This window comes from Burkholderia sp. AU16741, from assembly GCF_002223345.1.
Taxonomy (GTDB): Bacteria; Pseudomonadota; Gammaproteobacteria; order Burkholderiales; family Burkholderiaceae; genus Burkholderia; species Burkholderia sola.
On the sequence record NZ_NKEZ01000001.1, the window covers coordinates 1 to 55,083 of the forward strand.

Consider the following 55,083-nt stretch of genomic DNA (forward strand, 5'->3'; position numbering starts at 1 on the left):
ATAAACCTGACTTACTTTAGTGTGAGACTCTTGATACTTTTGCTATCTGATCCGAGGATCAGCTCGCTGCCATCAAGCGCCCACACTTATCGGCTGTTAATTTTTAAAGAGCATTTCTGCGAGGAACCTAGCGCTTCTCAGCAGCGCTGCGTTTTCAGCAGCAGAGAAGCGAGATTATCAACCGTTTTTTGAGACTCGTCAACAACTTTTTTAACTACTTCGTTGCGACGACTGCGGTTTAATTTCACGTGCACTGGAATCGATAAAACCGACTTCAACAGCACCGCTTCCCTCTTTTCTCCCGCGCCGTGTTTCCGTTAGCGCGAAAGAGGCGTGATTCTATGCATCCGCCCCGGTCTCCGCAACCCCTTTTGTGAAATATTTTTGACGTGCTATGGCGGGGGACCGCTGAGCACTTCCTGGTGCTCATATATAGGCGACACGGCAGGCGCAGCCTCGGTCGCCCTTGAACAGCCCCGCCGCATCGCACGCAACCTTCCGTCGATTACCGCCCCACCATCGCCCTCACCACCCCGTCCCGCCGAATCAGCCCGTGATACAGCGCCGCGGCAAAGTGCGCGAGGAACGTCAGGAAGAACAGATACGCCAGCAGGCGATGCGCAACCCGGAGCCACGCGAACGTCACCGGATCGGCCGACACCAGCGCCGGCAGTTGCACGCCGCCGCCCAGTGTCACCGGATATCCGCCCGCCGACAGCATCGCCCAGCCGATCAGCGGCATCGCCACCATCAGCGCATACAGCACGAGATGCGACCCGTGCGCTGCCGCCTTCTGCCACCACGGCAGATCGTCGGGCAACGCCGGCGGCTTCGACAGCATCCGCACCACGATCCGCACGCACACCAGCACCAGCACGGCCACGCCCAGCGGCTTGTGAATCGCCACCAGGATCTCGTGCCGCTCGGAAACCGACGCCACCATTCCCACCCCGATGAACAGCATCGCGAGGATCATCGCGGCCATCACCCAGTGCAGCACCCGCGCCGGCAAACTAAACGTCGTCGAAGCCTTCATCATCGTCCCTCCCCACTCACTCGCGCCACGCCTGCCACGCCGGCCTCTTCACTCGTGCGTCGCAGATACGAATCCGCATACGCGGCCGAGCGCGCCGCCAGCAACGGATCGCCCGACACCTGGATCCCCTGCGGCAGCACCGTCGGGTCGTAATTCACGTCGCGGCACGGGCCGCTGTCCTGCGCCTCCACGCGGTCGAGCACGAGCGTGCCCGCATCGATCGTCGTGCGCTGCGCGGGCCAGACCTTCGTCGCGTCGTCCACCGGGTCGCCGGGCTCCGCCAGCGTGACCAGCAGCTTCCACTTCTGCGGGCCGGCCGCGATGCGCTGCGTCACGTCCTGTTGCAGCACGTTCGGATCCGCGGCCGTCGCGACGTCGCCGGCGCCGGCCGTCTGCTCCGGCACGACGCGCCACCGCACCGCCTGGCGCTTGCCGGCGGCATCGACGAAGTAGAAGGCGTTCAACCCGTAATAGCTTTCGGTGACGTAGCTCGCGCTCGGTTTCGCACCCTTCACCCACTGCAGGAACGCGCCCGCCTCCGGATGCGCGCCGAAGAACGCCTTCACCTTCGCCGGATCCGGCTTGCCCGTCTTCGGATCGGGCCGGGTCGCGAGCGTCTGCTCGTAGAACGCCTGCGGCGTCGCGACCGGGAACACCGGCATCGCGTTCATCCCGGTCCGCCATTGCTCGCCGTCCGGCGCGGTGAGCTTCAGCGCGAGGCTGCGGATCGGCACGCTGCTGTCCGGCGCATAAGGATTCCCGCCCGGCAATGCGAAACGCCCGACCACCGGCGTGCGCACCGCCTTGAAGAACGGCGCGACCGAATACGCGCTCGCGGCGCCATTGCCCTCGAAGTAGCCGGTCACGCACACGCCCTTCGCGTGATTGCGCCGGTAGCCGGGATGGATGCCGCTGTTGGTCTGCAGCGCATCGACGATGCGATGCGGGGTCAGACGCGCCGGCGCGAGCCACCCGCCGGCATACCCGAACGCCGCGGCCACGCCGGCCACCGCGCCGCCGATCACGGCCCAGCGCCACCACCCGCGCCCGGGCTCGCGCTGCGGCGAAGAAGAAGATTGCTTCATGAATGCACTCCCGATCGTCAGATCATTGTCGAACGCGCGTAGGACGCCGCCCGCGCCGCTTTATTCCACGAAGATTTTTTTCGTATGCTGGAGGGAATAACCGATGCCGGCCGGCGTCCTACGCGGCATCTACGACCCTTTCGGCAACCGGCCCAGCCATGCCCTCCACCGCCCTCGACGACGAAGCATTGCGTGAACTCATCCCCAGGCTGCGACGCTTCGCGCTCTGGCTGGCGCGCGACGTCCACGCGGCCGACGATCTCGTCCAGTCGACGCTCGAGCGCGCACTGTCGCGCTGGACGAGCCGTCGCGACGACGCGTCGCTGCGCAGCTGGCTCTTCACGATCCTGTACCGGCAATTTCTCGATGGCAAACGCAGCGCGAAGCGCTACGCGTGGCTGCTCGGCCGCATGGGTGACGACGACGAAGCGCACTGGCCGTCCGCCGAACGCGAATTCGCGGCGCGCGCGACGCTCGAAGCGTTCGGCCGGCTCTCGGACGAGCAGCGCAGCCTGCTGCTGCTCGTGGCGGTCGAAGGCTTCACCTATCAGGAAGCCGCCGACCTGCTCGAGGTGCCGATCGGCACCGTGATGTCGCGGCTCTCCCGCGCGCGCCAGGCGCTGCGCCAGCTCAGCGACGGTGAGCTTCCTGCTCCTTCTCTCCGATTGATGAAGAAATGAACACGCCTCCGAACGAACATGACCTTCAGGCCTATGTCGACGGCCAGCTCGACGACGATGCGCGTGCCGCGGTCGAGCGCTATCTCGCGCTGCATCCGGCGCGCGCCGAACAGGTGAAGCAATGGCAGCAGGACGCGCAGCGGCTGCGGGCCGCGCTGGAGAGCGTGCGGATGCCGGCCGATAACCCCGCGCTGGATCCGGCGGCGATTCGCGGCCAGCGGGCCGAGCGCGCGCGGATGCGGTTCGCGATGGCGGCTTCGTTCGTGTTCTGCGTCGGGCTCGGGACGTTCGGCGGATGGCAGGCGCGCGGGTGGAACGCGGCACCGCCGATCGCGCCGATGAGCGATGCGGTCAAGGCTTACCAGATGATGGTGATCGATCGGACGGCCAAGGTCGATTACCGGCCGACCGGTGCGGGAGATTTGCAAGGGTGGCTCACCAAAGGCGTGGGCGCATCGGCGAAGCTGCCGGATTTGAGCGCGGCGGGGTTCACGCCGGTCGGTGGGCGGCTGTTCACGACGGATAGCGGCGCGACTGCCGCGATGGTGCTCTATCAGGATGATGCGGGGCGGACGCTGAGTTTCTATCTCCGGCCAGCGGAATCGGAACATCGGCTGCTGCCGAACGGGCAACGCGTGGATGGCGCGCTGCTCGCGCGGTATGGGTCGGTGAACGGGCTCAACTATGCGGTGGTCGGGCCAGCCGGGAGCGTTGGCGAGAAAGCAGTCGTGCAGGCGCTCGATCAGCAGACTTGAAGCGGCAGGATAAGCGCCCGGTTGACGGTTGGTGGCGGCCGCCAGCGCCTTTCGCGGGGCGGCCCGGCGGGCTTGAGCGGGTGCACGCTCACGAATCGAATGCACAGCATTTCGACTGACTTGACCGGCCTGTTATTCACATCGAACCCGCGCTGGCGCCCTCACCTTTAAAATCACAGGGTTTCGAGTCTCCGTGGAACAGGATATCCACATCGATCATGACGGTCCTGCATGCTGGCTTCGGTCGGTTCGCTCACCCGGTGAATGCACAGGATTTTGAGTGGCCGCGAGTCGGCGATATCCACAAGACACTCAACTTCCGGACGTCGCCGGCGATTCGTTCGCTGCCTTCTTTCATTGTCGGCAAGCCTTGCCGGGCAAGGTATTCAGGCCGATATGCGCATTGAAACCGGGACACTCACCGGTCGGATGCACAGGGTTTGGACTGGATCGTGCGTCCGTTGTCCACATGCGCTCATTTCGTGCGCTCCACGAACGCCCTACCGTCGTAGCGATACTCACGCGTTGCAGGGCCCGAATCGTCGATGTTGGTCCACGTGACCTTGAAGCCCACGGCATCGTCGATCCATTCGATGGCCAGGTAAGGCGATCGATTGTCCCCGTCGGTGTCGAGCGACACGCTATCCAGACAACTCTGCACCGGCATTGCATAGTTCGACGCAGCAGCGTCGCCGCGGATCCGCAGGACGTAGAGCGTACTTTCCTCGCCCGCGCCGCAATAGCCCATCGGGTTGCGACTCGACGAATGGTTCACGACGATCAGTACGAACTCCTTGCCCCCGATGGCTCTCGAGCTCGCCGACGGAAAGCCGATGCTCGACGCAGACGCGATCGCCCGACGCAGTGCGATCGGCAACCGTACCGTGCTCGTGCGGTGATGCGCATCGTCGACCTCGACCAACCGCTTTCCGTGTTGCTGCAGTTCACGTCCGTTCGAGAGCCGCACCGAGGCAGGCGCGTCGACTTTCGCGAATGCCGTTGCGACGGTTGCAATGGCGGCGATGCAGAAGCTCCACCTGATGACCGAAGACATGATCGACATGAGGAATCCGTGTGAAGTGCGGCATTCAAGCGTGGGAAAGAACACCCAGCTTGCATGACTCGCGTCGATGCTCACTCAGCGAACGCACAGGGTTTGGATCTGTTTCGTGCGTCGGTTATCCACACACCGCCGCCCGCGCTTCTGGTCACTTCGTTCCGACTATCCCGAGAATCTCGCCGGTTTCCGGCGCGATGACGTAGTGGAATGACTTCCCGATCCTGAAGTGCAGCCACGAACACGCCGGACGACATTTCGGATTCGTCGTGTCGGTCATCGTCAAAGGCTCAGGGTTCGAAATCGACCGTCATGTGCCGAGAAGAGAAATATGCGGCGATTGCCGAAATCACGGCTTGACGTGTGATGGCATCGATCGGCCGGTCATCGTGCGGCGGCGCCACGTACTTCATGGAGCCAACGTAGACGACGAATGCGGGACCGTCGTCCGCGACCGGCAGCAATGCTTCACCAGACACCCGGATTGGACGTTCGCCATCGGACAGATCGATCGCACCACGCGACACCATCAAGACCTCGTACGTCATCGCTTTGCCTCGCGTGGTTCAATCGTTGAAGAACCGCTTCTCGTGGATGCCGGTGATTCTACAGACATGAAGGCCCGTGCATCGCGCGAGCGCTTCACAGCGTTCCGTTTCGGTTGTCCTCTCGCCGCACGAAGTGCATGTCCCGAGCGGATCACAGTCGACGGACTGTGCTTATCCAAAGGTGTTAACAGGGTTCGTATATATACGTAGTGATAGTTAACAAACCCTGTGCCCCACAGTGGATAACCTCCGTAACGCACTGAATCTTCAACGCGAACCGAAATGCATAACCCTGGGTGCGCGACGTGAACAGCGTCCGGGAGCACGGAACAACTTTTCGTCGATTCACAGCCGCGCCGACATATCCTCAATCGTTCCACTGTGAATCCAGAGACTTCCCGGACGGTTATCCAGAGGGCAATGTGGATAACACCACAGCACATCGACGCGTTTTGCTGTGAGGCGAACAGATGAAGCCAACACGGCAGGCATCGCCACGCAACATCGATCGGGAACCCCGCGCGGCACGTTTCAAAGAATTTTCACGAAGGGGCTTGTGCTCCCCCAAAACCCTCTCTATAATTCGCGGCTTCTTAGGCTCGTAGCTCAGTTGGTTAGAGCACCACCTTGACATGGTGGGGGTCGTTGGTTCGAATCCAATCGAGCCTACCAACGAACAAAATGAAGGGGTCCGGCAGCACAACTTGCCTACAGGCAACGCGGCTCGCCAACATACAAACGCCACGCGGCAACATCGCGTGGCGTTTTTCTTTTCCGATCCGAAACAACGCGTGAAGCCCCGATGCGTTGCGCGATACACGGCCGGGCATCGCATCGTCACCGGCAATCCGATTCGCCACACAACCGCCGCTGCACGGCGCGTAGAATCGTGTGCGCATCGACGCGGCACTTTCGCCTGTCACCCGACTTCCACCGCATCAAAACAACGACGCGCAATCCGCGCGACTGAGAGCACACGATCATGTCCGAGGTCACGACCGCCGCATCATCGGCGAGCAACGACGAAATCGCCGCTTACGTCGGCACGAAAGCCGCCTGGTTCGAACGGAAGTGGGCGATCGCCGAATCGCGCAAGAGCCGGCAGTCGTGGAACTGGGCCGCGTGCTTCCTCGGCCCGGTCTGGATGGCGTATCGATGCATGTACTGGCAGGCGGCCGCCGTGCTTGCCGCCACGCTGGGCATCACGCTGGTCGAGTTGCTGTACTTCCCGACCTACTTCGAATCGAGCACGCTCGACCCGATTACGATCGGGATCGCGGTCTCGATCGGCTGGTGCGGGAACAGCCTCTACAAGCGGCACGTCGAGCGCCAGATCGAAAAACTGCGCCCGAACGCGACGTCTCGCGAATCGTTGCTCGCGCTGCTCGAGGCGCAAGGCGGCACGAACTGGCTGGCGGCGGCCGGCTTCTCCATCGCCACGCCGCTGCTCGGCGTCCTTCTGTACATGATCGGCAACGCCGGAGGCGCGATGTACTGATCGCGGTAACCGCCGATCGGCAAACGCAGCGTAGAAAGAAAAGGGCGGCACCGGCGGGCACATCGCACACGGCGCATGCTCGCGCCGCTCTCAATGCAGATGCTTCAATTTGTCAGGATTGCGCACGACATAGATCGCGACGATCTTCCCGTCGTCGATCTCGAGCGCGGTCGTCTGCAGCTCGCCGTCGGCTTCCAGCGTGACGAAACCCGGCAGCCCGTTGATGAACCCGGCCCGCACGAGCTTCGACGCATGTGTCGCGAACAGCTCGGCGAGGTATGTATGCACCCGCATCACGAGTTCGAAGCCGAATACCGGCTTGCCAGCCGCGGATGAACGCGTCCTGCACGATGTCCTCGGCGTCCGCGACGGAACCGAGCATCCGGTACGCGACGCGGATCAGCGTGCGACGCAGCGGATCGAAGCTCGCCGCCGCATCGGCCCGTTCGTCGGCGTTGCCGCTGGCCGGCTCGAGGTTCGGCATCAGGCCACGATCTTCGCGGCGGCGGCCTTCGCGTCGGCCGGGTCGACCCACAGCCCGAAGCCGACGGCGAGCCGGTTCCAGCCGTTGATCACGTTGATCATCAGCGTGAGTTTCACCTGTTCCTCCTCGCTGAAATGGTCGTTCAGCGCCGCACGGGCCGCTTCGTGCGCCGCGTGGCCCTCCGACAGCCGCGTGAGCGCCTCGGTCCAGCCGAGCGCCGCGCGTTCGCGGTCGGTGTAGCAGGGCGCTTCGCGCCACGCGGACAACAGGTAGATGCGCTGCTCGGTCTCGCCTTGCTCGCGCGCCTCGACGGTGTGCATGTTAAGGCAGTTCGCGCACGCGTTGATCTGCGACGCGCGGATCTTGACCAGCTCGATCAGCGTCGGCTCGAGGCTCCCGGCCGCGGCGACCGACACGGTCATCCAGCCTTTCATCAGCGCGGGGGCGGCGGCAAACGGATTGAGTTTCGCAGTCATGGTTCCTTCTCCTTTCGTGTGGGTTGCGCCGATATGACGAGCGAGCACCCCGCGCGTGTGACATCGATGCAAAAAATTTTTTGGAATGGTCGAAACGGGTAGCTGCACGCGAAGGGCGGAGCCGTGGAGCAGGGCAGCAACCAGGTTGCGTGATCGACTGACGAATCGGCTGCATGACGCCGCTGCGCCGACGAACGCGCGATCGACCTTTCATGCACGCCGTGCGGCTGTCACCGGACGTCAGGAGTCCGCAGCCGCGGGCACGCGCATTGCGTCCGTCGGCCGAACCCCTTCACGACAGGCATTGGCGGTTCCTGAAACACGCGACGCTCCCACCACGCATGCTTTCATTTTTCTTTCATATTCGTTTCACCGGAAATCCGATTCGCGACGTTCACATTTCTGGACCATACTGTTCCGCACGGGCAGATGAAGTGACGCCGCATCCGCGGCCCGGCGCGCGCGCCGGCTGCCCGACGACGCAGCAGCACATTGCCCGTCAGCCGCGCGCATCCCAGCGCAAGGCTTTCCCTTTTCCGGCAACGCAACGCAGCGAATCGCGACGTGAACGGTAAACCGATGAGCCTTCTTGCATCCCAGCTTCAGCGCCGTTATCAGGACGTGCGCGCCCATAGCGTCGCGTTGACCGCGACGCTGTCCGCCGAAGACCAGGCCGTGCAGTCGATGCCCGACGCGAGTCCGACGAAATGGCATCTCGCGCATACGACCTGGTTCTTCGAAACCGTCGTGCTGATGCGCCGCGTGCCCGGCTACGCGCCGTTCGACGACGCGTTCCAGTTCCTCTTCAATTCCTATTACGAAGCGCTCGGCCCGCGCCATCCGCGGCCGCAACGCGGGCTGCTCACGCGGCCATCGCTCGACGACGTGCATGCGTATCGGCAATACGTCGACGACGCGATGCTGCGCGCGCTGGCCAGCGCCGATGCGGCGCTGCTCGACGCGATCGCGCCCGAGCTCGTGCTCGGCCTGCATCACGAGCAGCAGCATCAGGAGCTGATCGTCACCGACATGCTGCATGCGTTCTCGTGCAACCCGTTGAAGCCGGCGTTCCGGCCGCATGACGCGACGGACGGCCACGCGATGGCCGCGGGCGACGCCGGCCCGCTGCGCTGGCTGCCTCAACCGGGCGGGCTCGTCGAGATCGGCCACGACGGCGACGCCTTCTCGTTCGACAACGAACGGCCGCGCCACACGGCGCTCGTGCGGCCGTACGAGATCGCGAACCGCCTGGTGACGAACGCGGAATTCGCGGCGTTCGTCGCCGACGGCGGCTATACGCGCCCCGAGTTCTGGCTGTCCGACGGCTGGGCCACGGTGCAGCGGGAAGGGTGGCAAGGGCCCGCGTACTGGATGCCGGACGACGACGATGCGGCCGCCACGCGCGTGCGGCGCACGTTCGGCCTGCACGGCGTCGAACCGCTCGCGCCCGACGCGCCGGTGTGCCACGTGAGCTTCTACGAAGCGGCCGCGTATGCGGAATGGGCCGGCGCGCGGCTGCCGACCGAATTCGAATGGGAAACCGCGTTCGCGGCCGACGGGATCCGCCAGATGCTCGGGCACGTGTGGCAGTGGACGCGTTCGTCCTACGAGCCGTATCCGGGATTTCGGCCGCTCGCCGGGGTAGCGGCCGAATACAACGGCAAGTTCATGGTCGGCCAGCAGGTCCTGCGCGGCAGCAGCATCGCGACGCCGCCCGGGCACGAACGGCCGACGTACCGCAATTTCTTTCCGCCGGCGGCACGCTGGCAATTCACGGGGGTGCGACTTGCGCGAGACGTCTGACCTGACGGCCACGAGCGGTGGCCTGCAACCCGCCCGCGATTCGCGGCCGAGCGCGTTCGAGCGCGACCTGATCGACGGACTGTCGCGCACGCCGCGCAGCATCCCGCCGAAATATTTCTACGATGCGGCCGGCTCCGCGTTGTTCGACCGCATCTGCGAACTGCCGGAGTACTACCCGACGCGCACCGAACTCGGCATCCTGCGCGATCGCGCGGCCGAGATCGTGCGGCGCGTCGGCCCGCATGCGGACATCGTCGAATTCGGCGCGGGTTCGCTCGAGAAGATCCGCGTGCTGCTCGACGCGTTCGCGAGCAACTACGCGAACGCGCCGGCGCGCTACGTGCCGGTCGACATCTCGGCCGCCTACCTGCACGATGCAGCCGCGCGGCTGCGTGCGGCCTATCCGTGGCTCGACGTCGCGCCGCTCGCGGCCGACTACACGAAGGCCGAGCAACTGGCCGAACTGACCGCAACGCCGCGGCGGCGCATCGGCTTCTTTCCCGGCTCGACGATCGGCAACTTCTCGCCGGAAGAGGCCGACACGTTCCTGCGTGACGCCGCGCGGCTGCTGCGCGGCGGCGGCCTGCTGGTGGGCGCCGATCTCGTGAAGGACGAGCGCACGCTGCATCACGCGTACAACGACGCGCAGGGCGTGACCGCGCAGTTCAACCTGAACCTGCTGGTGCGCGCGAACGCGGAGCTCGGCGCGGACTTCGACGTCGACGCGTTCTCGCATTGTGCGTTCTACGACCGCGAGCGGCAGCGTATCGAGATGCATCTCGTCAGCGACGTCGCGCAGACGGTGCACGTGCGCGGCCACGCGTTCCGCTTCGAAGCCGGCGAGCGCATTCACACGGAGAACTCGCACAAGTTCACGATCGACGGCTTTCACGCGATCGCACGCCGCGCCGGGTTCGCACCCGATACCGTGTGGACCGACGCGGACAACCTGTTCAGCGTGCACTGGCTGCGCAGCGTCGACGATATCCGCGCGTAACGCGCGCTGTTGCGAGCCGTCCGCGCCGCAAGGTGAGGGCGGCTCGCTCCCCGTGCATACCGGCGTGTTCGCTCCGATCGCCGGTTTCGTGCCGAAAATCCCCTTTTTACCGAGCCGGTGCGCCGCCGCAACGGTGTCTGGAATGTCGCCTTTGCCTTGCTCCATAAGGCTTTGCGGGCACCCGTAAACGTCCGTTACCTGTCTCGCATACCCGTTTCACCTGTGTCAGCGTCCGATGCCTAGACTCCGAACCGTAGTCACATGACGCACGACACGTGCAGGGAGTCGCGAAATGAGCAAGAAACTTATTCTCGGTGCAGTTCTCGGTGTAGCGGCGCTGGCAGCTTCGGGCGTCGCGTCGGCCCACGTCGACCTGTCGGTCGGCATCGGCGTGCCGGGCGTCTATACGGCGCCGGCGCCCGTCTACGTGGCGCCGCCTCCGCCGGTGATGTACGCGCCGGTCGGCTATCGCGACTACGGTTGGCGTCAGCGTGAATGGCGCGAACGCGAATGGCGCCGTCATGAATGGCGCGAGCACGAGTGGCGCGATCGCGGCGGGTGGCGCGGCCGTTGGGACTAAGCGCGGCGACCGGCTCGCGAGAGCACTGATCACGACGACACGAGGAGAGTGATCGCATGAATTCCATCCGGCACATCGGACGGTACGCAACCGCCGCGGTCGTTGCGCTCGCAACGATCGGCAGCGCGCACGCGGCGGGCTGCATGAAGGGCGCGGTGGTCGGCGGTGTGGCCGGCCACTACGCGGGGCACCACGCAGTGGCCGGCGCGGTCGGCGGCTGTATCGTCGGCCATCACATGGCGAAGAAGCACGCGCAAGAGCAGGCCGCGCAGCGCAAGGCCGCCGCGCAGGGCATGCAGCCGGCGCAGTAACGGCGCCTTCACCGGGGGCGACGCGGCGGCGTCGCCCCCGGTCCTTGTTCCTGGAAGGGCGACACGCGGGCACCAAACCCTGGGACAAGGATTGATCCGCCGACAAAAAAAGGCGGCTCGTCGCCGCCCTTCGTCTCACCGCCCCGCGCCCGCCGTCGGCGCCGCAGGTTCGAACAATGCATCGGCCTGCGTGACCCGCACGAAGCGCGCCGCACCGTCGCCCTCGACCAGCGCGCGGAAATGCGCTTCGCCGCACGCGAGCTTCGCGCGCTCGTGCTCGCTCGGCACGTGGCCGTCCGCATTCGGCGTATCGACGACGAAGTACAGCCGCTCGCCGCCGTCCTGTTCCGCGAGCACGGCCCAGTCCGGGTGATAGCTGCCGAGCGGCGTCTGCACGCGGAACCATGCCGGCAGCTTCGCGTACAGCTTCACGCCGTCGTGCGCCTCGAGCGCATCGGCGAACGCGCGCTCGGCGTCCGTCTCGCACACGACCGCTTCATGGATCGACTTGCGCGCGTCCAGCCGCAAGTTGCGCAGATACCCGGTCAGCGCCTCGCTCTCGAACGATTCGAGCGCATGCACGTGGCGCTCGCCGAGCTTGCGGTACACGATGCCCGCGACGAGCGCGAGCCGCTTGCAGCGGTTGATCGCATCGGCCGCAACGGTAATGAACTGCTGCGGATTCACGCGAAAATCGTCGAGCCGGCCGCTGTCGGCGAGGATCGTCGCAAGCGAACGGCGCGTGAGTTGCGTACGGTCCTGCAGCTCGGTGAGCAGGTCGGGCAGCGGCAGCTCGCCTTCGTCGAGCAGCACGGTGCCGGCGCCGGCCACCTCGATCGCCTCGATGCCGGCCTTGCCGATGTCGATCTCGGCCTTGCGCCATTGCAGCCGCGCACGCGCGATGTCCGGCGCGTCGCGCAGCGCGGCCGTGCAGTCGCGCACCAGCTTCGCGTTGTCGAACTCGACGCGGTACACGGTGCGATGGCGGATGCGATCCCACAGCGCGCGGAAATCCTCGCCGAACACGACGGCCTTGCCCGACGCATCGCGCCGCAACGCGATCGCGCGGCGCTCGTCGGCATTGCGCACTGCGAAGCGGCCCGACAGCTTGCGCAGCGTCGCGACGATCGGCGCACGCAACCGCTCGAACGCATCCGGCAACACGAGCGCGCTCTGGCGCAGCGCATCCTTCATCCGGTCGAGCACCTTGCCCTGCGCGTCGACGTAGCCCTGCTCGTGCAGATGGTTCCACAGCACGCGCGACAGCTCGATGCCGAGTGCATGGGCGGCGCCGCCGTCTTCCTGCACCGGCAGCGCCGCGAACTGGTGTTCCTCGACGATCCCGAACCGGATGCCCGTATCGGCCTCGATTTCCTTTTGCAGGTTCTCGGCGAACGACTCGTAGCGTTCGGTCGCGATCACGGTGAGCGTGTTCACGCCCGCGTCGCGCACGCGCTCGCCGTCCTGGTCGACGGCGAGGCGCAGCCCGCGGCCGAGCGTCTGGCGGCGCTCACGCTCGGTCTGGATGTCGCGCAGCGTGCAGATCTGGAACACGTTCGGGTTGTCCCAGCCTTCCTTCAGCGCCGAGTGCGAGAAGATGAACTTCAGCGGCGTGTCGAACGACAGCAGCGCTTCCTTCTCGCGCATGATGAGGCCGTAAGCACGCTCCGCGTTCTCGCGGGCCGCCGCGCTGCTTTCGCTCGTGTCGGTCCAGCCGCCCTTGCGGTCGATCGAGAAGTAGCCGTTGTGCGCACGCTCGACTTCCAGCGCGACGTCCACGCCGTCGAACAGCGCCCGGTAGGCCGGCACGCGCGCCGCGCGCGCATATTCCTCTTCGAAGATCAGCGCGTAGTCGCCCTTCACGGGCACGCCGTTCTCGTCGTAGCGGCGATAGCGTTCGACCGAATCGACGAAGAACAGCGACAGCACCTTCACGCCGCGCTCGGCGAGGCGCAATTCCTTGTCGAGATGCTCGCGGATCGTGCGGCGGATCATCTCGCGCTGCACGGCGAGCGTGTCGATGTCGCCGAACGCCTCGCCGAGCGACAGGAACGCCTCGCCTTCCGGGTGACGCAGCTCGACGTATTCGGCGCCCTTCACCGCATGCACCTCGCCGATCCGCAGCCCCGCATACAGCGCGCGCTTGGTCAGGCGCTCCAGATCGTCGCCGTCGGTGGCCGACACGATCTGGCGCTTCACGCCGGCCGCGGTCGCGACGTCGAGCTCGACGCGCGCGCTGATCGCGCCGCGCCGGTTCGACACGCCGACGAGCCGCACGTACGGCTTGTTGTGCGCATCCTCGACGATCGCCGACGCGATCTCGATCTGCTTGACGAGCTTGCGCTCGTACGCGTCCACCGCATCGAGCCGGTACACCATGTGGTGCCGGTCGACGTGCGTGGCCGAATAGCGCAGCGTGCAGAGCGGCGCCATCGCGCCGAGCGCTTCGCGCCCGCGCCCTTCGAGGCCGCCGTCGACGCTTTGCGGCTCGTCGACGATCACGATCGGCCGCGTCGCGCGGATCAGGTCGATCGGCTTCTCGCCGCCGGTCTTCTCGCTGTCCTTGTAGAGGTTGTTGATCTCTTTCTTGTTGATCGCGGCGACCGTCATCACCATGATCTGGATCGCCGCGCTCGCCGCGAAATGGCGCACCTGGCCGAGCTTCGCGGAGTCGTACAGGAAGTAGTCGTACGGCACGCCCGCGTACAGCGCGCGGAAGTGATCCTCGGTGATCGCGAGCGTCTTGTGCACGCCTTCCTTGATCGCGATCGACGGCACGACGATCACGAATTTCGTGAAGCCGTAGCGGCGGTTCAACTCGAAGATCGTGCGCAGGTACACGTAGGTCTTGCCGGTGCCGGTCTCCATCTCGACGGTGAAGTCGCGCGAGCCGGGCAGGCCGGACGGCGGCAGGCCGCCGCGCAGCTGCACGTCGGCGAGATTGCGCGCGAGCGCGTCGTCGGTCAGCGACAGCCGGTTGCCGACGCCTTGCTCCGATACCGCGAAGCCGAGCGAGCCTTGCGCGGCGGCCGTCGTGCCGGGCGCGGCGTTCGCGAGCACGCTGAAGTCGCCGCGATACGATTCCTGGCCGCGAAACAGGTCGCAGACGGCGTCGATCGCCTCGCGCTGGTAGTCGAGATCCGCTTCGAAATGCAGCCGCATCACAGGCTCCGCACGCGCTTCACGCCGTGCTGTTCGAGCAGCGCGGCGAGATTGAGCTTCGCGACGTCGTCGACGAAGCCGCTGTCGCGGAACAGGCACGTGACGTCGTGCGACGCGCCGGTCGCATCCAGCAGGTCGACGATGCCGTCGGCGAGCGGGCCCGCGTCGTCGCGCGAGATGCGCGCGTCGAAGCACGCGACGATCGCGCGGCCGATCAGGTGCACCGTCTTGCCGGCCACCTGGTGATGCTCGACCGGCGTGCACAGGTCGAGGCCGAGCTTGAGCGTCAGCTCGGCGAGCAGGTCGTCCTCGGTGCGGCCGGTCTTCACGTGCTCGACGGACGCGAAAAGGGCATGGTCGAAGTCGTCGCGGCGCGGGTCCCACTCGATCACGTTGGTCGTGTCGAGCCGGTACACGCGAAAGCCGAGGTCGCCATAGCTTTCCGGATAGTCGCGCGCGACCTGCTGCGCGGCGCGGCGCAGGCGTTCCTTCGTGATTTCGGCGAGCGTCAGCGGCTTTTTCAGTTTCGCGCAGAAATCGGCGGCCGCGGCTTGCGTCTTGTCGCGGCGGTCGAGCGCCTCGGGCAGCTGCACGAGGATGGCGCGGCGCGCGCCGCCGTCGGTCGCGTTCACCTGCATCACCGCGTGGCCGGTCGAACCGGAGCCGGCGAAGCAGTCGAGCACGATGTCGTCGCCGCGCGTGCACCAGCCGATCACGGCGGCCGCGAAGTCGACCGGCTTCGGCAGGTCGAACGGGATGCCGAGCGCCTTCAGCAGCGCGTCGTCGGAGCCCGCGAACGGCAGCACCGACGGCACGTTCTCGTACATGTTCTCGTCGAGGTAGTAGATCCGCTGCGGCTGCGTGGTTTCATCCGGGCCGAATTCGATCTGGCCGCGCTCGAGCAGCGCCTGCATCGTCGCGGGCGGGTTGCGCCAGCCGCGCGCCGGCATCGCGCACGGCTTGCCGGTGACCGGATGGATCAGCGGCGTGAAATATTCGTCCGGCGCCTTCTTCTTGTTCGGCCACGCCATCGACACGAGGCGGTACACGCGGCCTTCCGGCGACAGCCGGTCGTACATCACCTCGCCGCCGGACAGGTTGGTCTGCGCCTTCATCCACGCGCGGTACGCCTTCTGCGCGTCCTTCGGGTTGCCGCTGCGGTACACCGCGTCGTGCGCGGCGTCGAGCATGCGCTGCGCGTTGCGCTTCGGGCGCTTGAGCGGCGCCTGTTCGAGCAGCGTCTCGGCGTTGCGCGCGAACAGCACCAGCGATTCGTGCTGATACGCGATGCCGCGCGCATCGCCCTTCGGATTGCGCTTGTCCCACACGGCCACGCCGAGCTCGTTTTCCTCGCCGAAGATCTCGCGCAGCATCAGCACGAGCGCATGCACTTCGTGCTCGTCGATGTGCACCGCGATCAGCCCTTCGTCGGACAGCAGCGCGTGCGCGAGCTTCAGGCGCGGATACATCATGTTCAGCCAGTCGGTGTGGAACCGGCCGTTCGCCTCGGTGTTGGTGCTGCGCTTCACGCCGGCGTCGGTCTGGCCCGTCATCGCCAGATAGTGGCGGATGCTGTCGCTGAAGTCGTCCGGATAGACGAAATCGCTGCCGGTGTTGTACGGCGGGTCGATGTAGACGAGCTTCACCTTGCCGGCGTAGCTCTTGTGCAGCAGCTTCATCACGTCGAGGTTGTCGCCCTCGATCAGCAGATGGCGCGTGTCGTCCCACGCGACGCTGTCTTCGGGGGAGGGCCGCAGCGTGCCCGTCGACGGCGTGAGCGCGGCCTGGCGCGCGGCGCGCTTGCCGTGCCAGTGAAAGCCGTAGCGTTCGTCAGCGTCGCCGACCGTGCGTTCGCCGACCAGCGCCTTCAGCACGTCGACGTCGACCGACGCGCCGTCCGGGCCTTCGGTCACGAGTTCGGGGAACAGCGCCTTCAGGCGCGCGACGTTGTCGGCGGTGAAATCCGTCGACATCGCCTGCGGGCTGGCCGCATCGAGTTTCTGCATCGTCTTTTCCATCGGAGCCCGGCCGCGCGCGCCAGGACGTCGGGCGCGCTCACGGCACCGGCGGCAATGGCCGCCCGGGCAAACCCGAAACGCTAGCGAGTCGGTCGGCGCAGGTCAAGCACCGATGTGAGCCGAACGTGCTGGTATCGGCCGCGATCGACCGCCGGACGGGCCGGGAGCGGGGTCCGGCCGGTTGTCGCACCGGGCGGGCGCGTCGCGGCTGCGGAAAGGACGAAAAAGGGGCACGGTCGGAATCGAATGCCGGGGTGCCAGCAGGGAGAATCGCGGAAGGAAAGTGCGGCACGGGCACGACGAGTGCGGCCCGCATGAGGCGGAAGAGGTCTATGTGCGTCGGCAGCGCGCCTACCGCCACCCGATCAGCACCCGCCCCATTGCATCGACCCCCATGTCGAACAGGTGCGACACGAACGGCACCAGGTTCGGAATCATCAGCTGCACGAGCAACAGCCCGACGATCAGCGTGACGGGAAAGCCGATCTGGTACATGCCGATCTGCGGCGCCGCGCGGTTCAGGATGCCGAGCGCGAGGTTCGCGATCAAGAGCGCCACGACCACCGGCAGCGACAGCAGGAGCCCCATCTCGAACACGGTCGCGCCGAACGCGGCGAGCGTGCGCCAGCCCGGCGCGTGCAGCAGGTCGCCCGATACCGGCAGCGACTGGAACGACGCGGCGAGCGCCGCGAACACTTGCAGGTGGCCGTCCACCGCGAGGAACGCGAGCATCGCGACCGCGTTCAGGAACCGGCCCATCGCGGGCGTCGCGCCGTTCGAATGCGGATCGAAGAAGGTCGCGAAGCCGAGCCCCATCGACAGCCCGATGAAGTCGCCGGCCGCCTCGACGGCCGCGAACACGAGCTGCATCGTGAAACCCATCGCGACGCCGATCAGGAACTGCGTGACGAGGATCCAGATGCCCGGCGCGGAGAACACGGTGACGTCCGGCATCGCGCCGAGCGTCGGCGCGACGACCAGCGCCATGAACGCGGCCACGCCGATCTTCACGCGCACCGGCACCGCCGCGTGACCGACCATGGGCGCCGTCGCGACGAGCGCGAGCATCCGCACGAACGGCCACAGGAAAGCGGTCAGCCAGCCGTTGAGCTGCGCGTAGGTAACCGAGAACATCGCGGGAAAGGAGAGCCGGACGCGCGGCTCAGCCGGCGCCGAGCGTCGCGACGTGCAGCAGCGTCTGCCGCAGGTAGTCGAGCATCGTCGTCAGCATCCACGGGCCGGCGATCACGAGCGTCGCGGCCACCGCGAGCAGCTTCGGGATGAACGACAGCGTCGCTTCGTTGATCTGCGTCGCGGCCTGGAACAGGCTCACGACGAGGCCGACCGCGAGCGCGACCAGCAGCAGCGGGGCCGCGAGCAGCAGGCCGACCATCATCGCCTGGTGCGCCAGCGTCATCACTTGTTCGGGCGTCATCGCGCGTGTTCCTCCGCTTAACTGAAGCTCTGCGCGAGCGAGCCGATCAGCAGTTGCCAGCCGTCGACCAGCACGAACAGCATCAGCTTGAACGGCAGCGACACGGTGGACGGCGACACCATCATCATCCCCATCGACATCAGCACGCTCGCGACGACCATGTCGATGATCAGGAACGGGATGAATACCGTGAAGCCGATCTGGAAGCCGGTCTTCAGCTCGCTCGTGACGAACGCGGGCACCAGCAGCGACAGCGGCACGTCCTCGGGGCCCTGCATCGGCGCGGCCTTCGAGATCTTCGCGAACAGCGCGAGATCGGTCTCGCGGGTCTGCTTCAGCATGAAGGTCTTGAACGGCGCGACGCCGCGCTGCACGGCCTGCTCCATCGGCATCGAGCCGTCGGAGAACGGCTTGTAGCCGTCGTTGTACGCCCGGTCGAGCACCGGCGACATCACGAAGAAGGTGAGGAACATCGCGAGGCCGACGAGCACCTGGTTCGGCGGCGTCGTCGCGGTGCCGAGCGCCTGGCGCAGCAGCGACAGCACGATGATGATGCGCGTGAAGCTCGTCATCATCAGCAGCATCGCCGGCAGGAACGACAGCATCGTGAGCAGCAGCATCGTCTGCACGCTCAGCGAATAGGTGGTGCCGCCGTGCGGGCCCGGGCTCGCGTTGAACGCGGGCAGGCCGTTCGCCTGCGCGCAGGCGAGCGCGGGGGCGAGACAGAGGATCAGCACGGGCGCGACGCGCGCCGCGTGACGCAGGAATGCGTGTTTCATCGGAATGCGGGGACGAAAAGAGGGCGCGGCGCCATGTCAGCGGTCCTTGCCGCGACCGAGGCGTTTCGCGGCTTCGCCCGCGAGCGCGTCGCGAAACCGCGCGCCGAACGTGCCGGGCAGGGCGCCGTCGGACGGATGACCGCCGGCGGGCGCGTCGGCCGAGGTCGAACCCGCGGTCGCGGTAGCCGCCACCGAACCGGCCGGCAGCGTATGCAGCAGGCGCACGTTGCCCGGCGCGACGCCGAGCACGAGCCAGGTGTCGCCGATCTCGACGATCGTCGCGCTTTCCTTCGCGCCGAGCCCGACGCTCGACACGACCTTCAGCGGGCCGCCGCGTCGCGCGGGCTGGAAGCCGAAGCGGCGCGCGAGCCATGCGCACGCGAATACGAGGCCGATCACGACCGCGAGCCCGACGAGCGTCTGCAGCACCGCGCCGATGCCGAGCGACGGCACGGCCGAGCCGACCGTCACGCTCGACGCGATCGAACCGGCGTGGTTCACCGCGTTCATGTCGGCGGCGCCGGCCGGCGTGCACGCGAGCGATGCGGCAGTGGCGAATGCCGCCGCTGCAATCGCGTTGCACACGCGCCGGCCGGACTTCACGACGTTCATCGATTCAGCTTCCGGATGCGTTCGGCGGGCGTGATGATGTCGGTCAGGCGAATACCGAACTTGTCGTTGACGACCACGACTTCGCCCTGTGCGATCAGGCAGCCGTTCACGAGCACGTCCATCGGCTCGCCGGCCATGCCGTCGAGCTCGACGACCGACCCTTGCGCGAGCTGCAGCAGGTTGCGGATCGCGATCTTCGTGCGGCCGAGCTCCACGGTCATCTTGACCGGGATGTCGAGGATCATCTCGATGTCGTTGTGCGTCGAGCCCGCCGCGGCCTTCGACAGCGGCTGGAACACGCCGGCGCCCGTCGCACCCGCCTGCACCGGCTGCTCGTTCTGCTCGGCGAGCGCGGCCGCCCAGTCGTCGAGGCCCTGCTCTTCGTCGGCCGCGGCCGGCGCCTTCGCGTCGGCGGCCGACGCCGCGACGGCCGCATCGGCCATCGCCTGCATGTCGTCGTCGGGCGTCTGGTTCAGCTCACTCATATCCACCTTCCTTCATCGAATCGCTCGCGCTGATCATCTTCTGCACGCGCAACGCATATTGACCATTGAAAATTCCGTAGCCGCATTCCATCACCGGCACGCCGTCGACCTTCGCGGTGATCGTGTCCTCGATCTCCAGCGGCAGCACGTCGCCCGCGCGCAGGTTCAGGATTTTCTCGAACGTCGACGAGATCTCGGCGAGATTCGCGGTCAGCTCGACCTCGGCGGCCTGCACCTGCTGCGACAGCACGCGCACCCAGCGGCGGTCGACTTCGAGCGCCTCGCCCTGGATCGGCGAGCTGAGCACGTCGCGGATCGGCTCGACCATCGAGTACGGCATGCAGATGTGCAGCGTGCCGCCCGTCGGCCCGAACTCGATCGAGAACTGCGTGACGATCACGATCTCGTTCGGCGTCGCGACGTTCGCGAACTGCGTGTGCATCTCCGAGCGCACGAATTCGAACTGCAGCGGCCGCACGCTCTTCCACGCGACCGTGTAGTGCTCGAACACGAGGTTCAGCAGCTTGCCGATGATCCGCTGCTCGGTGGCCGTGAAATCGCGGCCCTCGACGCGCGTGTGGAAGCGCCCGTCGCCGCCGAACAGGTTGTCGACGACGAAGAACACGAGGTTCGGGTCGAACACGAACAGCGACGTGCCGCGCAGCGGCTTCACGTGCACCAGGTTCAGGTTCGTCGGGATCGGCAGGTTGCGGGTGAACTCGCTGTACTTCTGCACCTTCACCTGGCTGACGGAGATTTCCGCCGTGCGCCGCATGAAGTTGAAGATGCCGATCCGCAGCAGGCGCGCGAAGCGATCGTTGATGATCTCGAGGCCGGGCATCCGGCCGCGGACGATCCGCTCCTGCGTCGCGATGTTGTAGGGGCGGACGCCCGATGTGTCGCGCTGCTCGTCGACCGAATCGGTTTCGCCCGTGACGCCCTTGAGGAGGGCATCGACCTCCTCCTGGGACATGAACTCCTGGTGACCCATACGCGCTCCTTTTGCGGCCGCGTTACTGGACGACGAACTCGGTGAACAGCACTTCGTCGACCTTCGCGCGCTGGTTGCCCGGCTGGGTCGGCTGCTCGATCAGCTCCCGCAGCTCCGTCGCGAGCGACCGTTTGCCGTCCGGCGTCGCGAGGTCCTCGGGATGCTTGTTCGACAGCGCGAGCAGGATCCGGCTGCGGATTTCCGGCATCCGCGCGGTCAGTTGCTCCTGCGCTTTCGGGTCGGTGAGCTTCAGCGACAGGCCGACGCGCAGGTAGTGCTGCACGCCGTCGTCGGACTGCAGGTTCACGGTCAGCGGGTCGAGCGGGAAGAACACCGGCGCGGCAAGCGGCGCCGGCTCGGCGGGCGCGCTCGCGTGGCCGACGCCTGCCTTGCTCAGGAACACGTACATGCCGCCGGCGGCGGCGGCAGCCGCGCCCACCGCGATGACGGCGATGAGCGCGATGCGCTTGAACTTGCCGGAGGAAGCCGGCTTGTCGGCGGTCGGGGTTGCAGTCGTGGCCATGTGAATGCGTGCGTGATGTCTCGTAGCATGCATTGTTCGGCATCCGGGCCGAGGCCGATGGGCGGAAAAGAGGGGGGAATTGCGGCTATCTCAGCCGATTGTCGGCCGGGTGTCGGCCAGATGTCGGCGCGATGCGGGGCAGGAACGGCGGGGAAACGATCGGGCGGGGGCGCGGCGGAGTGCGGCCTGCGGGGACCGGGGCCGGGGGCCGTCAGGCGAGCGGCGTGGCACGGCGGCCAGCGGCGCCCGCCTGTGCATCCCTCGTCAGATCGGCAGCAGCGACAGCAGCGGCGCGATGAGCACCATCGCGACGCCCGCGATCATCATCGTCAGGCTCGACACGACGCCTTCCTCGCTGCCGATCTCGCGCGCCTTCGCGGTGCCCACGCCGTGGGCGGCCGCGCCGAACAGCGCGCCGCGCGCGAGCCGCGTGCGCATCGGCACGAGCGCGAGCACCAGTTCGCCGAGCAGCATCCCGCAGATGCCGGTCGCGATCACGAAGAGCGCCGTGAGATCCTTCGGCGCGTGGATCTTGTCGGATACGGCGAGCGCGAACGGCGTCGACACCGAGCGCGTCATCAGCGAGCGCTGCAGCTCGGGCGACAGGTGCAGCAGCTTCGCGAGCAGCAGCGATCCGCACACGCCCGCGCCGATCCCGACCGCGACGCCGACCGACAGCGACAGCCAGTGGCGGCGGATCAGGTCGCGATAGTCGTAGATCGGCACCGCGAACGCGATCGTCGCCGGGCCGAGCAGCCACATCAGCCAGCGCGTGTCGCGGAAATAGACCGAATACGGGATGCCGGTCAGCAGCACGAGCAGCACCAGCACGCCGGGCACGAACACGAGCGGCGAGAACAGCAGCGTCTTCTTGTACGCATAGAGCCGCTTCGACGCGAAATACAGCACGATCGTCAGCACGAAGCAGCCGACGGAGATCGCGGTATTCACGCGGTCGGCGGGCAGGTTCGCTAGCGCGGCGAGCATGGGCGGCTCCGGCTCAGTGCGCGACGGCGCTCAGGCGCGCGCGGCGGCGTTCGGCGAACACGCGCTGCACGGCGAGCCGGCGTTCGAGCTTCGCGGCGAGATCGACCGCGACGGCCACCGCGACCATCACGAACGCGGTGCCGGCGAGCATCACCAGCGCGATGCGCCAGCCGTCCTCGCGGAACAGCCCGCCGTACTGCACGGCCGCGACGGCGGCCGGCACGAAGAACAGCAGCATGTCGGACAGCAGCCAGTTCGCGCCGTCCTTCACCCATGCCGGCGCGACGCGGCCCGAGAACAGCAGCACGAGCAGCACGGCAAGGCCGATCACGCCGGACGGAATTGGCAGCCCGACCTTGCGCACGGCCCAATCCACCGCCATCCACAGCACGCCGAGTGCGGCGGCCTGCAGCACGATCCGGCCCGTGTGCGCGAGGCTGCCCGAAGCGGCAGGGCGGGCGGCGGCAGTGGCGGTCGGCTTGTTCATGGCGGGGCTCCCTACGGATGTTTCTGTCAATGGAGCAAGTATAGGGTTTCCCCTAACCATAAATAAAATGACTTGTCTCTATCCTTGTCATTCCAATTCGGAATTCGCTTGCATTCAGCTGCACCAACCTGGGGAGTGATCAATGGAATTGCGCGCGCTGCGGTACTTCGTCGAGGTGGTTCGTCAGCAGAGCTTCACGGCGGCGGCCGACAAGCTGTTCGTCACGCAGCCGACCATCAGCAAGATGGTGAAGGCGCTGGAAGACGAGATCGGGTCGCCGCTGCTGCTGCGCGACGGCCGGCAGATGGTGCTCACCGACGCCGGGCGGATCGTGTTCCAGCGCGGCCAGGACGTGCTCGCCGCGCAGGCGCAGCTGCAATCGGAGCTGAACGATCTCGGCACGCTCGGGCGCGGCGAGCTGACCATCGGCATTCCGCCGCTCGGCGGTTCGCTGTTCACGCCGATCATCGCCGCGTACAAGCAGCGCTACCCGAACATCGAGCTGAAGCTGTTCGAGCAGGGCGCGCGGATGATCGAGGCCGCGCTGACGTCGGGCGAGCTGGAGCTCGGCGGGCTGCTGGAGCCGGTCGATCCCGGCACGTTCGAGCGGCTGCCGATGGTGCGCGCGCCGCTGTGGCTCGTCGCGCCGCGCGAGTCGCGCTGGGAGGATCACGCGGCCGTGCCGCTCGCGGATCTCGCGCGCGAATCGTTCGTGTTCTATGCGGAAAGCCTCGCGCTGCACGACGCGGTGCTCGATGCGTGCCGGCAGGCCGGCTTCACGCCGTCGATCGTGAGCCGCAGCGGCCACTGGGATTTCATGGCCGCGCTCGTGCACGCAGGCGTCGGCATCGCGCTGCTGCCCGAGCCGTATTGCCGGCGGCTCGATGCGGGCCAGTTCACGTGCCGGCCGATCGTCGAGCCGGAAATCACGTGGGCGATCGCGCTCGGCTGGCTGAAGAAGGGCTACCTGTCGCACGCGGCGCGCGCGTGGCTCGACGTCGCGCGGGCGACGCTGCCGCTCGCGCCGAGCGACGATCTGGCGTTCGGGGGATTGCGGGCGAGGGAGTGAGGGCGGGGCCGCCGGGCGACGAAGCGAACGGCGAAACGAAAAGGGCGGCCGTCATGGCCACCCGCCGGATCGTCAATGCCCCATCGCCGGCCCCGCACCCTTCTTCGGCTTCGTGATCCACACGAGCGCCGCGAGCGCGATGAACATCACCGCCGACAGGTGGAAGAAGTCGTTGGTCGCCATCATGAAGCCTTGCTGCGTGACGAGCTGGTTGAGCTGCGCATTGGCCGTCTGCCCGACGATGCCGAGCTGCGCGAGCGCGCCCTGATAGTCGGTCGTGTTCTGCGCGTAGACGCTCACCGATTCCGACAGCCGCGCATGATGGTAGATCGCGTCGTTCTCCCAGAACGTCGAGCTGGCCGCGGTGCCGATCGCGCCGGACAACGTGCGCAGGAAGTTCGACAGCCCCGACGCGCTTGCGAGCCGCTCGTCGGAAATGCTCGACAGCGTGATCGTCGTCATCGGCACGAAGAAGCACGCGACGCCGATGCCCTGCACGAGCCGCGGCAGGATCACGTGGTTGAACGGCACGTCGAGCGTGAACGTCGCGTTCCACAGCGACACGCCCGCGAACACGATGAACGCGAAGCTCGCGACCATCCGCAGGTCGAGCCGGTGCATGTTGCGCCCGATCAGCGGCGACAGCACGAGCGCGAGCAGCCCGACCGGCGCGGTCGCGAGGCCGGCCTTGCCGGCCGTGTAGCCCATCACCGTCTGCAGCCACAGCGGGAAGATCACGACCGAGCCGAAGAACGCCATGAAGCCGAACGAGATGATCAGCGCGCCGAGCGCGAAATTGCGGTCCTTGAAGAGCGTGAGGTCGACCACCGGCTCCTTCTCGGTCGCCTCCCATACGAGCATGAACGCGAGCGACACGACCGCGATCAGCGCGAGCGCGACGATGAACGACGAGTTGAACCAGTCGCGGTCCTTGCCGAGGTCGAGCATCATCTGCAGGCACGACACGCCGATCACGAGCAGCGCGAGGCCGATCGCGTCGATCCGCTGCTTCGACGTCTTCGTCTCGCGGCCGCGCAGCAGGAAGTACGCGCAGGTCGCCGAGAACACGCCGATCGGCAAATTGATGTAGAAAATCCACGGCCACGTGTAGTTGTCGCTGATCCACCCGCCCAGCAACGGCCCGAAGATCGGCGCGACGATCACCGTCATCGCCCATAGGCCGAGCGCGAGCCCGCGTTTCGCGGGCGGGTAGCTGCGCATCAGGATCGTCTGCGACAGCGGCACCATCGGCCCCGACACGAGGCCCTGCAGCAGCCGGAATGCGATCAGCGTCTCGAAGTTGGTCGCCAGGCCGCACAGCGCCGACGCGATCGTGAACGCGAGCACCGACAGCGTGAACAGCCGCACCTCGCCGACCCGGCGCGCAAGCCAGCCGGTGAGCGGCACCGCGATCGCGGACGCGACCGAGTACGACGAAATCACCCACGTGCCTTCGCTCGTCGCGACGCCGAGGCTGCCCGAGATGGTCGGCACCGCGACGTTCGCGATCGACGTGTCGAGCACTTCCATGAAGGTGCCGAGCGCGAGCCCGACCGTCAGCAGGGCGAGCGCGCCGCCGGTCAGCGGCGCCGGTTCGGCGGCGGGGGAGGGGGCGGATGCCGTAGTGGCGGACATCGGAATCTCCTAGATGCGGCGCGCGGGGCGCGCCGGCACAACGCACGGGCGCGCGACGCAGCGCGGCCCGGCCGGGTGGAATGAAAAAGGGGAAAAGCGGAGCGCGTGCCGCGTCATCTTCTGCCCAGACAGAGAAATAAGCGAATGCTTAACCTAGACATGAAGGCTCCGCGCACATCAGCAGTCGGGTTCGTCGGGCTTCGGGCAGCCGGTCGAAGCGGGCCCATTGGCGATAAAGCGCTGCAGCAGGGCGGTGAGCGTCGCCAGTTCGTCGGCCGAAAAGCCTTCGAGCTGCGCGTTCAGCACGGTCGCGACCAACGACGGCAGTGCGCGGGCGGCTTCGATGCCGCGCTCGGTCAGCGACAGCTCGATCATTCGGCGGTCCTGCTCGCTGCGCGCGCGCGCGATCAACCCCTTGCGTTCGAGGCGGTCGAGCATGCGCGTCATCGAGCCGCTGTCGTACGACATCTTGCGCGACAGTTCGAACGGCGTGCGCGCGTAGCCGCGCGACAGCAGCAGGATCACGCCGATCTGCTGCGCGGTGAGGTCGAGCGGCTCGAGCGCGCGATCCATCCGCTCGACGAGCGCCTGCTTCGCCTTCGACAGGTAATAGCCGAGGCTCGTTTCCAGCGCGATGTTCTCGGGATCGTAGAGGCCGCTGGTCATACGATTGCGCGCGCAGCAATAGTGCGTTTCGGGTTTAAACGCGCCCAGTATCTTGAAAAATGATTGCTTAGTCAATATTATTTGAGTCAACCAGTTACGACGTGCATGTTGCACTGCCGGAGACTATGTTCTGACCGATTGGCCCGCACTGCCGGGCACCGAGGATGTTCGCGATGCTGTTCCTGAAAAATGCCGCCGGCGCGCTGCGCCGCAACCTGACCGATACCGCTCATCATGTGTTCTCCGGGCCGCACCGCGGCTGGAAAATCGCGCTGTACGTGACGATGCTGGTCGTGCCTGGCGGCTCGCTCGCGGCGCTCGGGTTCGCATGGTTCGATCATCGCCGGCAGCGCAACGCGAAGGGCGGCGCCCGCCGCACGAGCCAGCCGGCCGCAACCGAGCCGTCGACATGGCGGGCTGCCGCCGAGCCCGCCCCGCTGCCCGCGCGCTGCCACTGACGCCGCACCGCTTCCGCTCTCCGAACGTCCCGCCTGTCCCGCCCGATCGTCGGCTGCGCCACACGCGGCCGGTGTCGTCGCCCGTTCGCACGCCCGTTTTCCCGCAAGCCAGCCGTAATGGCCGGTAAACCGGCCGGCCGCGTCGGTAACACATTCTGTTCGCCGCGCACCGTACCCTTAGGGCTGCGCAGCTTTCCCGCCGTCAGTTACCATTTGTCCGCCAGCGGCATGACGACCGCATCGCGCGGCGCCGCTCGCCGGCCGTCACGCCCAGACAGGAAAACCACCATGCCGTACGCCCCCCTCCCGCGCGCCGTTCGCCCGCTGAGCGCCGCCGTCGCCCTTGCGACGGCCGTGCTGCTCGCCGGCTGCGCCGTCGGGCCCGACTACCACCGGCCCGACACGTCGATCCCCGCCGCCTTCAAGGAAGCGCCGGCCGGCTGGAAAGTCGCGCAGCCCGCCGATCGCGCCGACCGCGGCGCGTGGTGGACGGTCTACAACGATCCGCAGCTCGATACGCTGATCGGCAAGCTCAACGCATCGAACCAGACCATCGCGCAATCGGCGGCCGCCTACCGGCAGGCGCGCGCGCTCGTCACCGAGGCGCGCGCCGCGTATTTCCCGACCGTCGGGCTGACCGCATCGGGCTCGCGCGCGCGGTCGCCGCGCACATCGCTGTCGTCGGGCGCGTCGTCGAATTTCGGCAGCGGGTCGACCGGGTCGATCAACAACAGCTACAGCGTCGGCCTCGACGCCAGCTGGGAACCCGACCTGTGGGGCAAGGTGAGCCGCACCGTCAGCGCGCAGCGCGCCGGCGAAGCGGCGGCCGCGGCCGATCTCGCGAACGCGCGGCTGTCGCAGCAGGCGCTGCTCGCGCAGACCTATTTCCAGTTGCGCACGTCCGATGCGCTGCAAAAGCTGCTCGACGACACCGTGAAGTCGTACGAACAGTCGCTGAAGCTCACGCAGAACCAGTATGCGCAGGGCGTCGCGGCCCGCGCGGACGTGATCCAGGCGCAGACGCAGCTGCAGAGCGCGCAGGCCGCGCAGATCGACAACGGCGTCGCTCGCGCGCAATACGAGCATGCGATCGCGACGCTGATCGGCGAGCCCGCGTCGACCTTCTCGCTGCCGCCGAACCCGCTCGCGGCCGAGCCGCCGATCACGCCGGTCGACGTGCCGTCCGCGATCCTCGAGCGCCGGCCCGACGTCGCGGCGGCCGAGCGCCGCGCGGCGGCCGCGAACGAGCAGATCGGCGTCGCGATCGCCGCGTTCTTCCCCACGCTGACGCTGTCGGCCAGCGGCGGCTTCCAGAGCTCGGTGTGGTCGCAGTTGTTCACGCTGCCGGCACGCTTCTGGACGGTCGGCCCGCAACTCGCGGCCACGCTGTTCGACGCGGGGCTGCGCGCCGCGCAGACCGACGCCGCGCGCGCGACCTACGACCAGGACGTCGCCGCCTATCGCCTCGCGGTGCTCACCGCGTTCCAGGACGTCGAGGACAACCTCGCGTCGCAGCGCATCCTCGCGCAGGAAATCGACGTGCAGCGGCAGGCCGTCGACAGCGCCGAACACGCGCTCGCGATCGTCACGAACCAATACAAGGCCGGCACGGTCGCGTACCTGAACGTGCTGACCGCGCAAACCACCGCGTTCACCGCTCAGCAGAAGCTCGCGACGATCGCCGGGCAGCGGATGGTGTCGTCGGTCGGGCTCGTGAAGGCGCTCGGCGGCGGCTGGGACGTGTCGGAGATGGCGCGCGAGAACGGCGACATGGCGGCGCCGGCGCCTTTGCCGGCGTCCGGTGCGGCCGCGGCCACCGCACCGTCGGCCGCGCCGCTCGCGCAGAAGTAGGAAGGGAGGCGGGCGACGCGCGCGCTCAGCGCTGCGCGTCGCCGAAGATCAGCGAAACCTGGTTGTTGCCGATCGGGTGGCCGAGCAGGTTCAGCAGCCCCGCGAGGTTCGCCTGCTGCTCGGGCGCCGCATGCGCGGTCCCGCGGAACGATCCCTGGCCGGGGCCGAAGCTGCCGTGCCCGTCGAGGAACAGCGGCCCCTGCGTCGTCGACAGGTCGAGATCGGCGCCCGCGCCCTTCGCCTGCAATACCGCGCGGTACGAACCGAGCGGCTTCACGCGCGACACGCGCGAACTCATCGAATCGATCGTCACCGTCAACTGGCCGAACGCGTTGTTGCCGATCAGCCGCCAGTCGGTCCAGCCGAGCCGCACGTCGCCCTGCAGGTCGAGCGTGTTGAACGGCGTGCCGAGCCCCGTGAGCAGCGACGCAGGCACGGCCATCGTGCCCGCCGACAGCACCGCGCCGCGCCACGTCGCATCGAGCGTGACCGCATCGGGCATCGCCTCGGTCTGCCGCATGCGCATCTGCACGCGCCCGGTCAGCAGCGGCCAGAAGCGCGTGGTCCATTCGACCCGTCCCGGCAGCAGCGTCGCCGCGCTCTGGTCGGCGCCCGGCGCGAGCATCAGCGTGCCGGAGCCGTGCCACAGCGACCCGTCCGGATCGACCAGATTCACGTGGCCGCCGGTCGCCCGGGCGAACTGCGGCGCGATCCACGCGGCCGGCGCGAGCGCGACGAGCGTCACCGCCGTCGCCACACCGCCCGCCAGCGCCCACGGCAACACGGCGACGAGCCGCCTCACCCACGGCCGCATCGGCCGGCCTTCGTTTGCGTCATCCACTGCCGTCATCTATTTCTGGACGGAAGGTTGCATCACGGCCGTCAGGTCCACCTGGCCGTCTTCCTTCAGCGCCGTCGCGTGCGCTTCGCCGACCTGCACCTTGAACTGCCGGCGCGCATCGTCGAGCCACTGGGTCCAGGCCGGGAACGACACGTTCTTCATCTGGATCTGCACGCCGTTGCCGACGATCTGCACCTGCGCGCCCTGCAACCCGTGATCGGACAGCGACGCGCTCAGCGCATCCTTCAGCGCGAGACCGGTCGGCGCGACGCCCTGAGCGGCGGCCGTCAGCGATTTCGCCTCGTTCGCCTGCGCGGTCATCTGCGCGAGCTCGTGACGCATCGTCGGCAACGCGCGCTGGATCCGCGCACGGCCCTCCTGCGCGGGCGACCACAGCACCGAATACGCGATCGCGACCGCCAGCACGGCGCCGCCCCAGCCGAGCAGCGTCTTCTCGCGCGGCGAGCGCTCGCCCCAGAACTGGGCCAGCGTCTGGTTCAGTTGTTCGGTATTCATGAGCGGCTCCGGATCGTCCATTTGCCCGTGTTGCTGTCGACTTCGCCGGACAGTCCGTTACGCGCGAGGCGCTGCGTAAAATCGGGATCGACCTTGACCTCCGGCTTGAAGCCGACGTCGAGCCGCCGGTCGTGATAGTCGAGCGACGCGATGCCGTTCAGCGGCAGCGCGCCCATCGAGCGCGACAAGCCGCTCGACAGCGCGAGGAAATCGTTGGGCGACAGCTCGCCGGCAGCCAGCCGAAGCTGGTCGAGCTGACGCTGCATCTGCGCGGGCGGGTCGAGCACGGTGGTCGTCTTCGGGAAGGCAGACAGCAGCGTCTCGGTGATCTGCGCGGACAGCGCATCGCGCTCGCGCGACAGCTTCCACCAGTGCAGGTTCATCCCGATCACCGCGACGCCGAGCGTCGCCGCGGCCAGCGCGATCGGCACGCGCAGGCGCTTAACCGTCGCGCGGTCGAAGCGCCACGGCTGCGATTCGAACTCGAACTGGCACAGATCGAATTTCTCGGCGAGCGCCCGGCGCGCGAACGTGTCGAACGACAGCGGCGCGGCGCCCGCCAGCAGCGGACCGTCGGTGCGGCCGACCGACGCGAGCCGCGGCTCCGCGCCCGGTTCGCCGAGCTCGTACAGTTCGACGTCGCCGCCGCCCGCGAGCGCGGCCAGCGTGCCGGCCGCGCGCGACGCGGGCGCCGCGAAACCTTCGCCGAGCGCGCCGCGCGCGACCGCCAGCTCGAGGCGCGGCGCCCCGGCCGCGGCCGCGGCCGGCAGCGCGCCGGCTTCGACGAGCACCGGCTCGATCGCCGTAGCGAGCCCAAGCACCGCGGCGACCGTCGCCGGGCGGGCAGGCGGCTCGATCGCATCCGCGACGAGCGCGGCGGCGGGCTCGCCGTCGGCCGGCGCGGCCGATGCGGCCTCGGCCGATCCACGCGCCGCCGGCAGGCAGCGGGTCGCGGGCACCGCGCTCAGGTGCCGATGGCCGGCTGCGGTGAACGCGTCGCAGATCGCGCGAAACCACGCGCGATCGACGACGGCCAGCACGCGGCGCCCGTCGGGCAGCGGGGCCGGATCGAGCGCGATGTGGCAGCCGAGCGGATCCTGGATCAGCTGATCCTCGACGATGTTGGGCAGCGCCTGGCGCAGCTTCGGCCCCTTCAGCGGCGGCACGGTCGCGGCCAGCAGCAGCACGTCGCGCGCGGCGACGATCAGCACCGTGGCGTTCGCGCGCGGCAGCAGCGCGAGCGCGGCGCGGCCCGCGCGCTGCACCTGGCCGGCCTTGTCGACGAGCGCGAACGGCAGCTCGGGCCACTGCCATTCCTGCAACGGTACGGCAGGCTCGCGCGGCGGCAAAGAAACAATCAACGTGCTCACAAGAGCTCCTCTCCCGATTGGCGTCGTTATAGCTGGTCGCGGATGCGCACGACCCGTGTCGAGTGCGTGGTCGGATCACGATACACGAGCGAGGTGCGATCGACCTCCGCGCGTTCGTGCTGGATCCGGCCGTGCACGATGAAATAGCTCGAATTGACGTCGACGAGGCTCGAGTCGATCGTCACGTTCGGCGGCGCCCCGGCACCGCGCAGCGCGAGCTGCACGTCGCCGACGTTGCGGAAAAACACCGTCTCGCGGCGCGCCACGAGCGCCTGCGCGGACGACACGCTCATTCCCGGTATCAGCGCGGCGATCACTTCGGCCGGCGCAGTGTTCATGTTCACCGGCGTCGTGGTCGGCAGCACGGTGACGAACGGGCGCAGCCGCGCGACCATCTCGGGCGTCACGCCGTCGACGTCGAGCAGGCTGTCGACGCGCGTCATCATCAGCGGCGCGGGCCCGCGGTCGCCGCCGGCCATCCCCGGATCGTCGGTGAAGCCGCTGCCCTGCAGGTCGCCGCTCGTCACCGGCGCGGTCGCGGCATTCGCGGCGGTCCCGCCGCCGCCGGGCAGGTTCGGCATCTGGAACCGCGTGGCCGAATGCAGCAGCCCCGCGCGCACCTGCAGTGCGATGCGCTTCGCGAACGCGCTGTCGTAGCCGAGCGTCGTCAGCAGGCGCTGGAACACCTGCATCTGCGTGACGTTCAGCTGCAGCACGCCGGGCGCCGGCGACGACACGAGGTTGCGCAGGTTGAACTTCGCCTGCGCATCCTCGATCGAGCCGGACAGATAGGTGTCTTCGGCGTCGGTGTCGTTCGGCGCGCCGATCCGGCCGAGGAAATCCGACAGCTTCGTCTTCGCGATCGGCACGCCCCAGATCCCGCCGAGATACGTGATGCCGGGCGCCGTATCGCCTTCCGAGCGCAGGATCATCCGCGTCCAGTCGAGCGCGCCGCGCGCGACCCACTGCGCCTGCGCGATCACGCGCTGGTTCTCGATGCGGCGGATCTGCACCTGCTGGCGCCACAACATCCCCGAGACCAGGATCGCAGACAGCGCGACCACGAGCAACGCGGTGATGATCGCGGCGCCGCGCTGGCGGCGGGCACGCATTCGACGGACAGGGCGCGCACGCATCGTCATTCCCCGACGAGGAAGATGCGCGTGACCGGCACGCGCAGCGACGTGGCGCCGATGCTGACCTGCAGCCCGGTCACCGCGCGCGCCGGCGGCGCGTTGCCGATCTGCGGCACCTTGAGCGCGTCGTTGTTCTGCGCGAGCGCTTCGTCGGCCGTCTGCAGGTTGGTGGTCCAGCCCACGCGCGGCACGTACAGCTTCGCGTCGATCGCGCCGACGCCGCCCATCAGCGCGACCCGGCTCCAGCCTTCGACGCTGCTGTCCTTCAGCAGCGCGCGCAACCGGTTCGTGTCGTCGATCGGCGGCGACGCATAGCGCACGACGCGCCCGCCGGCGATCCGGTAGCGGACCACCTGCAGCCGCGGCGCGACGCCCGGCACGTCGAGCTCGCGCACGATCTGCAGCGTGTTGCCGGCGACGCCGATCGCCGGCTGGCCGGCCTCGTCGTCGGTCGCGGCGAGCCGCGCGTCGATGCGCATCTGGTCGAACATCTGCGCGAACACGCGCTCGTCTTCCATCGCGGCCGCGACCTTGTCGCGACCGCGCATGATCTGGTCGAGCCCGCGCCACGCAAGAATCGCGACCACCGCGAGAATCGCGATCGCGATCATCAGCTCGACCAGCGTGAAGCCGCGGGCAGCGGGGCGGGCCGGGTGGGCGGACGGGCGTCGCATCGGCGCGTCAGAGCGGACGGCTGGTTTCATTCGCGACCACCGTCACCATCTGCGCGAGCACGCCGGCACGGCCGGGCATGCTCACCGAAATCCGCACGCGCCGGAACACCGGGTTCGGCGTGGTGCTCACGCGCTGCGTGCAGACGAGCTGCACGTTGCCTTGCGAGCAGTCGAAACTCTGTTCGCCGACTTCCGGCCACGCATGCGTGAGCCGCAACTGCGCGAGCGCGTTGTCGGCGCTCCAGCCGGCCAGCAGCCGGCGATGCAGGTCGGACGCATTGGTCGCCATCGTGCCGACCGCGCGAATCGACGCCGCGAGCGCGACCGCGATGATCGCGAGCGCGACCAGCACCTCGATCATCGTGAAGCCGCGGGAGGAGGAAACGGGGAAGGGCAGGCGACGACGCATCGTCATTGCACCTCGTAGCGGCCGTTGCCGGTGCCGACGATCGTCGCGCTGCCGGCGGCCGAATGCAGCGTCACGCGCACCGGCGTGTCGATGCTCTCGGTGCCGAACACGACGCGATTCGCGCGCGTGTCCGAGCCCGGATAATCGATGTCCGCGCCCGTGACGCCGCCGTCCCAGTCGCGCGGGCGCAGCAGGTCGTCGCGCAGCGTGCGCCAGCCGTCGGGCGAGCTCACGTCGAACTGGAAACCGTGCGCGGTCGGCTGCCACGCGATCGGCCGCGCGCGCACCTGCGCTTCGTCGCCGGCCGTCTCGAACAGCAGCGCGAGGCGCTGCGCTTCCTCGCGCAGGTCGGTGCGCGGATTGCGCGTCAACGACAGCGATGCGAGCGACACGAGCAGCCCCGCGATCACGAGCACGACCAGCATTTCGAGCAGCGTGAAGCCGCGCGCGCGACGCCGCGCGGCGCGGGGCTTCGTCAACCCGCCATCGGCACGTGCCGGTACGGACGGCACCGCACCGCGACGCACACGGCAATCGCGGCCGCAGCGGAAGGTCGTGCGAATGGCGAGCATGAAGAACGGAAATGAAACGTCGGGTCGATCAGCGCCGGCCTATTGCCACGAGCCGATGTCGGAGTCGTTGCTTTCGCCGCCTTCCTTGCCGTCGGCGCCGTAACTGAACACGTCGATCTCGCCGTGCACGCCCGGGTTCAGGTACTTGTACCCGTTGCCCCACGGATCGTTCGGCAGGCGCTCGAGATAGCCGCCGTCCTTCCAGTTGTTCGGGATCGGATCGTTGGTCGGCTTCTGGATCAGCGCGTTCAGGCCCTGCTCCTGGGTCGGATAGCGGCCGTTGTCCAGGCGGTACAGCTTGAGCGCCTGCATGATCGTGCCGATGTCCTGCTTCGCGGCGATGCGGCGCGCCTCGTCGGGGCGGCTCATGATCTTCGGCACGATCAGCGCCGCCAGGATCCCGAGGATCGCGACCACCACCATGATCTCGATCAGCGTGAAACCGCGCTGACGACGCACGGCCGCGTTGCGGCGAGTGATCCACGTTTGCATGACTGACTACCTCTTTCCAAAAAATGTCGTCGATTGAGTGACGCACCCGGCGCACCGGACGATTGCCTGACAGCAACCTTCCGGACCGGCGGGCGCGGAGCACGCATTGTAAGGCGCGCATCGCCGAGGGCTTTCACCCAACGCAAATTTCATATACATCCGTACAATAGCGCGCATGAACGCGCTCTCGATCCGGATCCTTTCCCTCGCCCTCTTCGCGGGTTTGTGCGCGACGGCCACCTACTGGGTCGTCACGCTGTCGGCCCGCGAAACGCCGCTGCCCGCCGCCGCCGCGCGGCCGCCGATCCGCACCGAGGACGCCGCCGCGCTCTTCGGCGGCCAGCTCGACAAGAATCCCGTGCAGGACATCCACCTGTTCGGCATTCTCGCGCTCGACCACGGCGGCGCCGCGATTGTCAGCGTCGGCGGCGAACCGCCGCGCGCCGTGTCGCTCGGCGCGGACGTCACGTCCGGCGCGAAGCTCGCCGAAGTCCGCCCGCGCTCGATCATCATCGACCGCAACGGCGCCCGCGCCGAAATCCAGCTCCCGGCGAACACGCCGTCCCCCGCGATCTACATGCGCTGAACGGTAACGGCCCGGCAGTCGGAACCGGGCCGCATCGTCACTGCACCATGTTGTTCAGCTCGATGATCGGCAGCATCACGGCCAGCACGATCACGAGCACGATGCCGCCCATCGCGAGAATCAGCAGCGGCTCCAGCAGGCTAGTCAGGAACATCGTGCGGCGCTCGAGTTCGCGCGCTTCGCCTTCTGCCGCGCGATCCAGCATCGTCGTCACGTCGCCCGTCGCCTCGCCCGAGCGAATCAGGTGCACGAGCACCGGCGGAAACGTCTTCACGTTGTTCAGCGCGCGCGACAGCGCGGAGCCTTCGCGCACGCGCACGATCGCATCGTCGATGTTCGCGCGCATCGCGCGGTTCGACAGCGTCTCGCCGGCCGCCTGCAACGCGCGCAGGATCGGCACGCCGGCCGCGGTGAGAATGCCGAGCGTGCTCGCGAAGCGCACCGTGTTGTAGCCGCGCACGAGCTTGCCCGCGAGCGGCGCGGTCAGCACCCAGCGATCGAACGCGAGCCTCGGCCCGGCGCGCGACAGCGTCGCCTTCACGAACCACACGACGAGCGCGACCGCGATCAGGATCGCCCACCACCAGTGCCGCACGAATTCCGACAGCGCCATCATCACGACCGTGAGGATCGGCAGCTGCTGCTTCGTGCTCGCGAACACGTTGACGACCTGCGGCACGACGTAGCTCAGCAGGAACGTGACGATGCCGAACGCGATCAGCGTGACGATGCCCGGATACGTGAACGCGAGCAGGATCTTCTGCTTGAGCGCATTGCTCTGCTCGATGTAGTCGGCCAGGCGCGACAGCACGATGCCGAGCTTGCCGGTGTGCTCGCCCGCGGCAACGAGCGCGCGGTAGATCTCCGGAAAATCGCGCGGATGCTGGCCGAGCGCATTCGCGAGCGAATGACCGCCGAGCACTTCCGCGCGAATCGCGGCCATCAGCTCGCGGATGTAGTCGCGCTCGGCCTGCTCGGTCAGCACGCCGAGCGCCTCGTCGAGCGGCAGCCCCGCGATCAGCAGGCTCGCGAGCTGGCGCGTGAGGATCGCCTGTTCGCGCTGCGACAGCTTGCGGCCGAACGCGAGCCGCTGCGAACGCGCGCCGCGCGTCGCGCTGGCGGCCGGCTCGACGACGAGCGGCGTGAGCCCCTGCGTGCGCAGCTGGCCGCGCGCGGCGCGCGCGCTGTCGGCATCGATCACGCCTTTCTGCGCGCGCCCCGCCGAATCGATTGCTTCGAAACGGAATGCCGGCATCGCGCTATGCGCCTCCCGTCACGCGCAGCACTTCCTCGAGCGACGTCGCGCCGGACGCGAGCCAGCGCTCGGCGTCGTCGCGCAGCGTGCGCATCCCTTCCGCGCGGCCGGCGGCGAGAATTTCAGCATCGGCCGCGTTGCGGTGAATCAGCGAGCGGATCGAATCGTCGATCACCAGCAGCTCGTACACACCGCGCCGGCCCGCATAACCGGAATGTCCGCACTTCGCGCAACCGACCGGATGCCATACGGTGCGGCCGTCCTCGTGCCGCTCTTCCTTGCAGACGGGGCAGAGCTGGCGCACGAGGCGCTGCGCGAGCACGCCGAGCAGCGACGACGCGAGCAGGTACGGCTCGACGCCCATGTCGGTCAGGCGCGTGACGGCGGACGCCGCATCGTTCGTGTGCAGCGTCGCGAGCACCAGGTGGCCCGTCAGCGACGCCTGCACCGCGATCTGCGCGGTTTCGAGGTCGCGGATTTCGCCGATCATGATCACGTCCGGGTCCTGGCGCAGGATCGAGCGCAGCGCGCGGGCGAAGGTCATCCCGATCCGCTCGTTCACCTGCGTCTGGCCGATGCCGGACAGGTCGTACTCGATCGGGTCCTCGACGGTCATGATGTTGGTCGTCGCGGTTTCGAGCCGCGACATCGACGCGTACAGCGTGGTCGTCTTGCCCGAACCGGTCGGGCCGGTGACGAGCACGATGCCGTGCGGGCGGCCGATCAGCTTGTCGAACTGGACGAGCGTGTCGCGCCCCATGCCGAGCGCTTCGAGGTTCAGCCGCTGCGCGTCCTTTTCCAGCAGACGCAGCACCGCGCGCTCGCCGTGCCCGGTCGGCAGCGTCGACACGCGCACGTCAACCGGCCGGCCGCCGACGCGCAGCGTGATGCGGCCGTCCTGCGGCAGGCGCTTCTCGGCAATGTCGAGCTGCGCCATGATCTTGATCCGCGAGATCAGCGCGCCATGCAGCGCCTTCTTCGGGCGCACGACGTCGCGCAGCGTGCCGTCGACGCGAAAGCGCACGACCGACGCGTTCTCGAACGGCTCGATGTGGATGTCCGACGCCTGTTCGCGCGCCGCTTGCGTGAGCAGCGCGTTGATCATCCGGATGATCGGCGCGTCGTCTTCCGATTCGAGCAGATCCTCGACTTCGGGGATGTCCTGCATCAGCCGCGACAGGTCGACTTCGCCTTCGACCTCGCCGACCACCTGCGCGGCGCTGCCGTCCTGGCGCGCATAGGCCTGGTTGATCGCCTGCGCGAGCTCGTCGGCCGGCACGCGATGCACGGAAATCGAGCCGAAGTTGCGCGCGATCTCCGCGAGCGCGGCGTCGCTCGTGCGTTCGCTGATCCACACCTCGAGCGTGTCGTCGAGCTGATGCGCGATCAACACCTGGCCGCTCTTCGCGAAGCCGTACGGCAGCAGGCGCGCGGCGAGCGGCGACGGCGGCTGGCGCTCGCCCGGCGCGCCGTCGTGGGCGGAAGACGCGAGCACGTCGCTCACTGCGACGCTCCCGGCGCGGCGGTCAGCGGCTGTTGCGGCACCGCCTGCTGCGGCACGCCTTGCGGCTGCGCGGGCGTCGCCTCGGGCAGCGGCTGGGCCGGCACCGGCGCGACCTGGCGCTGCAACTGCTGGCGACGCATCTTGTCGAGATCGAACAGGTTGCCCGCGGCCGTGCCACCCTGGCTCGGACCGATCGGCATCGGCGGGACGACCGGATCGTCCTTGTCGCGCATCACGTTGTTGTCGGACTTGTACGCGCCCGTCACGCCCTGGATATAGTCGTAGCGGTTCGCCGTGACTTCCTGCGCGACGTTACGATCGGAAATGATCACCGGGCGCAGGAACACCATCAGGTTCGTCTTCTGCCGCTGCTTCGATTCCGAACGGAACAACTGCCCGATCCACGGGATGTCGCCCAGCAGCGGCACCTTGCTGTTCGAGACCTGGTAGTTGTCCTGCATCAGGCCGCCGAGCACGATGATCTCGCCGTTGTCGGCCAGGATCGTCGACTGGATCGAGCGTTTTGTGAAGGTCGGGCCGGTCTGCGCGTTGGTGGTGCCGCTGACGACCGCCGAGTCCTCGGTATAGAGCTGCAGCTTCAGAATCCCGCCGTCGGTGATCTGCGGCTTCACGTGCAGCGTCAGGCCGACGTCGCGACGGTCGTACGTGTTGAACGCATTGCTCGTCGTGCCGCTCGTCAGGTTCGAGTACGAACCGGTCGCGATCGGCACGTTCTGGCCGACGACGATCTTCGCTTCCTCGTTGTCGAGCGTGATCAGGTTCGGCGTCGACAGCACGTTCGCGTCGCTCACGCCCGAGAAATACTGCAGCAGTGCGCCGAGGCCCTGCACGCCGAACATGTTGTGCAGCCAGCCGATGTTGAGCCCCTGGTTCAACCCCGAAAGATTGGCGGCGAGGCCGGCGCCGGTACTGCCCGCGCTACCGGTCGTGAGGTTGATGATGCTGTTGCCCGCGACGTTGCCGGCCGCCGCGGCCAGGTTCGTGCCGCCGAGGAACTGGCCGCTCGCGACCTGCCACTGGATACCGAGTTGCCCCTGCGTCGTCGAGTTCAGTTCGACGATCAGCGCTTCGATATAGACCTGCGCGCGCCGTGCGTCGAGCTGGTCGATCACCGAGCGCAGGTTCCGGTAGACCGGATCGGACGCGGTGATGATCAGCGAGTTGGTGGCCGAGTCGGCCTGGATCATCCCGCCCGGCTGGTTGTCGTCGCCGCTCTTGTCCTTGTCGCCGCCGAGCAGGCCGCCGCTGCCGATTCCGCCGCTGGACGAAGAACCGCCGCCGTAGGACGAGGACGACGAACCGCCGAGGCCGCCCGACGGCAGCGGCGGGGTGCCCGACGTGCCGGTCGAGAAGTTGCCGCTCGCCGACGAGCCGCCGTTTTGGTTGAAGCTGTTCGCATCGTTGGACGACGCCGACGAGCCGCTGTCGTTGCCGCCCTTGCCGAGCATCCCGCGCAGCGTCTTCGCGAGCTTCACCGCATCGGCGTTGCGCAGCGGCACGACGTGCATGTTGCCGGGCACCGCGCTCGGCGCATCGAGCTGCAGCGCGAGGCGTTTCGCGGCCGCGAGGCGCGAGCCGTTCGATGCGCGCAGCAGCAGCGAGTTGGTGCGCGGGTCGGCCGTGACCGATACCTTCAGCGTTGCGTCGCTGTTGCCGATCGCACCCGGGTCGAGCATCTTCTGCATCTGCGCGGCGAGGTCGATCGCGTTCGCATTGCGCAGCGGCACGACCTGCACCTGCGCACCCGCGGCGCTGTCGACGCCCGCGATGATCTGCGCGATGCGGCGCACGTTGTCCGCATAGTCGGTCACGACGATCGTGTTGTTCGCCGGGTAGGCCGTCACCGTGTTGTTCGGCGAGATCAGCGGCCGCAGCACGGGCAGCAGGTTGTTCGCCGATTCGTTGTGCAGCTCGAACACCTGCGTGATCACCTGGTCGCCGCGCGCCTGCGGCACATTGCCGACGTAGGTCGGCACGCCCTGCAGCTTCGCGTCGGCTTCCGGCACGACCTTCAGCACGCCGTGATCCTGCACGAGCGAGAAGCCCTGCATGCGCAGCGCCGACTGCAGCGTCTTCAACGCCTGGTCTTCCGGCACCGGCCGTTCGGCCACCAGATTGAGCTGCCCCTTCACGCGGGGGTCGACGATGATGGTCTTGCCGGTCGCGGCGCCGATCGCTTTCGCGACCTGGTCGATGTCCGCATTCACGAAATTGAGCGTGACCTGAGCGTAGGCCGCCTGCGAGACGATGATGCCGGCCACGAACAGGGTCGTGGCGATACGCCGCATAACGAAGCGATTTCTTGTCATGGATGAATGGGTCGATGCCGGCTCAGGCCACTTCCGGCGGTAGTGCTGGGATCCAGGTCCGAAAGAGGCGACATTAGCAGTTTTTCATGTCCGAAATATCACATTGATCCGAAGACTGTCTCACATACGACATGTATCCGGCGAATCGTATGCAATATGTAAGGATCGGCCCGCCTCTCCGCATGCCGGCCGTCGCCCCGATTTCGAGATGAATCGACACGGAAATGCGGTATAACCGGGCGGCCGTATTCCTGCTGTCGCAATCGGACGGTCTGCCGGTATGATACGGGCGGCGCGTTTCTCGTCGCATGAATCACAGGCACGGGTTTTCCCGAGCTTCGCGCAATTAATTCCTTTCCGTTTCCGCCCGATGAACAGACGATTCGCTTCGCTCGCGTTGATCGCCGCCGGCGCGTGGTTCGCCAGCGGCAACGCACGCGCGGATTGTTTCGACGAAGCGGCCAAATATCAGCAGGTCAATCCGCTGATCCTGCGCGCGATCGCGTGGCAGGAGTCGCGCAACCGGCCCGGTGCGCTGAACAAGAACACGAACGGCTCGGTCGACTACGGCCTGATGCAGATCAATTCGATCCACCTGCCGACGCTGTCGCGCTACGGGATCGGCCGCGACACGCTGATGGAGCCGTGCAAGAACGTGTACATCGCCGCGTGGCATCTCAAACAGAAGATGAACCGCTACGGCAACACGTGGCAGGCGGTCGGCGCCTATCATTCGGAAACGCCGTCGCTGCGCGACAAGTACGCGCGGCAGATCGCCGGCATCCTGACGCAATGGAAGCTGCTGCCGCCCGCGCAGCCTGGTCAGGCAACTCAAGCAACTCAGGCTGCTCAGGCCACGCAAGCCGCCGCTCGGTGATTCGGCGCCGCGTCGCCGGCCGACGCAGGGCCGGCCTGCGCGCGTTTGATGCACAATGCGGGCTGACGCCGCCGTTTCACCCGCGCGCGGGCCGATCGCGCCCGGGCAGGGCGCCGCGGCCGCTTTTTCATCTTTTCCGTTGGTGCATATCATCATGAATCCGGCAATGAAACAGCCGTTGCCCGTCACCGTGCTGTCCGGTTTCCTCGGCGCCGGCAAGACCACGCTGCTCAATCACGTGCTCGCGAATCGCGCGGGGCTGAAAGTCGCGGTGATCGTCAACGATCTCGCCGCGGTCAACATCGACGCGTCGCTCGTGCGCGATGCGCAGGCGCTGTCGCACGTCGAGGAGCGTCTCGTCGAGATGTCGAACGGCTGCATCTGCTGCACGCTGCGCGACGATCTGCTCGTCGAGATCCGCAACCTCGCCGCCGAAGGCCGCTTCGACGCGATCATGATCGAATCGACCGGCATCGCGGAGCCGATGCCGATCGCCGAAACGTTCACGTTCGTCGATGACGACGGCGCGTCGCTGTCGTCGATCGCGCGGCTCGACACGCTCGTCACCGTGGTCGATGCGTACAACTTCCTGCGCGACTACGGCTCCGCCGACGCGCTCGCGACGCGCGGCATCGCCGCGTCGGAAGACGACGATCGCACGCTCGTCGAGCTGCTGATCGAGCAGATCGAATTCTGCGACGTGCTGGTGATCAACAAGGCCGACCTCGTCGGCGCGGACGATCTCGCGCGCCTGCAGCACATCCTCGCACGCCTCAATCCGCGCGCGCATCAGGTCGTATCGACGTTCGGCAACGTGCCGCTCGACGAAGTGCTGAACACCGGTCGCTTCGATTTCGACGAAGCCGCGAATGCGCCGGGCTGGCTCGCGTCGCTCGATCACGATCACACGCATTGCGACGACCCCGACTGTCATGACGCGCATCATGCGCACGTGCACGGCGAAGCCGACGAATTCGGGATCGGCAATTTTGTTTACCGCGCGCGCCGGCCGTTTCACCCGGCACGTCTCTGGGCGCTGCTGCATCAGGAGTGGCCGGGCGTGCTGCGCAGCAAGGGTTTCTTCTGGCTCGCGACGCGTAACGACATCGCGGGTTCGCTGTCCCAGGCGGGCGGCGTATGCCGGCATGGCCCGGCGGGTTTGTGGTGGGCGGCGCAGGATCGCGCGGAATGGCCGGACGACGACGAGCTGCTCGCTGAAATCCGCACCGAATGGCTCGGCGATCTCGACGATCGCACGGTCGGCGATCGCCGACAGGAACTCGTGCTGATCGGCATCGCGCTCGACGCCGATGCGTGGCGCGCGAAACTCGATGCATGCCTGCTGACCGATGCGGAGTTCGCGCTCGGCGCAGCGGGATGGGCCGCGTTCGACGATCCGTTCCCCGCGTGGGACGTCGATTCGCACGACGACGATCACGGCGACACGCAGATCGTGCACGCGTGATCGTGCACACATGCGCGAATGGTAACGGCTTGTAAAAACAACCGTTAACTTTTGCAAGCGCCGCGCGAACTGTGGCGAAAATGCCGCGCGCGCCCAACAAAAAACCCGCCGAGAGGCGGGTTTTTCCTGGAACAGGCGCGGGTTTAACGCTTGTTGACGGCGTCCTTGAACGCCTTGCCAGCCGTGAACTTGACCGTCTTGGCTGCCGGGATCTTGATGGTTTCGCCCGTCTTCGGGTTGCGGCCCGTACGTGCTGCGCGCTTGCCCGAACCGAAGCTGCCGAAGCCGATCAGCTGAACCGCATCACCCTTCGACACGGCCTTCTTGATGACTTCGAGCAGCGTGTCCAGCGTTTCGCCGGTTTGAGCCTTGCTGGCGCCCGTTTGGGCGGCGACGGCGTCGATCAGTTCCTGTTTGTTCATTAAGGTTCCTTTATCAGGTTAGGTTGACACGAACAGCGCGAACGCGCCGATTATACGTGCGCGAACCGTGCCGTCGAGAGTCAGACTCCGACGACACAGCGCCGAATCCTGGCCCGCGCGACGCGCCCTCCGGTTTGCCGGCGGCCACCCCGCGGTACGGCGTTGCTATGATAGCGCAGCGCAAACCCAATAACGACAAGGGTTTCAAAGATTTTCATCGGTATTTCGCCGAATGAATCGTCGATTGCCGGTTTTTTGACCTGCGCCAACCGGACAGGATACGCAGCGTGGTCCGCCCGCCCGTCGCCCCGTTGCCCTTTTCCAACGGCCGATCGGACGGCCTGCCGCAATCCCTTGCCAGGCTTGGCTGCCACGTTTTTTGTTTCGCATGCCCGACCGACTTGTTTACGCCACGCTCGCGCTTCGCGACGACGGCACGCTCGTCTCGCCCGAGTTCGGCGAGCTTCATCGCGGTGCATCCGGCACGCTCGCGCACGCGCGTCGCGCGTTCGTCGCGGGCAACGGGCTGCCCGCACGCTGGCAGCGCCGCCGGACGTTCACGATCGTCGCGACCGAATTCGGCGCGGGCGCCGGCTTTCTCGCGGCGTGGGCCGCGTGGCGCGACGATCCCGCGCGCTGCGAACGGTTGCATGTCGTTGCAGTCGAGTCGCACCCGTTCTCGCGCGACGACCTGCGTCGCGCGGTTTCGCACATGGTTGCGGACACAACCATATCGGCAGACGTCGAGGCGTTGGTCGATGCATGGCCGATGCCGGTGCCGGGCGTGCATCGGCTCGAATTCGACGAAGGGCGCGTGGTGCTCACGCTCGCGTTCGGCGATCCGATCGGCCTGTTGAAGAAGCTCGTCGCGCGCGCCGATGCGTTTTTTCTCGACGGCGCCGCGGCATCGAGCGACGGGATCCGCGCACTCGCGAAACTCGCCGGCGAACACGCGACGTTTGCAACACATGCAAAGTCCGACGACGTGAAGCACGCGCTCGGCGAAACAGGTTTCACGTTCCGCGAGGTCGACGATCGTCTCGTCGGCGACTATGCGCCGCGCTGGCGCGCGCGCCGGCACGAGCCGCCGCGTGCGCTGCCCGTTACCGCGCGCCGTGCGATCGTGGTCGGCGCGGGCCTCGCCGGCTGCGCGGTCGTCGAACGTCTGGCCGCGCGCGGCTGGGACGTCACGCTGATCGAGCGGCACGAACGGATCGCGAGCGAAGCGTCAGGCAATCCGGCCGGGGTGTTCCATCCGCTGATGACGCGCGACGACAACGTCGCGAGCCGGCTCACGCGCGGCGGCTTCCTGCACGCGATCGCACGCTGGCGTGCGCTCGAGCACGCAGGGCATGCATTCGCACGCAGCACGCACGGGATGATCCATCTTGCCGAATCGGCCGACGATTTCGCGCGGATGCGCGATGCCTTCGATGCATTCGGCGCGCCGTCCGACTACGTGACGTTGCTCGATGCCGATGCCGCACGCGCGCATCTGAATCTGCCGGTCGCGCACGGCGGCCTGCTGTTTCCGCACGGCGGCGCAGTGTGGCCGGCCGGGCTGTGCGCCGCGCAATACACGGCGGCCGGCGAGCGCGTGCGCCTGCTCGCGTCCACCCGCGTCGCGCGGCTCGAACGGCGGGGCGACATCTGGCATGCGCTCGACGATGCGGGCGCCACGCTCGCCGATGCACCCGTCGTCGTGCTCGCGAACGCGGGCGACGCCGCGCGTCTGGCCGGGCTGCGGCATGTCGCGCTACAACCGGTACGCGGCCAGCTCACGCTGCTGCCGCCGGGCACGACGGCGCCGCTGCCATGCCCGGCGATCGGCGACGGTTACGCGGTCCCGCTCGACGGCGGCACGCTGCTGATCGGCGCCACGTTCGAACCCGACGATACCGATCCCGCGATGCGCGCGGCCGGCCACATCGAAAACCTCGACCGCGTACGGCACCTGCTGCCGGGCCTGATCGGCGACCTGCCGGACCCCGCCGCGCTGCGCGGCCGCGTGGCGTTCCGCTGGGTCGTCGGCGACCGCCTGCCGCTCGTCGGCCCGCTCGCCGACGAAGCGCAGGCCACCGCGAACGCACGCGCGCTGGGCGGTGCGCAGGCGCGCGACCTGCCGCGCCTGCCGGGCCTCTACGGCGCATTCGGCTTCGGTTCGCGCGGCCTCGTATGGGCTGCGCTCGGCGCCGAGCTGATCGCGTCGCAACTCGAAGGCGAGCCGTGGCCGCTCGAGCGCGAACTCGCCGACGCGATCGATCCCGCCCGCTTCCTGATCCGCGCACTGCGCGCCCGCCGCGTCGGCTCGGACGGCTGAGCGGTCGCGCGCAGCGATCACAGGTTCCCGATTTTTCCGCGCAAGGTTATCCACGCGACGCTGTGGATAACCCCGCGAAATCCCTGCGCATTCCGTGTGCAATCACAGTGGACGTAAACTGGGTAACCCGGCACAGCTGTGAAGCGGCCCGAAAGTTGCTCGACTCGAATCTCTGTGCACGAACAGCCTGTGCAACCGGTTATGGTTTCGCCAACACCTTGATCTGCCAGCGTAAACCGGAGTTATCCACAGAACTGTGCGTCCTTTGTTAACTTCTACTATGTATATATACAAGTAAACCTTTGAAACCAAAGACCTGCAGCGACGCACAGCCCCGCGGGTCGATTCAATCGGTTCCGGAGCGAAAAAGCTGTGGCACAATCGGTTTCCTTCGCGTTCGTTCGGCCCAGCGCCGGACATGCTTCAATGGAACGGTCGGCACGATTTCGAATCTGAATCTTCGAGACTGCGCAGTCCGTTCACACACCAGGCCGACAATCCAGATCGGCAACCTGAACGACGTTCCGCCTGGTGGTGGAACAGGCGGACCCCATGTATCGCCATCGTCGAGCACAACAATCACATTCGGGGCAATACCCAGCCGGCGCATCCATTCCTGTCGCTTGATCCCGCGTCGCTGGAGGTTGCTTCCAAAGGAGAAGTCACCACGATGAAGTCGGCGTTCTCATTCCTGCCCAACTGGCCGCTCGCGCCGGATGCCGTGTTCTGGGCCGGGCTCGCATTGTTCGCAGCCGGCCTGTGCGGCGAGCTGTGCTATCGCGCGTGGCGCCTGCCGCGCATCACCGGCTATGCCGTGATCGGCCTGATCGCCGGTTCGTTCGGATTCGGCGTGATCGACACCAGCACCGACGAAACCTCGCGGCTGCTGATGGACGTCGCGCTCGGCCTACTGCTGTTCGAACTCGGCAGCCGCCTCGACCTGCGCTGGATCCGGCGCAATCCGTGGCTCGTCGCGTCGAGCCTCGCGGAAGCCACGCTCACGTTCGTGCTCGTGTTGTTCGTGATGCTCGCGCTCGGCGTATCGGGGATGGTCGCGCTGGTGCTGTCGGCGATCGCGATCGCGACGTCGCCGTCGATGGTGATTCAGCTCAAGACCGAACTGCGCGCGGAAGGGCAGGTGTCGCAGCGCCTGATCACGCTCACCGCGCTCAACAGCGTGTACGCGATCGTGCTGACCAAGCTCGTGACGAGCTGGCTGCACCAGGAAGCGTACGGCAACGTTTTCGCGACGATCCTGCAACCGCTCTACCTGCTCGCCGGTTCGTTCATCGTCGCGTATCTCGTCGCGCGTTCGTGCAACTACCTGTTCCGTCACATGACCGCGACGATGCGCGACGAGCATTCGTTCGTCGCGCTGTTCGGGCTCGTGATGCTCGCGATCGCCGTCGCGCAGGCGCTGAAGCTGTCGACGCTGCTCACGCTGCTGCTTGCCGGCATCATCGTGAAGAACCTCGAGGCGCGGCCGCAGCTGTGGCCCGAGCACTTCGGCACGGCCGGCTGGCTGCTGACGGTGGTGCTGTTCGTGCTGACGCTCACGTCGTTCACGTGGGGCGACATCGCGCTCGGCGGGCTGCTCGCGATCGTGCTGATCATCACGCGGCTCGCCGCGAAGCTGGCCGGCGTCGTCGCGTTCGCGAAGCCGAGCGGCCTCGGGATGAAGCAGGGCATCGCGCTCGGCATCGCGCTCACGCCGATGTCCGCGCTGTCGTACCTGCTCGTCGACGATACCTACCAGCTCTATCCCAATTTCGACCCGCACCTGCGCGCGATCGTGATGTGCTCGATCGTGATCCTGCAGCTCGTCAGCCCGTTCGTCGTCTATCGCTGCCTGTCGGCGGTCGGCGAACGCAGCGACGGCAACTGATTCCGGAACCTGCCATGGCACTCGAAACCTTCGTCAATTCCGAACCGTTCACGTTCGGCGTCGAACTGGAGATCCAGGTCGTCAACACGCACAACTACGACCTGACCAAAGCGGCGTCCGACCTGATGCGCCTGATCCAGGGCGAGACTTTTCCCGGCAACATCACGCCGGAAATCACCGAAAGCATGATCGAGCTGTCGACCGGCATCTGCCATTCGCACGAGCAGGCCGTCAGCGAACTGCATGCGATCCGCGACGTGCTCGTGAAGGCGGCCGACCAGCTCAACGTCGGGCTGGCCGGCGGCGGCACGCATGCGTTCCAGCAATGGAGCGACCGGCAGATCTACGATGCGCCGCGCTTCCAGTACATCTCCGAGCTGTACGGCTATCTCGCCAAGCAGTTCACCGTGTTCGGCCAGCACGTGCACATCGGCTGCCCCGATCCCGACAGCGCGCTGTTCCTGCTGCACTCGATGTCGCGTTTCATTCCGCACTTCATCGCGCTGTCCGCGTCGTCGCCGTTCGTGCAGAACGTCGACACGGGCTTCCATTCGGCACGCCTGAATTCGGTGTTCGCGTTCCCGCTGTCGGGCCGCGCGCCGTTCGTGCTGACCTGGGACGCCTTCGAGGAGTACTTCACGAAGATGGTGAACACGGGCGTCGTGAACTCGATGAAGGACTTTTACTGGGATATCCGGCCGAAGCCCGGCTACGGCACGATCGAGGTGCGCGTGATGGACACGCCACTGTCGGTCGACCGCGCGGCCGCGATCGCCTGCTACATCCAGACGCTCGCACGCTACCTGCTGACCGACCGGCCGCTGAAGCTGTCCGAGGACGATTACCTGGTCTACACGTTCAACCGTTTCGAAGCGTGCCGCTTCGGGCTCGAGGGCACCTGCGTGAATCCTCAGACGGGCGAGCGCCGCACGATCGCGGAAGACATCCTCGACACGCTCGACCGGATCGCGCCGCATGCGGCCGCGCTCGGTTCGCGCGCGGCGCTCGACGAGATCGGCGCGCTCGCGAAGGCGCGCGTAAACGACGCATCGTGGTTGAGAACCGTTTTCAAACAGGAAAAATCGCTGAACGAGACGGTCCGGCAGCAGTGCTTACGTTGGCGCGAGTGAAAATATGTTTTGCAGATTGCAGAATCGACCGCGCCGCGATTCGCTGAACGGTTATCGGCGCCCGGTCGCGACGAAATCGTTGCCGGGCGCCGTCGAAATCTGTGGATAACCGGATATTCCGCTGCAAAGTCAATGCCCTGCAGGCGGGATAACCCGGTGGATCGTCACCGCACGGCCGATGGCCGATTTGAACAGGAAAATACCGGCGCGCCCCTTTCGCCGGCGCGCGACATTGCGCGCACAACGAAAAAATCCGGTTATTCGGCGATTTTCCACAGCATGCAGGGGATAACTTAGCTGTGCGATTTTCCGCTCTCGCTTAGAATGTCGGCTTTGCGGACACCGGAACGGTGCGTGTCTCTCCGGTCGCCGCGAACGCGACCGCCGCGTGTGCCTCGCGACGGCCGTGCTGACGCACTCGAGAGAGGCGTCTGTTTTGAGATAGATTCGATCTCCACACTACGGCCGCTCGGCCATCCGGGCGGCGGCAAAGCGAAAAGACTATGAGCGAAGGCGTTTACGGGAACCAGGCTGCGGGACGTGTGACCCACAGCCTGCTGCGGTTGAGCACGGCCATGCGGAGCGAGGCATGGGATTGGGCGGAAGGCGCTGGCCTCACGCCGACGCAAGGCGAAATCCTCGTGCTGCTGCTGCAGCGCAAGGGCCCGATGCGGCTCGGCGAGATCGCGCGCGAGACGCAGCTCACCGCGGCCACCACGAGCGATGCGGTCAGCACGCTCGAGACGAAGGGGCTCGTCGAGAAGCGCCGTGCGCTGGACGACGGCCGCGCCCTGGCCGTGCGCCTGTCGGCACGTGGCCGCACGGCCGCGAAGAAGGCGCTGCAATGGCCTGAATTCCTGACGAAAGCGGTCGGCAAGCTCGGCGCGGACGAGCAGGGCACGCTGCATCGCGCGCTGCTGAAGACGCTGCGCGAGCTGCAGGTGGCCGGCGCGACGCCGCCGCAGCGCATGTGCCTGACGTGCACCCACTTCCAGCCGGGCAAGCCATCGAAGAAGACCGTGCATCACTGCGCGGTGCTCGATATCTCGATGTCCGACAGCGATCTGCGTCTCGACTGCTCGGTGCAGGAAGAAGCCGACGCGGCGACGCAGAAGAAGACCTGGAAGATTTTCGCCGGCTGACGTCCGTCGATCGACCGGGAGGCCGATGATGAACGCTGAAGTCGTGGCGATCCGCCACGTGCATTTCGAGGATCTCGGGAGCTTCGAGCAGGTGCTCGGCGAACGCGGTCGACGGGTGCGCTATGTCGATGTCGGATCGTCGCGGGTCGAGGTGCTCGACGTGCACGAGCCGTCGCTGCTCGTCGTGCTCGGCGGGCCGCTCAGCGTGTATGACGACGCGCAGTATCCGACGATCGCGCCGCTCTTGGCGCTCGTGCGCCAGCGCATCGACGCGGGGCTGCCGATCCTCGGCATCTGCCTCGGCGCGCAGTTCATCGCGCGGGCGCTCGGGGCGCGCGTCTATCCGGCCGCGCGGCACGAGCTCGGCTGGGCGCCGCTGACGCTCACCGACGCCGGCCGCGCGTCGCCGCTGCGCCATCTCGACGGCGCGACGACGTCGATGCTGCACTGGCATGGCGATACGTTCGACCTGCCGGGCGGTGCGATCCATCTCGCGTCGACGCCGGCTTGCCGCCACCAGGCATTCGCATGGGGGCAGCACGTGCTGGCGCTGCAATGCCATCCCGAGATCCGTACCGATCGCTTCGAACCGTGGTTGATCGCGAACGCCGGCGAAATCGCCGCGACGCCCGGCATCGACGCGCGCCAGTTGCGCGCCGAAACCATGCAGCACGGCCCCGTGCTCGAGACGGCCGCCCGGCACATGTTCGCGGAGTGGCTCGGCAGCGTCGGGCTCTGACGTCGCGGGCCGGCGCATCGCCGTCCGTCGCGCACGCCGTTTGTTCCACGTCCCGCCGGCATCCGGCCGGCCGTACCTGACCATCCGCTTACTGCCGAGCGCGCCATCTGCACGCTTCAGGCGTGCGTGCTACGCTCGTCCGCTCTTTCCCTTTCCTGGCGAGCGGCTTCCATGACTGCGCTGTTTTCTCCGTTCACGCTGCGCGGCGTGACCCTTCCGAACCGGATCGTGATTTCCCCGATGTGCCAGTACTCGGCCGAACGCGGCGAAGCGACCGACTGGCACATGATTCACCTCGGCCATCTCGCGCTGTCGGGCGCCGGGCTGCTGTGCATCGAGGCGACCGCGGTGGAACCCGACGGACGCATCACGCATGGCGATCTCGGCCTGTGGGACGACGTGACCGAAGCCGCGCTGAAGCCGGTGCTGGCCGCGATCCGCAAGCATTCGCCGATCCGCATCGCGATGCAGTTGTCGCACGCGGGGCGCAAGGCGTCGAGCGCGGCGCCGTGGGAGGGCGGCCAGCTCGTGCCGGTCGCCGACGGCGGCTGGCTGCCGCACGGCCCGTCGGCCGTGCCGCACAAGGACGGCGAGACGCCGCCCCTCGCGCTCGATGCCGCGGGCCTGAATCGTATCCGCGAAGCCTTCGCGGCGTCGGCCAAACGTGCCGCACGACTCGGCATCGATGCGATCGAAGTGCACGCGGCGCACGGCTACCTGCTGCATCAGTTCCTGTCGCCGCTCGCGAATCGGCGCACCGACGAATACGGCGGATCGCGCGAAAACCGGATGCGGTTTCCGCTCGAGATCTTCGAGATCGTGCGCGCCGCGTTTCCGGAGGATCGGCCGGTCGGCGTGCGCGTGTCCGCGACCGACTGGGTCGAAGGCGGCTGGGAGCTCGACGATACGATCGCGTTCGCGCACGAACTGAAGCGCCGTGGCTGCGACTGGATCGACGTGTCGTCCGGCGGCGTGTCGCCACTGCAGAAGATTCCGCTGTCGCCCGGCTACCAGGTGCCGTTCGCGCAGGCCGTGAAGCGGGCGGTCGGCATGCCGACGATCGCGGTCGGCCTGATCAACGAACCCGAGCATGCGAACCGGCTGATCGAGGCCGGCGATGCCGATCTCGTCGCGATGGCGCGCGCGATGCTGTACGACCCGCGCTGGCCGTGGCACGCGGCGGCCGAGCTCGGCGCGCAGGTGACGGCGCCGCCGCAGTACTGGCGCTCGCAGCCGCGCGAGCACAAGGCGCTGTTCGGCGACGTGTCGTTCGGCCAGCGCTGAGCGCATCGCGCAATATTGCGCGCGATGTTGAACGAAGCAATCGCGAACGTGTAGGATGCGGGTGATTCGCCGCATGCCCCGACGCGGCACCGATCGGTGCCGCGTTTTCGTTTGGCGCGGCGCCCGGCCGCGATCGCGGTCGCTTCCGTTCAAGTCGTCTTCACAAGGATTGGTTCGATGAGTTCACGCAGGATCGCGGTGCGCCGCTCGGGAGTACACGGCAAGGGCGTGTTCGCCGTGGCGCCGATCAAGGCCGGCGAACGCGTAGTGGAATACAAGGGCGAGCGAATCTCGTGGAAGGAAGCGCTGCGCCGCCATCCGCACGACCCGAGCGAGCCGAATCATACGTTCTACTTCGCACTCGACGAAGGCGGCGTGATCGACGGCAAGGTCGACGGCAACAGCGCGCGCTGGATCAACCATTCGTGCGCGCCGAACTGCGAAGCCGAGGAAGTCAAGGGCCGCGTGTACATTCACGCGCTGCGCGACATCGGCCCGGAAGAGGAGCTGTTCTACGACTACGGCCTCGTGATCGACGCGAAGCTGACGAAGAAGCTCAAGCGCGAATACGCGTGCCACTGCGGTGCGGCATCGTGCCGCGGCACGTTGCTCGCGACGTCCGACGAAGGCGGGAAGAAGAAAAAGAAGAAGGACAAGAAGGACGGCAAGCCCGCGTCCGGTTCGAAGGACAAGAAGAACAAGAAGTGAGGCAGGCGGCAGCGCATCGCGCGCTGCCGCTGTCGTTTCAGCCGGCGGCTGCCGCGTGGTGGCGGCCCGGCATTCGCTTTGCGCCGGCGGGCGGCCCGGTCGACGGGCCGGCGGTTGCCCGCCGCGGCTCGCTCGGCGATCGCTCAGTGCGTCGGCGCCGCAGCCGGCGTTTCGCTGGCCGGCTTTTCCGTTCGCGTCGTGAGCGGCACTCGCACCACGAACCGCGAGCCGCCTTCCGATGCATCCTCGTACGACACGGTGCCGCCATGCATCGCGATGATGTCGTGCACGATCGCGAGCCCCAGCCCGGCGCCGGTTTCGACACCGTTGCCGCTTTGCGCGTCGCCGCGGAAGAAGCGCTTGAACAGGTCGGCCTGCTGGTTCGCGGGCACGCCGGGGCCGTTGTCCTCGACGACGATCTCGGCGGCCGGCTGGCCGTCCTCGAGCGCGGCGCGCGCGACGTTCACCGTGATCCGCGCGCCGTTCGGCCGCGCGAGCGGCACGTACTTCAGCGCATTGTCGAGCAGGTTCGCGATCACCTCGCGCAGCAGCACCGGGTTGCCGCGCACGATCAGCTTCTCGTCGTCGCCCGGCTCGTCGCTGCGCTGGAAGCCGAGGTCGACGTGCGACGCGAGCGCGCGCGGCACCCATTCGGCGCCCGTCTCGAACGCCATCGCCGCGAGATCGACGTCGACGAAGCGGGCGGCCTGTTCGCCCGGCTCGGCCCGCGCGAGCGACAGCAACTGGTTGGACAGCCGCACCGCGCGGTCGGCCGCTGCGCGCAACTCGCGCACCGCAGCGTAGGTCTGGTGCGGGTCGCGCGCGACGGCCGCCTGCTCGGCATGCAGCTTCACCGCGGTGAGCGGCGTGCGCAACTGGTGGGCGGCATCGGCGATGAACTTGCGCTGCGCGTCGAGCGCGGTCTTCAGACGGCCGAGCAGCGCGTTCATCGCGCTCGTCAGCGGCCGGATCTCCAGCGGCACGTCGGTTTCGTCGACCGGTTCCAGCGACGTGTGGGTCTGCCGGTTCAGCGAATCGGCGAGATGCGTGAGCGGGCCCAGCTGCTGGTTCACGACCCGCCATACGATGCCCCAGCCCGCGAGCAGCAGCAGCAGCAGCGGCATCATGATCGCGACGAGGAATTCGGCCGCGATCCGGTAGCGGTGCCGCACCGGCTGCGCGACTTCGACGACCATCGGCCGGCCGCCCTCGACGTTGTCGACGCGCACCTGCGCGACCCGCACCGCGCGGTTGTCGTATTCGGCCTCGAACACGTACGCGTGATGCATGCGGCGCACGTTGATGCCCTGCAGCGGCAGCTTCGGATCGCCGGCGAGTTCCTCCTCGCCGTCGCTGATCCGGTAGATCAGCGCTTCGGCCGGATCGGAGAACATCGCCTGCGCGAGCGGCGGCACCGTGAACGGCGCGTCGGGGCCGGCGATCTGGATCTGCTTGGAGATGGCGGTCGCGAGATCGGCGAGCGAGCGGTCGATCACGTGCTGCGTGTATTGCCACGCGAGCCAGTAGGCGATCAGGCCGCTCATCAGCGCGAGCATCGACAGCGGGGCGGCGAGGCGCCGAAGCAGCGAGCGGCGCAGGCTGGTGGTCACAGCCGGATCAGGAGACATTTCGACGGGCAAAGGGATAAGCGCCGCTCACGGGGAGCGGCGCGGTCGTGCGCCGGGAGCGGCGACGTGGAGCGGCACGCATGCACCGGCGGCACGCGGCCGGCCGGCGCGCGGCGTCGCTCAGACGCTCGCCGTCTGGCGGATTTCCTGCAGCAGGTAGCCGAAGCCGCGCACCGTGACGATTTCGACCCGGCACTGCTCGAGTTTCTTGCGGACGCGGTGCACGTAGACTTCGATCGCGGTGTCGCCGAGATCGCCGCCGAAGTGCGTGAGGTGATCCTGCAACTGCGCCTTGCTGACGACGCGGCCGTGACGCAGCAGCAGCATTTCCAGCACCGCGAATTCGCGCGGCGACAGTTCGAGCGGCTTGTCGTCGTTGAAGATGCGGCGGTCGACGCCCGACAGGCGCACGCCGCCGAGCGACACTTCCGGGCGCGGCATGTCGCTGTGCGGGCCGCTGCGGCGCATCACCGCGCGGATGCGCGCTTCGAGCTCGGCCGGCTCGAACGGCTTGAGCATGTAGTCGTCGGCGCCGGAGTTCAGGCCCTGAATCCGGTCGTTCAGCTCGTCGCGGGCGGTCAGCACGATCACGGGCGTGTGGCGGTTGGTCTGGCGAAAGCGCGTGAGCAGCGTCATGCCGTCGATGCCCGGCAGGCCGAGGTCGAGGATCACGAGTTCGTGGCGGTTCTGTGCCAGCGCCTGTTCGGCAAAGATGCCGTCATGCACCATGTCGACGGTGAAGCCAGCCTGCTCGAGGCTGCTCTGGATACCGCGTGCGATGGGGCGGTCGTCTTCGATCAGAAGGAGTCGCATGAAGTTCGCTCAAGTACAATGGGTTGGCGGTTCAGGCACGCGGACAGCACGACGCCGTTTCCACAGGAACGCCGCATCGCCTGACATCAAGCATGGCGGCCAGCGAACGATTAAATCCAAACATGTCCGATATTTCGATCCACGACCTAGAAGCCGCGATCAATTTCTGGCGCGCCCGCTCGCCGTCGAGCGGCGACGAACTCAAACTCTGCGAAGAGGCCAGCGCGCTTTCCAAGCCGTATGCGCTGCTGATTGTACAGCGCGAAAGCGCGCTGCAACTGGAAGGATTGGACCCCAAGGCGCGGAAAGCGTACGAGACTTACGTGCGCCTTAAGGATGGCTTGGAAAGCTGAAGGCTTTCGCTGAGTACATCCTAGAAAACGTTCAGCGAAATGAAAAGTTGACGCGCCGCGCACGGAAAGATGCGCGGCGGTGGAGGCGGCACTCGGAATTCAGGCGCCCGGTTGCGCATGCGTGGCGGCGCCGTCGATGAACCGCGCGAGTTCGATGTCGCGTT

54 protein-coding genes, 1 tRNA gene and 2 pseudogenes (1 of these 57 only partly in view) are annotated in these 55,083 nt (G+C 67.4%); 22 read left to right on the plus strand and 35 right to left on the minus strand.

Annotated features, from left to right (window positions below; translation table 11 throughout):
• Nucleotides 1-505 precede the first annotated feature (505 nt).
• A complete protein-coding gene (locus CFB89_RS00005) occupies nt 506-1,039 on the minus strand; it encodes a cytochrome b (protein WP_089466259.1) in 534 nt (177 codons plus the stop codon).
• The gene (locus tag CFB89_RS00010; RefSeq protein ID WP_089466260.1) at nt 1,036-2,121 is read right to left on the minus strand and encodes a catalase family peroxidase; all 1,086 of its coding nucleotides are present in this window, start codon (nt 2,119-2,121) and stop codon (nt 1,036-1,038) included. The genes CFB89_RS00005 and CFB89_RS00010 overlap by 4 nt, the downstream gene beginning before the upstream one ends.
• A 158-nt stretch (nt 2,122-2,279) precedes the next feature.
• On the opposite strand from CFB89_RS00010, the gene CFB89_RS00015 reads away from it, so the two are divergent.
• Together CFB89_RS00015 and CFB89_RS00020 are read left to right on the plus strand one after the other, a co-directional pair.
• Nucleotides 2,280-2,801, plus strand: coding sequence for a sigma-70 family RNA polymerase sigma factor (locus CFB89_RS00015; RefSeq protein ID WP_089466261.1), 522 nt, complete (start codon nt 2,280-2,282; stop codon nt 2,799-2,801).
• Nucleotides 2,798-3,556: an anti-sigma factor gene (locus CFB89_RS00020; protein ID WP_089466262.1), complete on the plus strand. Its 759-nt coding sequence runs from the start codon at nt 2,798-2,800 to the stop codon at nt 3,554-3,556. The genes CFB89_RS00015 and CFB89_RS00020 overlap by 4 nt, the downstream gene beginning before the upstream one ends.
• Nucleotides 3,557-4,031: 475 nt before the next feature.
• Here the strand turns inward: CFB89_RS00020 and CFB89_RS00030 are convergent, their stop codons facing one another.
• Complete coding sequence (locus CFB89_RS00030) at nt 4,032-4,619, minus strand: hypothetical protein (protein WP_089466263.1); 588 nt, start codon at nt 4,617-4,619, stop codon at nt 4,032-4,034.
• A 284-nt stretch (nt 4,620-4,903) separates the two neighbouring features.
• Entirely contained in the window at nt 4,904-5,161 is a 258-nt protein-coding gene (locus CFB89_RS00035; protein WP_089466264.1) for an Imm74 family immunity protein, read from the minus strand.
• A gap of 595 nt (nt 5,162-5,756) precedes the next feature.
• Between CFB89_RS00035 and CFB89_RS00040 the strand changes: the two genes are divergently transcribed.
• Nucleotides 5,757-5,833, plus strand: a tRNA-Val gene (locus CFB89_RS00040).
• Between the two features lie 310 nt (nt 5,834-6,143).
• Nucleotides 6,144-6,659 carry a DUF2628 domain-containing protein gene (locus tag CFB89_RS00045; RefSeq protein ID WP_089466265.1) on the plus strand — a complete coding sequence of 172 codons (516 nt, stop codon included), beginning with the start codon at nt 6,144-6,146 and terminating at the stop codon, nt 6,657-6,659.
• Between the two features lie 90 nt (nt 6,660-6,749).
• Here CFB89_RS00045 and CFB89_RS35720 read toward each other — a convergent pair.
• The 3 genes and pseudogenes from CFB89_RS35720 to CFB89_RS00055 all read right to left on the minus strand — a co-directional run.
• Nucleotides 6,750-6,998: pseudogene (locus CFB89_RS35720) on the minus strand (RNA polymerase sigma factor SigJ); the annotation flags it as partial.
• Nucleotides 6,982-7,143, minus strand: a pseudogene (locus CFB89_RS35725) (sigma factor); the annotation flags it as partial. The pseudogenes CFB89_RS35720 and CFB89_RS35725, both read right to left, overlap by 17 nt.
• Entirely contained in the window at nt 7,143-7,619 is a 477-nt protein-coding gene (locus tag CFB89_RS00055) for a carboxymuconolactone decarboxylase family protein (protein WP_089466267.1), read from the minus strand. The gene CFB89_RS00055 and the pseudogene CFB89_RS35725, both read right to left, overlap by 1 nt.
• A gap of 579 nt (nt 7,620-8,198) precedes the next feature.
• Here CFB89_RS00055 and egtB point away from each other — a divergent pair.
• The 4 genes from egtB (at nt 8,199) to CFB89_RS00080 (ending at nt 11,310) form a co-directional block, all read left to right on the plus strand.
• Entirely contained in the window at nt 8,199-9,422 is a 1,224-nt protein-coding gene (egtB, locus tag CFB89_RS00065) for an ergothioneine biosynthesis protein EgtB (RefSeq protein ID WP_089466269.1), read from the plus strand.
• Nucleotides 9,406-10,419 (plus strand): L-histidine N(alpha)-methyltransferase, encoded by a 1,014-nt coding sequence (gene egtD / locus CFB89_RS00070; protein ID WP_089466270.1) that lies wholly within the window; start codon nt 9,406-9,408, stop codon nt 10,417-10,419. Before egtB ends, egtD begins: the two co-directional genes overlap by 17 nt.
• A 292-nt stretch (nt 10,420-10,711) precedes the next feature.
• Entirely contained in the window at nt 10,712-10,999 is a 288-nt protein-coding gene (locus CFB89_RS00075) for a hypothetical protein (RefSeq protein WP_089466271.1), read from the plus strand.
• A gap of 56 nt (nt 11,000-11,055) precedes the next feature.
• A complete protein-coding gene (locus CFB89_RS00080) occupies nt 11,056-11,310 on the plus strand; it encodes a hypothetical protein (RefSeq protein ID WP_089466272.1) in 255 nt (84 codons plus the stop codon).
• 135 nt (nt 11,311-11,445) lie between these two features.
• Here the strand turns inward: CFB89_RS00080 and CFB89_RS00085 are convergent, their stop codons facing one another.
• The 11 genes from CFB89_RS00085 to CFB89_RS00135 form a co-directional block, all read right to left on the minus strand.
• Nucleotides 11,446-14,472: a type III restriction-modification system endonuclease gene (locus CFB89_RS00085; RefSeq protein ID WP_089466273.1), complete on the minus strand. Its 3,027-nt coding sequence runs from the start codon at nt 14,470-14,472 to the stop codon at nt 11,446-11,448.
• Nucleotides 14,472-16,490: a site-specific DNA-methyltransferase gene (locus tag CFB89_RS00090; RefSeq protein ID WP_089466274.1), complete on the minus strand. Its 2,019-nt coding sequence runs from the start codon at nt 16,488-16,490 to the stop codon at nt 14,472-14,474. The genes CFB89_RS00085 and CFB89_RS00090 overlap by 1 nt, the downstream gene beginning before the upstream one ends.
• Nucleotides 16,491-16,841: 351 nt before the next feature.
• Nucleotides 16,842-17,624, minus strand: coding sequence for a flagellar biosynthetic protein FliR (gene fliR, locus CFB89_RS00095; RefSeq protein ID WP_089466275.1), 783 nt, complete (start codon nt 17,622-17,624; stop codon nt 16,842-16,844).
• Nucleotides 17,625-17,652: 28 nt separating this feature from the next.
• Complete coding sequence (gene fliQ / locus CFB89_RS00100; RefSeq protein WP_006401718.1) at nt 17,653-17,925, minus strand: flagellar biosynthesis protein FliQ; 273 nt, start codon at nt 17,923-17,925, stop codon at nt 17,653-17,655.
• Between the two features lie 17 nt (nt 17,926-17,942).
• A complete protein-coding gene (fliP, locus tag CFB89_RS00105; protein ID WP_069618817.1) occupies nt 17,943-18,704 on the minus strand; it encodes a flagellar type III secretion system pore protein FliP in 762 nt (253 codons plus the stop codon).
• A 36-nt stretch (nt 18,705-18,740) separates the two neighbouring features.
• Nucleotides 18,741-19,316 carry a flagellar biosynthetic protein FliO gene (gene fliO / locus CFB89_RS00110; protein ID WP_089466276.1) on the minus strand — a complete coding sequence of 192 codons (576 nt, stop codon included), beginning with the start codon at nt 19,314-19,316 and terminating at the stop codon, nt 18,741-18,743.
• Nucleotides 19,313-19,801 (minus strand): flagellar motor switch protein FliN, encoded by a 489-nt coding sequence (gene fliN, locus CFB89_RS00115; RefSeq protein WP_089466277.1) that lies wholly within the window; start codon nt 19,799-19,801, stop codon nt 19,313-19,315. The genes fliO and fliN overlap by 4 nt, the downstream gene beginning before the upstream one ends.
• The gene (gene fliM, locus CFB89_RS00120; protein ID WP_089466278.1) at nt 19,794-20,792 is read right to left on the minus strand and encodes a flagellar motor switch protein FliM; all 999 of its coding nucleotides are present in this window, start codon (nt 20,790-20,792) and stop codon (nt 19,794-19,796) included. The genes fliN and fliM overlap by 8 nt, the downstream gene beginning before the upstream one ends.
• Before the next feature lie 22 nt (nt 20,793-20,814).
• Nucleotides 20,815-21,315, minus strand: coding sequence for a flagellar basal body-associated protein FliL (fliL, locus tag CFB89_RS00125; protein WP_089466279.1), 501 nt, complete (start codon nt 21,313-21,315; stop codon nt 20,815-20,817).
• Between the two features lie 264 nt (nt 21,316-21,579).
• On the minus strand, nt 21,580-22,302 hold the full coding sequence (locus CFB89_RS00130) for an LrgB family protein (RefSeq protein ID WP_069618812.1): 723 nt from the start codon (nt 22,300-22,302) through the stop codon (nt 21,580-21,582).
• 13 nt (nt 22,303-22,315) lie between these two features.
• Nucleotides 22,316-22,789: a CidA/LrgA family protein gene (locus CFB89_RS00135; RefSeq protein ID WP_089466280.1), complete on the minus strand. Its 474-nt coding sequence runs from the start codon at nt 22,787-22,789 to the stop codon at nt 22,316-22,318.
• A 142-nt stretch (nt 22,790-22,931) separates the two neighbouring features.
• On the opposite strand from CFB89_RS00135, the gene CFB89_RS00140 reads away from it, so the two are divergent.
• The gene (locus CFB89_RS00140) at nt 22,932-23,858 is read left to right on the plus strand and encodes a LysR family transcriptional regulator (RefSeq protein WP_089466281.1); all 927 of its coding nucleotides are present in this window, start codon (nt 22,932-22,934) and stop codon (nt 23,856-23,858) included.
• Nucleotides 23,859-23,930: 72 nt separating this feature from the next.
• Here CFB89_RS00140 and CFB89_RS00145 read toward each other — a convergent pair whose 3' ends face one another.
• Together CFB89_RS00145 and CFB89_RS00150 are read right to left on the minus strand one after the other, a co-directional pair.
• Complete coding sequence (locus tag CFB89_RS00145) at nt 23,931-25,493, minus strand: DHA2 family efflux MFS transporter permease subunit (protein ID WP_089466282.1); 1,563 nt, start codon at nt 25,491-25,493, stop codon at nt 23,931-23,933.
• A gap of 177 nt (nt 25,494-25,670) precedes the next feature.
• Nucleotides 25,671-26,159, minus strand: a complete 489-nt coding sequence (locus CFB89_RS00150; protein WP_089466283.1) for a MarR family winged helix-turn-helix transcriptional regulator — start codon at nt 26,157-26,159, stop codon at nt 25,671-25,673.
• 173 nt (nt 26,160-26,332) lie between these two features.
• Here CFB89_RS00150 and CFB89_RS00155 point away from each other — a divergent pair, with 173 nt between their 5' ends.
• Nucleotides 26,333-26,617 (plus strand): multidrug ABC transporter ATPase, encoded by a 285-nt coding sequence (locus CFB89_RS00155; RefSeq protein WP_089466436.1) that lies wholly within the window; start codon nt 26,333-26,335, stop codon nt 26,615-26,617.
• Between the two features lie 288 nt (nt 26,618-26,905).
• Nucleotides 26,906-28,468 carry an efflux transporter outer membrane subunit gene (locus CFB89_RS00160; RefSeq protein ID WP_089466284.1) on the plus strand — a complete coding sequence of 521 codons (1,563 nt, stop codon included), beginning with the start codon at nt 26,906-26,908 and terminating at the stop codon, nt 28,466-28,468.
• A gap of 25 nt (nt 28,469-28,493) precedes the next feature.
• Here CFB89_RS00160 and CFB89_RS00165 read toward each other — a convergent pair whose 3' ends face one another.
• From CFB89_RS00165 to gspG, 8 genes are read right to left on the minus strand one after another with little or no spacing between them, the layout of a single operon-like run.
• Nucleotides 28,494-29,282 carry a type II secretion system protein N gene (locus CFB89_RS00165; protein WP_089466437.1) on the minus strand — a complete coding sequence of 263 codons (789 nt, stop codon included), beginning with the start codon at nt 29,280-29,282 and terminating at the stop codon, nt 28,494-28,496.
• Nucleotides 29,283-29,318: 36 nt separating this feature from the next.
• Nucleotides 29,319-29,825, minus strand: coding sequence for a type II secretion system protein GspM (gene gspM, locus CFB89_RS00170; RefSeq protein ID WP_089466438.1), 507 nt, complete (start codon nt 29,823-29,825; stop codon nt 29,319-29,321).
• The gene (gene gspL / locus CFB89_RS00175) at nt 29,822-31,195 is read right to left on the minus strand and encodes a type II secretion system protein GspL (protein ID WP_089466285.1); all 1,374 of its coding nucleotides are present in this window, start codon (nt 31,193-31,195) and stop codon (nt 29,822-29,824) included. The genes gspM and gspL overlap by 4 nt, the downstream gene beginning before the upstream one ends.
• Before the next feature lie 26 nt (nt 31,196-31,221).
• Entirely contained in the window at nt 31,222-32,331 is a 1,110-nt protein-coding gene (gspK, locus tag CFB89_RS00180; RefSeq protein ID WP_089466439.1) for a type II secretion system minor pseudopilin GspK, read from the minus strand.
• 2 nt (nt 32,332-32,333) lie between these two features.
• Entirely contained in the window at nt 32,334-33,035 is a 702-nt protein-coding gene (locus CFB89_RS00185) for a type II secretion system protein J (protein WP_089466286.1), read from the minus strand.
• The gene (gspI, locus tag CFB89_RS00190) at nt 33,013-33,414 is read right to left on the minus strand and encodes a type II secretion system minor pseudopilin GspI (protein WP_012492988.1); all 402 of its coding nucleotides are present in this window, start codon (nt 33,412-33,414) and stop codon (nt 33,013-33,015) included. The genes CFB89_RS00185 and gspI overlap by 23 nt, the downstream gene beginning before the upstream one ends.
• 2 nt (nt 33,415-33,416) lie before the next feature.
• Nucleotides 33,417-33,986, minus strand: a complete 570-nt coding sequence (locus CFB89_RS00195; RefSeq protein WP_089466287.1) for a GspH/FimT family pseudopilin — start codon at nt 33,984-33,986, stop codon at nt 33,417-33,419.
• A 39-nt stretch (nt 33,987-34,025) separates the two neighbouring features.
• The gene (gene gspG / locus CFB89_RS00200) at nt 34,026-34,478 is read right to left on the minus strand and encodes a type II secretion system major pseudopilin GspG (RefSeq protein WP_012492990.1); all 453 of its coding nucleotides are present in this window, start codon (nt 34,476-34,478) and stop codon (nt 34,026-34,028) included.
• 175 nt (nt 34,479-34,653) lie between these two features.
• Between gspG and CFB89_RS00205 the strand changes: the two genes are divergently transcribed.
• Nucleotides 34,654-35,064, plus strand: a complete 411-nt coding sequence (locus CFB89_RS00205; protein WP_089466288.1) for a type II secretion system protein N — start codon at nt 34,654-34,656, stop codon at nt 35,062-35,064.
• Nucleotides 35,065-35,101: 37 nt separating this feature from the next.
• On the opposite strand, the gene gspF is transcribed toward CFB89_RS00205, so the two are convergent.
• The 3 genes from gspF to gspD are packed head-to-tail and all read right to left on the minus strand — an operon-like array spanning nt 35,102 to nt 40,153.
• Nucleotides 35,102-36,319, minus strand: coding sequence for a type II secretion system inner membrane protein GspF (gene gspF, locus CFB89_RS00210; protein WP_050015775.1), 1,218 nt, complete (start codon nt 36,317-36,319; stop codon nt 35,102-35,104).
• A 4-nt stretch (nt 36,320-36,323) separates the two neighbouring features.
• The gene (gspE, locus tag CFB89_RS00215; protein ID WP_069231980.1) at nt 36,324-37,823 is read right to left on the minus strand and encodes a type II secretion system ATPase GspE; all 1,500 of its coding nucleotides are present in this window, start codon (nt 37,821-37,823) and stop codon (nt 36,324-36,326) included.
• Nucleotides 37,820-40,153: a type II secretion system secretin GspD gene (gene gspD / locus CFB89_RS00220; protein WP_089466289.1), complete on the minus strand. Its 2,334-nt coding sequence runs from the start codon at nt 40,151-40,153 to the stop codon at nt 37,820-37,822. The genes gspE and gspD overlap by 4 nt, the downstream gene beginning before the upstream one ends.
• A 370-nt stretch (nt 40,154-40,523) precedes the next feature.
• On the opposite strand from gspD, the gene CFB89_RS00225 reads away from it, so the two are divergent.
• Together CFB89_RS00225 and CFB89_RS00230 are read left to right on the plus strand one after the other, a co-directional pair.
• The gene (locus CFB89_RS00225) at nt 40,524-41,030 is read left to right on the plus strand and encodes a lytic transglycosylase domain-containing protein (protein WP_089466290.1); all 507 of its coding nucleotides are present in this window, start codon (nt 40,524-40,526) and stop codon (nt 41,028-41,030) included.
• A gap of 154 nt (nt 41,031-41,184) precedes the next feature.
• Nucleotides 41,185-42,495, plus strand: coding sequence for a GTP-binding protein (locus tag CFB89_RS00230; protein ID WP_089466440.1), 1,311 nt, complete (start codon nt 41,185-41,187; stop codon nt 42,493-42,495).
• Between the two features lie 143 nt (nt 42,496-42,638).
• On the opposite strand, the gene CFB89_RS00235 is transcribed toward CFB89_RS00230, so the two are convergent.
• A complete protein-coding gene (locus tag CFB89_RS00235; protein ID WP_006401505.1) occupies nt 42,639-42,917 on the minus strand; it encodes an HU family DNA-binding protein in 279 nt (92 codons plus the stop codon).
• A gap of 388 nt (nt 42,918-43,305) precedes the next feature.
• Between CFB89_RS00235 and mnmC the strand changes: the two genes are divergently transcribed.
• The 7 genes from mnmC to CFB89_RS00285 all read left to right on the plus strand — a co-directional run bounded on the left by mnmC (nt 43,306) and on the right by CFB89_RS00285 (nt 52,125).
• On the plus strand, nt 43,306-45,237 hold the full coding sequence (gene mnmC, locus CFB89_RS00240) for a bifunctional tRNA (5-methylaminomethyl-2-thiouridine)(34)-methyltransferase MnmD/FAD-dependent 5-carboxymethylaminomethyl-2-thiouridine(34) oxidoreductase MnmC (RefSeq protein ID WP_089466291.1): 1,932 nt from the start codon (nt 43,306-43,308) through the stop codon (nt 45,235-45,237).
• Between the two features lie 670 nt (nt 45,238-45,907).
• Nucleotides 45,908-47,122, plus strand: coding sequence for a cation:proton antiporter (locus CFB89_RS00255; protein WP_089466293.1), 1,215 nt, complete (start codon nt 45,908-45,910; stop codon nt 47,120-47,122).
• Nucleotides 47,123-47,136: 14 nt separating this feature from the next.
• Nucleotides 47,137-48,252, plus strand: coding sequence for a YbdK family carboxylate-amine ligase (locus tag CFB89_RS00260; protein ID WP_089466294.1), 1,116 nt, complete (start codon nt 47,137-47,139; stop codon nt 48,250-48,252).
• Between the two features lie 503 nt (nt 48,253-48,755).
• Nucleotides 48,756-49,394, plus strand: a complete 639-nt coding sequence (locus tag CFB89_RS00270) for a MarR family winged helix-turn-helix transcriptional regulator (protein WP_089466296.1) — start codon at nt 48,756-48,758, stop codon at nt 49,392-49,394.
• Between the two features lie 28 nt (nt 49,395-49,422).
• A complete protein-coding gene (locus CFB89_RS00275; protein WP_089466441.1) occupies nt 49,423-50,133 on the plus strand; it encodes a glutamine amidotransferase in 711 nt (236 codons plus the stop codon).
• A gap of 171 nt (nt 50,134-50,304) precedes the next feature.
• A complete protein-coding gene (locus CFB89_RS00280; protein WP_089466297.1) occupies nt 50,305-51,417 on the plus strand; it encodes an NADH:flavin oxidoreductase/NADH oxidase in 1,113 nt (370 codons plus the stop codon).
• 177 nt (nt 51,418-51,594) lie between these two features.
• A complete protein-coding gene (locus CFB89_RS00285; protein WP_089466298.1) occupies nt 51,595-52,125 on the plus strand; it encodes an SET domain-containing protein in 531 nt (176 codons plus the stop codon).
• A 143-nt stretch (nt 52,126-52,268) separates the two neighbouring features.
• Here CFB89_RS00285 and CFB89_RS00290 read toward each other — a convergent pair whose 3' ends face one another.
• Both CFB89_RS00290 and CFB89_RS00295 read right to left on the minus strand, forming a co-directional pair.
• Nucleotides 52,269-53,753, minus strand: a complete 1,485-nt coding sequence (locus CFB89_RS00290) for a sensor histidine kinase (protein ID WP_089466299.1) — start codon at nt 53,751-53,753, stop codon at nt 52,269-52,271.
• Nucleotides 53,754-53,873: 120 nt separating this feature from the next.
• Complete coding sequence (locus CFB89_RS00295; RefSeq protein ID WP_006401494.1) at nt 53,874-54,566, minus strand: response regulator transcription factor; 693 nt, start codon at nt 54,564-54,566, stop codon at nt 53,874-53,876.
• Nucleotides 54,567-54,688: 122 nt separating this feature from the next.
• On the opposite strand from CFB89_RS00295, the gene CFB89_RS00300 reads away from it, so the two are divergent.
• Complete coding sequence (locus tag CFB89_RS00300; protein ID WP_006401493.1) at nt 54,689-54,919, plus strand: DUF3717 domain-containing protein; 231 nt, start codon at nt 54,689-54,691, stop codon at nt 54,917-54,919.
• 99 nt (nt 54,920-55,018) lie between these two features.
• Here the strand turns inward: CFB89_RS00300 and CFB89_RS00305 are convergent, their stop codons facing one another.
• Nucleotides 55,019-55,083 carry the end of a 4a-hydroxytetrahydrobiopterin dehydratase gene (locus CFB89_RS00305; RefSeq protein WP_089466442.1) on the minus strand. It continues 244 nt past the right edge of the window, so the window shows 65 of its 309 coding nt (coding positions 245-309); its start codon lies beyond the right edge, outside the window; its stop codon occupies nt 55,019-55,021.

Excerpts from the sequence above, each read along its gene's own strand:
- CFB89_RS00035 (WP_089466264.1), bottom strand. The coding sequence starts at position 5,161 with ATGACGTACGAGGTCTTGATGGTGTCGCGTGGTGCGATCGATCTGTCC.
- fliL (WP_089466279.1), bottom strand. The coding sequence starts at position 21,315 with ATGGCCACGACTGCAACCCCGACCGCCGACAAGCCGGCTTCCTCCGGC.
- CFB89_RS00055 (WP_089466267.1), bottom strand. The coding sequence starts at position 7,619 with ATGACTGCGAAACTCAATCCGTTTGCCGCCGCCCCCGCGCTGATGAAA.
- CFB89_RS00150 (WP_089466283.1), bottom strand. The coding sequence starts at position 26,159 with ATGACCAGCGGCCTCTACGATCCCGAGAACATCGCGCTGGAAACGAGC.
- CFB89_RS00005 (WP_089466259.1), bottom strand. The coding sequence starts at position 1,039 with ATGATGAAGGCTTCGACGACGTTTAGTTTGCCGGCGCGGGTGCTGCAC.
- CFB89_RS00280 (WP_089466297.1), top strand. The coding sequence starts at position 50,305 with ATGACTGCGCTGTTTTCTCCGTTCACGCTGCGCGGCGTGACCCTTCCG.
- CFB89_RS00165 (WP_089466437.1), bottom strand. The coding sequence starts at position 29,282 with ATGCGGCCGTGGGTGAGGCGGCTCGTCGCCGTGTTGCCGTGGGCGCTG.
- CFB89_RS00225 (WP_089466290.1), top strand. The coding sequence starts at position 40,524 with ATGAACAGACGATTCGCTTCGCTCGCGTTGATCGCCGCCGGCGCGTGG.
- CFB89_RS00030 (WP_089466263.1), bottom strand. The coding sequence starts at position 4,619 with ATGTCGATCATGTCTTCGGTCATCAGGTGGAGCTTCTGCATCGCCGCC.
- CFB89_RS00020 (WP_089466262.1), top strand. The coding sequence starts at position 2,798 with ATGAACACGCCTCCGAACGAACATGACCTTCAGGCCTATGTCGACGGC.
- gspI (WP_012492988.1), bottom strand. The coding sequence starts at position 33,414 with ATGCGTCGTCGCCTGCCCTTCCCCGTTTCCTCCTCCCGCGGCTTCACG.
- egtB (WP_089466269.1), top strand. The coding sequence starts at position 8,199 with ATGAGCCTTCTTGCATCCCAGCTTCAGCGCCGTTATCAGGACGTGCGC.
- CFB89_RS00230 (WP_089466440.1), top strand. The coding sequence starts at position 41,185 with ATGAATCCGGCAATGAAACAGCCGTTGCCCGTCACCGTGCTGTCCGGT.
- CFB89_RS00075 (WP_089466271.1), top strand. The coding sequence starts at position 10,712 with ATGAGCAAGAAACTTATTCTCGGTGCAGTTCTCGGTGTAGCGGCGCTG.
- CFB89_RS00275 (WP_089466441.1), top strand. The coding sequence starts at position 49,423 with ATGAACGCTGAAGTCGTGGCGATCCGCCACGTGCATTTCGAGGATCTC.
- CFB89_RS00140 (WP_089466281.1), top strand. The coding sequence starts at position 22,932 with ATGGAATTGCGCGCGCTGCGGTACTTCGTCGAGGTGGTTCGTCAGCAG.
- CFB89_RS00260 (WP_089466294.1), top strand. The coding sequence starts at position 47,137 with ATGGCACTCGAAACCTTCGTCAATTCCGAACCGTTCACGTTCGGCGTC.
- CFB89_RS00045 (WP_089466265.1), top strand. The coding sequence starts at position 6,144 with ATGTCCGAGGTCACGACCGCCGCATCATCGGCGAGCAACGACGAAATC.
- CFB89_RS00145 (WP_089466282.1), bottom strand. The coding sequence starts at position 25,493 with ATGTCCGCCACTACGGCATCCGCCCCCTCCCCCGCCGCCGAACCGGCG.
- CFB89_RS00090 (WP_089466274.1), bottom strand. The coding sequence starts at position 16,490 with ATGGAAAAGACGATGCAGAAACTCGATGCGGCCAGCCCGCAGGCGATG.
- CFB89_RS00255 (WP_089466293.1), top strand. The coding sequence starts at position 45,908 with ATGAAGTCGGCGTTCTCATTCCTGCCCAACTGGCCGCTCGCGCCGGAT.
- fliM (WP_089466278.1), bottom strand. The coding sequence starts at position 20,792 with ATGGGTCACCAGGAGTTCATGTCCCAGGAGGAGGTCGATGCCCTCCTC.
- CFB89_RS00270 (WP_089466296.1), top strand. The coding sequence starts at position 48,756 with ATGAGCGAAGGCGTTTACGGGAACCAGGCTGCGGGACGTGTGACCCAC.
- CFB89_RS00085 (WP_089466273.1), bottom strand. The coding sequence starts at position 14,472 with ATGCGGCTGCATTTCGAAGCGGATCTCGACTACCAGCGCGAGGCGATC.
- CFB89_RS00130 (WP_069618812.1), bottom strand. The coding sequence starts at position 22,302 with ATGCTCGCCGCGCTAGCGAACCTGCCCGCCGACCGCGTGAATACCGCG.
- mnmC (WP_089466291.1), top strand. The coding sequence starts at position 43,306 with ATGCCCGACCGACTTGTTTACGCCACGCTCGCGCTTCGCGACGACGGC.
- CFB89_RS00080 (WP_089466272.1), top strand. The coding sequence starts at position 11,056 with ATGAATTCCATCCGGCACATCGGACGGTACGCAACCGCCGCGGTCGTT.
- CFB89_RS00160 (WP_089466284.1), top strand. The coding sequence starts at position 26,906 with ATGCCGTACGCCCCCCTCCCGCGCGCCGTTCGCCCGCTGAGCGCCGCC.
- CFB89_RS00185 (WP_089466286.1), bottom strand. The coding sequence starts at position 33,035 with ATGAAACCAGCCGTCCGCTCTGACGCGCCGATGCGACGCCCGTCCGCC.
- CFB89_RS00010 (WP_089466260.1), bottom strand. The coding sequence starts at position 2,121 with ATGAAGCAATCTTCTTCTTCGCCGCAGCGCGAGCCCGGGCGCGGGTGG.
- CFB89_RS00235 (WP_006401505.1), bottom strand. The coding sequence starts at position 42,917 with ATGAACAAACAGGAACTGATCGACGCCGTCGCCGCCCAAACGGGCGCC.
- gspD (WP_089466289.1), bottom strand. The coding sequence starts at position 40,153 with ATGACAAGAAATCGCTTCGTTATGCGGCGTATCGCCACGACCCTGTTC.
- CFB89_RS00295 (WP_006401494.1), bottom strand. The coding sequence starts at position 54,566 with ATGCGACTCCTTCTGATCGAAGACGACCGCCCCATCGCACGCGGTATC.
- CFB89_RS00300 (WP_006401493.1), top strand. The coding sequence starts at position 54,689 with ATGTCCGATATTTCGATCCACGACCTAGAAGCCGCGATCAATTTCTGG.
- CFB89_RS00135 (WP_089466280.1), bottom strand. The coding sequence starts at position 22,789 with ATGAACAAGCCGACCGCCACTGCCGCCGCCCGCCCTGCCGCTTCGGGC.
- fliQ (WP_006401718.1), bottom strand. The coding sequence starts at position 17,925 with ATGACGCCCGAACAAGTGATGACGCTGGCGCACCAGGCGATGATGGTC.
- CFB89_RS00195 (WP_089466287.1), bottom strand. The coding sequence starts at position 33,986 with ATGCTCGCCATTCGCACGACCTTCCGCTGCGGCCGCGATTGCCGTGTG.
- gspF (WP_050015775.1), bottom strand. The coding sequence starts at position 36,319 with ATGCCGGCATTCCGTTTCGAAGCAATCGATTCGGCGGGGCGCGCGCAG.
- gspK (WP_089466439.1), bottom strand. The coding sequence starts at position 32,331 with ATGCGTGCGCGCCCTGTCCGTCGAATGCGTGCCCGCCGCCAGCGCGGC.
- CFB89_RS00155 (WP_089466436.1), top strand. The coding sequence starts at position 26,333 with ATGCTGTTCCTGAAAAATGCCGCCGGCGCGCTGCGCCGCAACCTGACC.
- CFB89_RS00205 (WP_089466288.1), top strand. The coding sequence starts at position 34,654 with ATGAACGCGCTCTCGATCCGGATCCTTTCCCTCGCCCTCTTCGCGGGT.
- gspG (WP_012492990.1), bottom strand. The coding sequence starts at position 34,478 with ATGCAAACGTGGATCACTCGCCGCAACGCGGCCGTGCGTCGTCAGCGC.
- fliP (WP_069618817.1), bottom strand. The coding sequence starts at position 18,704 with ATGAAACACGCATTCCTGCGTCACGCGGCGCGCGTCGCGCCCGTGCTG.
- fliR (WP_089466275.1), bottom strand. The coding sequence starts at position 17,624 with ATGTTCTCGGTTACCTACGCGCAGCTCAACGGCTGGCTGACCGCTTTC.
- fliO (WP_089466276.1), bottom strand. The coding sequence starts at position 19,316 with ATGAACGTCGTGAAGTCCGGCCGGCGCGTGTGCAACGCGATTGCAGCG.
- CFB89_RS00285 (WP_089466298.1), top strand. The coding sequence starts at position 51,595 with ATGAGTTCACGCAGGATCGCGGTGCGCCGCTCGGGAGTACACGGCAAG.
- fliN (WP_089466277.1), bottom strand. The coding sequence starts at position 19,801 with ATGAGTGAGCTGAACCAGACGCCCGACGACGACATGCAGGCGATGGCC.
- gspM (WP_089466438.1), bottom strand. The coding sequence starts at position 29,825 with ATGAATACCGAACAACTGAACCAGACGCTGGCCCAGTTCTGGGGCGAG.
- CFB89_RS00290 (WP_089466299.1), bottom strand. The coding sequence starts at position 53,753 with ATGTCTCCTGATCCGGCTGTGACCACCAGCCTGCGCCGCTCGCTGCTT.
- CFB89_RS00015 (WP_089466261.1), top strand. The coding sequence starts at position 2,280 with ATGCCCTCCACCGCCCTCGACGACGAAGCATTGCGTGAACTCATCCCC.